The 55,725-nt window shown below is 66.6% G+C and carries 53 protein-coding genes, 1 tRNA gene and 1 pseudogene (2 of these 55 cut by a window edge); 37 read left to right on the plus strand and 18 right to left on the minus strand.

Annotated features, from left to right (window positions below; translation table 11 throughout):
- Positions 1–523 carry the 3' portion of an MT-A70 family methyltransferase gene (locus IEV87_RS02215; RefSeq protein WP_188478322.1) on the plus strand. It extends 80 nt beyond the left edge of the window, so only the last 523 of its 603 coding nucleotides appear in the window; the start codon falls outside the window, past its left edge; its stop codon occupies positions 521–523.
- A 10-nt stretch (positions 524–533) separates the two neighbouring features.
- Here IEV87_RS02215 and IEV87_RS02220 read toward each other — a convergent pair whose 3' ends face one another.
- Positions 534–1,268: a BglII/BstYI family type II restriction endonuclease gene (locus IEV87_RS02220; protein ID WP_188475999.1), complete on the minus strand. Its 735-nt coding sequence runs from the start codon at positions 1,266–1,268 to the stop codon at positions 534–536.
- Positions 1,269–1,397: 129 nt separating this feature from the next.
- Here IEV87_RS02220 and IEV87_RS02225 point away from each other — a divergent pair, with 129 nt between their 5' ends.
- From IEV87_RS02225 to IEV87_RS02285, 13 genes are all read left to right on the plus strand, one after another.
- On the plus strand, positions 1,398–2,099 hold the full coding sequence (locus IEV87_RS02225; RefSeq protein WP_188476000.1) for a 4-hydroxythreonine-4-phosphate dehydrogenase: 702 nt from the start codon (positions 1,398–1,400) through the stop codon (positions 2,097–2,099).
- Between the two features lie 223 nt (positions 2,100–2,322).
- Positions 2,323–3,012 carry a GntR family transcriptional regulator gene (locus IEV87_RS02230; RefSeq protein WP_188476001.1) on the plus strand — a complete coding sequence of 230 codons (690 nt, stop codon included), beginning with the start codon at positions 2,323–2,325 and terminating at the stop codon, positions 3,010–3,012.
- A 33-nt stretch (positions 3,013–3,045) separates the two neighbouring features.
- A complete protein-coding gene (locus IEV87_RS02235) occupies positions 3,046–4,062 on the plus strand; it encodes an ABC transporter substrate-binding protein (RefSeq protein ID WP_188476002.1) in 1,017 nt (338 codons plus the stop codon).
- Between the two features lie 214 nt (positions 4,063–4,276).
- Complete coding sequence (locus IEV87_RS02240) at positions 4,277–5,044, plus strand: ABC transporter ATP-binding protein (RefSeq protein WP_188476003.1); 768 nt, start codon at positions 4,277–4,279, stop codon at positions 5,042–5,044.
- Positions 5,037–5,876 carry an ABC transporter permease gene (locus tag IEV87_RS02245; RefSeq protein ID WP_188476004.1) on the plus strand — a complete coding sequence of 280 codons (840 nt, stop codon included), beginning with the start codon at positions 5,037–5,039 and terminating at the stop codon, positions 5,874–5,876. The genes IEV87_RS02240 and IEV87_RS02245 overlap by 8 nt, the downstream gene beginning before the upstream one ends.
- On the plus strand, positions 5,873–7,120 hold the full coding sequence (locus tag IEV87_RS02250; protein WP_188476005.1) for an FAD-dependent oxidoreductase: 1,248 nt from the start codon (positions 5,873–5,875) through the stop codon (positions 7,118–7,120). Before IEV87_RS02245 ends, IEV87_RS02250 begins: the two co-directional genes overlap by 4 nt.
- 62 nt (positions 7,121–7,182) lie before the next feature.
- Positions 7,183–9,126: an acetoacetate--CoA ligase gene (locus tag IEV87_RS02255; RefSeq protein WP_188476006.1), complete on the plus strand. Its 1,944-nt coding sequence runs from the start codon at positions 7,183–7,185 to the stop codon at positions 9,124–9,126.
- A 13-nt stretch (positions 9,127–9,139) separates the two neighbouring features.
- A complete protein-coding gene (gene gph, locus IEV87_RS02260) occupies positions 9,140–9,784 on the plus strand; it encodes a phosphoglycolate phosphatase (protein ID WP_188476007.1) in 645 nt (214 codons plus the stop codon).
- Positions 9,781–10,458, plus strand: coding sequence for an HAD family hydrolase (locus tag IEV87_RS02265; RefSeq protein ID WP_188476008.1), 678 nt, complete (start codon positions 9,781–9,783; stop codon positions 10,456–10,458). The genes gph and IEV87_RS02265 overlap by 4 nt, the downstream gene beginning before the upstream one ends.
- On the plus strand, positions 10,455–11,402 hold the full coding sequence (locus IEV87_RS02270) for a sugar-binding transcriptional regulator (protein ID WP_188476009.1): 948 nt from the start codon (positions 10,455–10,457) through the stop codon (positions 11,400–11,402). Before IEV87_RS02265 ends, IEV87_RS02270 begins: the two co-directional genes overlap by 4 nt.
- A 135-nt stretch (positions 11,403–11,537) precedes the next feature.
- Complete coding sequence (locus IEV87_RS02275; RefSeq protein ID WP_188476010.1) at positions 11,538–12,851, plus strand: ABC transporter substrate-binding protein; 1,314 nt, start codon at positions 11,538–11,540, stop codon at positions 12,849–12,851.
- Between the two features lie 126 nt (positions 12,852–12,977).
- Positions 12,978–13,844, plus strand: coding sequence for a carbohydrate ABC transporter permease (locus IEV87_RS02280; protein ID WP_188476011.1), 867 nt, complete (start codon positions 12,978–12,980; stop codon positions 13,842–13,844).
- 227 nt (positions 13,845–14,071) lie between these two features.
- Complete coding sequence (locus IEV87_RS02285) at positions 14,072–14,902, plus strand: carbohydrate ABC transporter permease (RefSeq protein ID WP_188476012.1); 831 nt, start codon at positions 14,072–14,074, stop codon at positions 14,900–14,902.
- Positions 14,903–14,919: 17 nt separating this feature from the next.
- Here the strand turns inward: IEV87_RS02285 and IEV87_RS02290 are convergent, their stop codons facing one another.
- Complete coding sequence (locus IEV87_RS02290) at positions 14,920–15,540, minus strand: VPLPA-CTERM sorting domain-containing protein (protein WP_188476013.1); 621 nt, start codon at positions 15,538–15,540, stop codon at positions 14,920–14,922.
- 119 nt (positions 15,541–15,659) lie between these two features.
- On the opposite strand from IEV87_RS02290, the gene IEV87_RS02295 reads away from it, so the two are divergent.
- From IEV87_RS02295 to IEV87_RS02310, 4 genes are all read left to right on the plus strand, one after another.
- The gene (locus tag IEV87_RS02295) at positions 15,660–16,664 is read left to right on the plus strand and encodes an ABC transporter ATP-binding protein (protein ID WP_188476014.1); all 1,005 of its coding nucleotides are present in this window, start codon (positions 15,660–15,662) and stop codon (positions 16,662–16,664) included.
- 127 nt (positions 16,665–16,791) lie between these two features.
- Positions 16,792–18,258 (plus strand): mannitol dehydrogenase family protein, encoded by a 1,467-nt coding sequence (locus tag IEV87_RS02300; protein WP_188476015.1) that lies wholly within the window; start codon positions 16,792–16,794, stop codon positions 18,256–18,258.
- Between the two features lie 3 nt (positions 18,259–18,261).
- The gene (gene xylB / locus IEV87_RS02305; protein ID WP_188476016.1) at positions 18,262–19,710 is read left to right on the plus strand and encodes a xylulokinase; all 1,449 of its coding nucleotides are present in this window, start codon (positions 18,262–18,264) and stop codon (positions 19,708–19,710) included.
- A complete protein-coding gene (locus tag IEV87_RS02310; RefSeq protein WP_188476017.1) occupies positions 19,707–20,612 on the plus strand; it encodes a carbohydrate kinase family protein in 906 nt (301 codons plus the stop codon). Before xylB ends, IEV87_RS02310 begins: the two co-directional genes overlap by 4 nt.
- 13 nt (positions 20,613–20,625) lie before the next feature.
- Here IEV87_RS02310 and IEV87_RS02315 read toward each other — a convergent pair whose 3' ends face one another.
- Positions 20,626–21,918 (minus strand): flavin-dependent oxidoreductase, encoded by a 1,293-nt coding sequence (locus IEV87_RS02315; RefSeq protein WP_188476018.1) that lies wholly within the window; start codon positions 21,916–21,918, stop codon positions 20,626–20,628.
- A 199-nt stretch (positions 21,919–22,117) separates the two neighbouring features.
- On the opposite strand from IEV87_RS02315, the gene IEV87_RS02320 reads away from it, so the two are divergent.
- From IEV87_RS02320 to IEV87_RS02350, 7 genes are all read left to right on the plus strand, one after another.
- Positions 22,118–22,573, plus strand: a complete 456-nt coding sequence (locus tag IEV87_RS02320; protein ID WP_188476019.1) for a hypothetical protein — start codon at positions 22,118–22,120, stop codon at positions 22,571–22,573.
- Between the two features lie 16 nt (positions 22,574–22,589).
- Positions 22,590–23,849, plus strand: a complete 1,260-nt coding sequence (locus IEV87_RS02325) for an imelysin family protein (RefSeq protein WP_188476020.1) — start codon at positions 22,590–22,592, stop codon at positions 23,847–23,849.
- A 10-nt stretch (positions 23,850–23,859) separates the two neighbouring features.
- Positions 23,860–24,105, plus strand: a complete 246-nt coding sequence (locus IEV87_RS02330; RefSeq protein ID WP_188476021.1) for a (2Fe-2S)-binding protein — start codon at positions 23,860–23,862, stop codon at positions 24,103–24,105.
- 105 nt (positions 24,106–24,210) lie between these two features.
- Positions 24,211–24,696, plus strand: a complete 486-nt coding sequence (gene bfr / locus IEV87_RS02335; RefSeq protein ID WP_188476022.1) for a bacterioferritin — start codon at positions 24,211–24,213, stop codon at positions 24,694–24,696.
- Between the two features lie 208 nt (positions 24,697–24,904).
- Positions 24,905–26,377 carry a di-heme oxidoreductase family protein gene (locus IEV87_RS02340; RefSeq protein ID WP_229737410.1) on the plus strand — a complete coding sequence of 491 codons (1,473 nt, stop codon included), beginning with the start codon at positions 24,905–24,907 and terminating at the stop codon, positions 26,375–26,377.
- A complete protein-coding gene (locus IEV87_RS02345) occupies positions 26,374–27,357 on the plus strand; it encodes an imelysin family protein (protein WP_188476024.1) in 984 nt (327 codons plus the stop codon). Before IEV87_RS02340 ends, IEV87_RS02345 begins: the two co-directional genes overlap by 4 nt.
- 1 nt (position 27,358) lies before the next feature.
- Entirely contained in the window at positions 27,359–28,420 is a 1,062-nt protein-coding gene (locus IEV87_RS02350) for a DUF1513 domain-containing protein (protein WP_188476025.1), read from the plus strand.
- A gap of 111 nt (positions 28,421–28,531) precedes the next feature.
- On the opposite strand, the gene IEV87_RS02355 is transcribed toward IEV87_RS02350, so the two are convergent.
- From IEV87_RS02355 to IEV87_RS02385, 7 genes are all read right to left on the minus strand, one after another.
- Complete coding sequence (locus IEV87_RS02355) at positions 28,532–28,756, minus strand: formate dehydrogenase subunit delta (protein ID WP_188476026.1); 225 nt, start codon at positions 28,754–28,756, stop codon at positions 28,532–28,534.
- Complete coding sequence (gene fdhD, locus IEV87_RS02360) at positions 28,746–29,552, minus strand: formate dehydrogenase accessory sulfurtransferase FdhD (protein ID WP_188476027.1); 807 nt, start codon at positions 29,550–29,552, stop codon at positions 28,746–28,748. Before fdhD ends, IEV87_RS02355 begins: the two co-directional genes overlap by 11 nt.
- Positions 29,549–32,473, minus strand: a complete 2,925-nt coding sequence (gene fdhF / locus IEV87_RS02365; protein ID WP_188476028.1) for a formate dehydrogenase subunit alpha — start codon at positions 32,471–32,473, stop codon at positions 29,549–29,551. Before fdhF ends, fdhD begins: the two co-directional genes overlap by 4 nt.
- A gap of 283 nt (positions 32,474–32,756) precedes the next feature.
- The gene (locus IEV87_RS02370) at positions 32,757–32,972 is read right to left on the minus strand and encodes a DUF4287 domain-containing protein (RefSeq protein WP_188476029.1); all 216 of its coding nucleotides are present in this window, start codon (positions 32,970–32,972) and stop codon (positions 32,757–32,759) included.
- A gap of 163 nt (positions 32,973–33,135) precedes the next feature.
- Entirely contained in the window at positions 33,136–34,650 is a 1,515-nt protein-coding gene (locus IEV87_RS02375; RefSeq protein ID WP_188478323.1) for a formate dehydrogenase beta subunit, read from the minus strand.
- Between the two features lie 20 nt (positions 34,651–34,670).
- Positions 34,671–35,147, minus strand: a complete 477-nt coding sequence (locus tag IEV87_RS02380) for a formate dehydrogenase subunit gamma (RefSeq protein WP_188476030.1) — start codon at positions 35,145–35,147, stop codon at positions 34,671–34,673.
- Positions 35,148–35,228: 81 nt separating this feature from the next.
- On the minus strand, positions 35,229–36,128 hold the full coding sequence (locus IEV87_RS02385; RefSeq protein WP_188476031.1) for a LysR family transcriptional regulator: 900 nt from the start codon (positions 36,126–36,128) through the stop codon (positions 35,229–35,231).
- A gap of 189 nt (positions 36,129–36,317) precedes the next feature.
- On the opposite strand from IEV87_RS02385, the gene IEV87_RS02390 reads away from it, so the two are divergent.
- Positions 36,318–37,331, plus strand: coding sequence for a methyltransferase (locus tag IEV87_RS02390; RefSeq protein ID WP_188476032.1), 1,014 nt, complete (start codon positions 36,318–36,320; stop codon positions 37,329–37,331).
- A gap of 119 nt (positions 37,332–37,450) precedes the next feature.
- Positions 37,451–37,527 (plus strand) — tRNA-Arg (locus IEV87_RS02395).
- Positions 37,528–38,020: 493 nt separating this feature from the next.
- Here the strand turns inward: IEV87_RS02395 and IEV87_RS22745 are convergent.
- Both IEV87_RS22745 and IEV87_RS02405 read right to left on the minus strand, forming a co-directional pair.
- Positions 38,021–39,061 (minus strand): annotated as a pseudogene (locus IEV87_RS22745) (recombinase family protein); the annotation flags it as partial.
- Positions 38,967–39,767 (minus strand): glycosyltransferase family 2 protein, encoded by an 801-nt coding sequence (locus IEV87_RS02405; RefSeq protein ID WP_188476033.1) that lies wholly within the window; start codon positions 39,765–39,767, stop codon positions 38,967–38,969. The gene IEV87_RS02405 and the pseudogene IEV87_RS22745, both read right to left, overlap by 95 nt.
- Before the next feature lie 142 nt (positions 39,768–39,909).
- Here IEV87_RS02405 and IEV87_RS02410 point away from each other — a divergent pair, with 142 nt between their 5' ends.
- Entirely contained in the window at positions 39,910–40,584 is a 675-nt protein-coding gene (locus IEV87_RS02410; RefSeq protein WP_229737411.1) for an RNA ligase family protein, read from the plus strand.
- A gap of 148 nt (positions 40,585–40,732) precedes the next feature.
- Here IEV87_RS02410 and IEV87_RS02415 read toward each other — a convergent pair whose 3' ends face one another.
- Genes IEV87_RS02415 through gstA form a run of 3 tightly spaced genes read right to left on the minus strand, consistent with a single transcriptional unit; the run spans position 40,733 to position 41,942 of the window.
- Entirely contained in the window at positions 40,733–40,954 is a 222-nt protein-coding gene (locus tag IEV87_RS02415) for a tautomerase family protein (RefSeq protein ID WP_188476034.1), read from the minus strand.
- Complete coding sequence (locus tag IEV87_RS02420; protein WP_188476035.1) at positions 40,954–41,337, minus strand: nuclear transport factor 2 family protein; 384 nt, start codon at positions 41,335–41,337, stop codon at positions 40,954–40,956. The genes IEV87_RS02415 and IEV87_RS02420 overlap by 1 nt, the downstream gene beginning before the upstream one ends.
- A complete protein-coding gene (gene gstA / locus IEV87_RS02425) occupies positions 41,334–41,942 on the minus strand; it encodes a glutathione transferase GstA (protein WP_188476036.1) in 609 nt (202 codons plus the stop codon). Before gstA ends, IEV87_RS02420 begins: the two co-directional genes overlap by 4 nt.
- Before the next feature lie 172 nt (positions 41,943–42,114).
- On the opposite strand from gstA, the gene IEV87_RS02430 reads away from it, so the two are divergent.
- A complete protein-coding gene (locus IEV87_RS02430) occupies positions 42,115–42,414 on the plus strand; it encodes a winged helix-turn-helix transcriptional regulator (protein WP_229737412.1) in 300 nt (99 codons plus the stop codon).
- A gap of 190 nt (positions 42,415–42,604) precedes the next feature.
- A complete protein-coding gene (locus IEV87_RS02435) occupies positions 42,605–44,227 on the plus strand; it encodes a GMC family oxidoreductase (protein ID WP_229737413.1) in 1,623 nt (540 codons plus the stop codon).
- Here IEV87_RS02435 and pdxR read toward each other — a convergent pair.
- Positions 44,208–45,683 (minus strand): MocR-like pyridoxine biosynthesis transcription factor PdxR, encoded by a 1,476-nt coding sequence (gene pdxR / locus IEV87_RS02440; protein ID WP_188476038.1) that lies wholly within the window; start codon positions 45,681–45,683, stop codon positions 44,208–44,210. The genes IEV87_RS02435 and pdxR overlap by 20 nt on opposite strands.
- A 140-nt stretch (positions 45,684–45,823) precedes the next feature.
- Between pdxR and IEV87_RS02445 the strand changes: the two genes are divergently transcribed.
- The 6 genes from IEV87_RS02445 to IEV87_RS02470 all read left to right on the plus strand — a co-directional run bounded on the left by IEV87_RS02445 (position 45,824) and on the right by IEV87_RS02470 (position 52,803).
- Positions 45,824–46,939, plus strand: coding sequence for a mandelate racemase/muconate lactonizing enzyme family protein (locus tag IEV87_RS02445; RefSeq protein ID WP_188476039.1), 1,116 nt, complete (start codon positions 45,824–45,826; stop codon positions 46,937–46,939).
- 310 nt (positions 46,940–47,249) lie between these two features.
- Complete coding sequence (locus tag IEV87_RS02450; RefSeq protein ID WP_188476040.1) at positions 47,250–48,515, plus strand: NAD(P)/FAD-dependent oxidoreductase; 1,266 nt, start codon at positions 47,250–47,252, stop codon at positions 48,513–48,515.
- Positions 48,516–48,683: 168 nt separating this feature from the next.
- Positions 48,684–49,751, plus strand: coding sequence for an extracellular solute-binding protein (locus IEV87_RS02455; RefSeq protein ID WP_188476041.1), 1,068 nt, complete (start codon positions 48,684–48,686; stop codon positions 49,749–49,751).
- Between the two features lie 265 nt (positions 49,752–50,016).
- The gene (locus tag IEV87_RS02460) at positions 50,017–51,084 is read left to right on the plus strand and encodes an ABC transporter ATP-binding protein (protein WP_188476042.1); all 1,068 of its coding nucleotides are present in this window, start codon (positions 50,017–50,019) and stop codon (positions 51,082–51,084) included.
- Complete coding sequence (locus IEV87_RS02465; RefSeq protein ID WP_188476043.1) at positions 51,081–51,947, plus strand: ABC transporter permease; 867 nt, start codon at positions 51,081–51,083, stop codon at positions 51,945–51,947. Before IEV87_RS02460 ends, IEV87_RS02465 begins: the two co-directional genes overlap by 4 nt.
- Positions 51,948–51,951: 4 nt before the next feature.
- On the plus strand, positions 51,952–52,803 hold the full coding sequence (locus tag IEV87_RS02470; RefSeq protein ID WP_188476044.1) for an ABC transporter permease: 852 nt from the start codon (positions 51,952–51,954) through the stop codon (positions 52,801–52,803).
- A gap of 316 nt (positions 52,804–53,119) precedes the next feature.
- Here the strand turns inward: IEV87_RS02470 and IEV87_RS02475 are convergent, their stop codons facing one another.
- Positions 53,120–53,536: a c-type cytochrome gene (locus IEV87_RS02475; protein WP_188476045.1), complete on the minus strand. Its 417-nt coding sequence runs from the start codon at positions 53,534–53,536 to the stop codon at positions 53,120–53,122.
- A gap of 27 nt (positions 53,537–53,563) precedes the next feature.
- Positions 53,564–54,283: a lipoyl(octanoyl) transferase LipB gene (gene lipB / locus IEV87_RS02480; protein ID WP_188476046.1), complete on the minus strand. Its 720-nt coding sequence runs from the start codon at positions 54,281–54,283 to the stop codon at positions 53,564–53,566.
- A gap of 182 nt (positions 54,284–54,465) precedes the next feature.
- On the opposite strand from lipB, the gene IEV87_RS02485 reads away from it, so the two are divergent.
- Positions 54,466–55,725: the 5' portion of a peptidoglycan-binding domain-containing protein gene (locus tag IEV87_RS02485; protein WP_188476047.1), read on the plus strand. Its footprint extends 375 nt past the window's final position; 1,260 of the gene's 1,635 nt are visible here — the first part of the coding sequence; it begins with the start codon at positions 54,466–54,468; the stop codon falls past the right edge of the window.

A 55,725-nucleotide genomic window follows, 5' to 3' on the forward strand; every position in this document is an offset into this window, starting at 1 on the left:
GATGGAGCTGGACGAGATCTGCGCGCTGCCCGTGGCGAACCATCTGGAAGACCGCGCGCATTGCTATCTCTGGGTGCCGAACGCGCTGCTGCCCGAAGGGCTCCGGGTCCTGAACGCCTGGGGGTTCGACTACAAGAGCAACATCATCTGGGAAAAGGTGCGCAAGGACGGCGGGCCGGACGGGCGCGGGGTGGGGTTCTATTTCCGCAACGTGACGGAAATCCTGCTGTTCGGGACGCGTGGCAAGAACGTCCGCACGCTCGGCCCCGGCCGCAGTCAGGTGAACTACATCGAGGCGGCGGAGCCGGACGGCGACGTGCTCAAGACCCGCAAGCGGGAACACAGCCGCAAGCCCGACGAACAGTACCGGATTATCGAGGAATGCTCCTGGGGGCCCTATCTCGAACTTTTCGGGCGGGGCCGGCGGAAGGGCTGGACCGTCTGGGGCAACCAGGCGGACGACGACTACAAGCCGACCTGGGCGACCTATGCGCACAACTCCGGCGTGACGGCGGCAGAGTAACGGGGCCGCCTCAGGCCACCACGACAGTGGCCGGCAATCCGATCAGCAGCAGCGGGCAGGGGTTGCCGACACCGCGGTTGATGCGGTCCTCCAGCTTGGCCCAATGGGTCGTGGCCGCGCCGAACTTGTCCGACACGAACTGGCGCGCGAAGGCCTCCGCAAAGGGAACCTGCGCGTCGAGATGGCGCTGCACATAGTCCTTCTGGCGGCGGGTGCGGTCCTTCATGCCGAAGGTTTCGACCATGTCGGATTCGTCGATGAAGCCGTGCTTTTCGATGCAGGCGCGGATAATTCCCAGCATGTCGCGCTGAAGGCTCGCGCCGCGGGTGATGAGCACGCCGACCGATATCGCGGACTGGGCGTGCAGGCGCTGGAAATTCTCCAGGTCGCGGTCGAAGAACGGATCCTTGTTGTTCCACTCGATCTCGCAGGCGACGGTGCCGGCGTCGGAGCGGCGGACATGGTCGATCTCGTGACTGTTGGACACGGTCTCGCGACCATCGACGATCAGGCGGAAATCGAAATTGTGCTTGGGCCATCCCGCAGCATAGAGCCGGTGGCGCAGGCGCTGCGTCGAAGGCGCCTCGCCGCCGCCCGAGCCGATCAGCTCCTCCGCCGGGATGGCGACGTCCGACAGCGCGGCCTCCAGTTCGGCGGCGACGTCGGGGAAATCGACCGTCAGGATGGCTCCGGCGTGGTTGCGGATGGCGACGTCGAAGCCTTTGGCGCGCAGCTGCTCGAACATGGGGGTCCCGTCTTGTGCCGCGGGACCCTATCGCCTCGGGCCGACCGGCGGCAAGCGGGAAGCGGCAGAAAAGGCTTGGCGGGGCGGGGCGGGGCGCTAGGCTTGGGGAAGGCTCCGGAAAGGCGCGCGATGGATTTCATCTTCATGCTGACCCGCAACGACCGCACCGTGCAGGATGCGGCGGACCATCTTGCGGTCGCGCAGTCGCTCGGGGTCGGTCACATCGGCTTCAAGGATATCGGGCTGCCCTTCGACCGGCTGCATGCGCTGAACCGGATGATCCGGGACGGCGGGGCGGTGTCCTATCTCGAGGTGGTATCCGAGGACCGGGAGAGCGAGGTCGCCTCGGCCCGCGCGGCGGTTGAGATCGGTGTGGATGTCCTTCTCGGCGGGACCCGTGCGGAGGAGGTGCTGCCGGTGCTTGCGGGCTCCGGCATCCGGTACATGCCGTTTCCGGGGCGGGTGACGGGGCATCCGTCGGTTCTGAACGGTCCGGTGGAAGAGATCGTCGCCTCCGCCGCCCGGCTGGCGGGGCTGGAGGGCGTGCACGGGCTCGACCTTCTGGCCTGGCGTTTTGCCGGTGAGGTGCCGCCGATGATCGCGCGGGTCTGCGCGGCGGCGGGCAAGCCGGTGATCGTTGCCGGGTCGATCGAAAGCGCGGATCGGATCGTCGCGGCGGCCAGCGCGGGCGCGGCGGGCTTCACCATCGGGACCGCGGCATTGGACGGGGCCTTCAAGGGCGCAGGGCCGGGGCTGGAGACGCAGCTCAGGGCGATCCAGACGGCGGTCGCGGCGATTGGCCACGGGGTTGGCGGGCGGCGGGAACGGTAGGCGCATCCGAATGTCCCGCCACGCGGCATCCCCCTGTATCGGCAGCAGGATTTCCGGTGCCCGCGACCCGTCATCGTCGGGCCTTAGCCGCGGAACTCTTTCCCACAGGGCCGACACCTCGACGCGATCCCCGGATCAAATCCGGGGACGACGATATGCACCAACCCGTTTGACAACTTCGTCCAACCATCCCAAGAATATCCAACGTTTCGGGAGGGGGCGGATGATTTTCGGACGCGGCAGCGGTGAGGACGATACGGTTGTGGCCATGCTGGCCTCCGCGCTCAGGCGTGACATTTCCTTCGGGACATTGCTGCCGGACCAGAAGCTCAAGATCGACGCCCTGCGCCAGCGGTATGGCGGATCGAACCATTCCATGCGCGAAACGCTCCGCATCCTCTCGGCCGAGGGGCTGGTGGAGGCGACGGCGCAGCGCGGGTTCCGGGTAACCTCCGCCACCGCGCAGGACCTGGCCGACATCTGTCTCGTGCGCGGAGAGGTCGAACGGATCGCGCTGCGCCTGTCGATGGAGCAGGGGGAGACCGCCTGGGAAGGCCGGGTCATCGCCGCCCATCACGCGCTGCGCAAGGCTGAAGACCGGATTGCCCGGCGCCCCGACGACCTGAGCGCGCTGGAATGGGACGAGGCCTGCCGCGCATTCTCGGTTGCCCTGATCTCGGCCTGCGACAGTCCGCGGCTGATGGATCTTCACCGCAAGTTCTTCGATCAGAGCCGCCGCTACCGGCTGGCGCTCCTGCGCGAGGGGCGGCTGGATTTCGACGCACGCCGCGACCGTCAGGCGGCGCTGGTGCAGTCCGTCCTGGCACGGGACACGGAACGGGCGCTCAGCGTCCTGATGCGCGACATAGAAGCCGAATTCACATCTGGAAACCAAGTGAGAACAGGGGGATAGCCCCGGAACCCACCGATCATCAGGGAGGAGACCATGATCGCACTCAATCGCCGCAAGGCGCTTATCCTCGGTGGCGCCGCCGCCGCCTCCGCGCTGGCCGCACCGGCCATTGCGCAGAACAAGACCATCAAGGTGGGCGCGCTGCGTTTCACCTCGCATTCCGGCAGCTTCGTCGCGGTCGAAAAGGGTTACTTCGCGGACTCGGGGCTGGACGTCGAACTCGTGTTCTTCGAAGCGGCGCAGCCGATGGCCGTGGCAATCGCCTCGGGCGACATCGACTATGCTGTGACGGCGATTTCCGGCGGGCTGATATCGCTCGCTCAGAAGGGCGCGATCAAGGTCATCGGCGGCGCGGCCTCGGAAGAGGACGGCATCGACGGGCAGATCATCCTCGCCTCCGACGCCGCCTATCAGGCCGGTGTGACGGACTGCTCCAAGCTCGACGGGAAAAGCTGGGGACTGACGCAGACCGGGTCGTCCTTCCACTACGTCGGCGCCAAGATCGCGGAGAAGGAGGGCATCAGCCTGTCCTACAAGCCGCTGCAGAAGGTCGGGGCGGTGATCGGCGCGCTCAAGTCCGGGCAGATCGATGCCTGGAACATCGTGCCCCACATCGCCAAGCCGCTGATCGCGTCCGGAGCGGTGCATGACATCGGACGGGTCCAGACCTACCTGCCGGGATACCAGCTGACGACGGTGTTCACGTCGACGAAGAACGCGAGCGAGGAGAAAGAGACCACCCAGGCCTTCCTCAATGCGTTCTCGAAGGGGGCGCATGACTACAACGCCGCGATGATCGACGCGGAGGGCGGCGATGCGGCGGTCGACGCGATGATCGACATGATCCACAAGTATGTCTATGCCGATCAGCCGCGCGAGAAGGCCGCGCCGTCGATCGTCAACGGCACCATGCGGATCAACGAGGGCGCGGCGCTCAACGTCGCCTCGGTCGAGGACCAGCTGGAATGGTTCAAGTCCGAGGGGCTGGTCGATGCCTCCGTCTCCATGGGGGATCTGGTCGACGCCTCCTATGTGGAGACGATCGGGTAATTTAACCGCGCCTTCCCGGTGTTGTCCGGGAAGGTGCGCCACGCAACCAGGGTTCCGCCCGGTGTGAAACACCGGGCAGCGCCCGACCCTCCCCGTTTTGCCGGAGGCAAACCTTCGGTTTGACGGGAGGGCACTTCGCACCCGCCCAGGGTCGGGCGCTGCCCTCTGCACTTCTGAGCGCGGGTGACGTTCACCGGGGGTATCAGGAGGCCAAATGGATATCAGGCTCGACGCGATCAGCCATTCCTACGACGATTTCGAGGTCCTCCGGGACATCACGCTCGACATCCCCGCGGGCCGGATCGTCTGCATCGTCGGCCCCTCGGGCTGCGGCAAGTCCACGCTGCTGCGCTTCATCGGCGGGCTGGAACGGCCGCGCGCGGGCCGGGTGCTTCAGGTCGGGGAACCCCCGGCCGGCTGCCTCAACCCGCTGACCTACATCTTTCAGGACTTCGCCCTGCTGCCCTGGCGTACGGTGGAGGGGAACATTTCCCTCGTGCTCGAAGACCACGGCATAAGAGGCCAGCGGGCCAGGGAGATCATCGGTGACGTGCTGGCCCGGACCAAGCTGACGGATTTTGCAAAGGCGCTGCCGAAACAGCTGTCCGGCGGCATGAAGCAGCGGGTCGCCATCGCCCGCGCCCTGGCCGTGAATCCGGCGGTGATGCTGATGGACGAACCGCTCTCCGCGCTCGACAGCCAGACGCGGGAGCTTCTCATGGACGATCTCGTGAGCCTCTGGTCGCGTCAGCCGTTTACCGCCGTCTACGTCACGCACAACCTGAACGAAGCTGTCCGGCTGGGTCACCAGATCGTCGTGCTCTCGCGCCGACCGGGGCAGATCCGGGAGGTCGTCACGCTCGACACCCCGCTCGAAGAGCGGCAGTTCGGCGACCCGGAACTGGATGCGAAACAGAAATACCTCTGGCAGCTCATGCGGGACGAGGCGCGGGCGGCGGATGCGGAGCTTCTCAATGTCTGACGCGACACTCGATACGACCCCGCCGCGCGACCTCCCGGTCAGGGACGAACCGAAGACGGTGGCCTTCCGGGGCGGCGGCTTCGCCCCGCGCCCGCACAGATGGGTCGGCGCGCTGGTCTTCGCGGTCCTGATCCTGATCGCGGAGTGGGGCACGCGGGCCGGCTGGATCTCAGCCCTGACGCTGCCGAAACCCTCGGATGTGCTGGCGACCTTCGGTGAACTCTATCAGTCCGGCCTGCTGTTCAAGCACCTCGGCCCGTCGCTGTCGCGTTTCGCGGTCGGTTCGTTCTTCGGCGTATCGGTCGGGATCGCGGTCGGGGTGCTGATCGGTCTTTTCTCCTACGTGCGCGCCGGGGCAGTGCCGCTGGTCGCCGCGCTGTTCCCCATCCCAAAGATCGCGCTGCTGCCGCTGTTCGTGATCTGGTTCGGAATCGGGGAGGGGTCGAAATACGCGCTGATCGCTTTCGGGACCTTCACGCCGACGGTGGTGGCGACCTACGGCGCGGTGGACAACGTGGATCGCACGCTGATCCGCATGGGGCAGTCCTTCGGCCTGTCGTGGTGGTCCATCGTGCGCAAGATCGTGTTGCCGGGGGCCATGCCGGGGATCCTGTCGGGGCTGCGCATCTCTCTCGCCATCGCCATCATCCTGCTGGTCGCGGCCGAAATGCTGGGCGCGGAATACGGGATCGGGGCCTATATCCTTCAGGCCGGATCGCTTTACGACCTTGAACGGCTGTTTGCGGGCGTCGTGATCCTGTCGGTTCTGGGCGTGCTCGTCTCGGCCGTGATCGGCGTGATCGAGCGGCGGGTTCTGGGGTGGCGGACATGAGCTACGACGTCGTCGTCGCGGGCGGTGGCACCGCCGGGGTCGCCGCTGCGGTTGGCGCGGCGCGGGACGGCGCTAAGGTGCTGCTGCTGGAACGTCACGGCTGCCTCGGCGGGGCGGCGGCGGTGCGCAACGTCCTGACATTGTGCGGACTCTACACTCTGGGGGAGGGGACGCGGACGGTTGTCGGCGGCATCGGGGCGGAGGTACTCTCGGCCCTGCAAAAACGCGGCGCGGTGACCCCGCCGATGCGGTTTCGCGGCGTCTTTTCGGCCTTCGAGCCGGAGGCGATGAAGCTGGTGCTCGACGAACTGACACAGGGCGCGGGGGTGGATGTACGCTTTGGCTGTTTCGTGACCGGGGCGGTGCGCGGCGCGGACCGGATGCGCTCTGTCACCTACGCCGACCACGGCGGCACGGTGACGGTCGAGGCCGGGGCCTTCGTCGACTGCACCGGGGACGGAGACCTTGCCCACGCCGCCGGGGCGTCGACCCGATACGGCAACGCGGACGGGGTGAACCTCGGGACGCTCGGCACCCGGTTCGGGGGCATCCCGCGGGAGGTGACGGTGACCGCGCCGCAGGTGATTGAGGCGGTGGCGGGCATGGGGTTCGCACCCGGCGCTGTGACCAAGGACCGTTGCGTGATCGTGCGGCTGCCGGGGTCCGGGGACATGGTGCTCTATCTCGCGTCCGCAGATTACGACCCGCGCGATGCGGCGTCCCTGTCGCGGGCCGAGATGGACGCGCGGCGACAGGCCTGGGCCTATCTGGACGCGATCCGGACGATTGACGGCTGCTCCGGTGCCTACCTCGTCTCCACGGGGCCGGAAATCGGGACGCGGGAATCGCGCCACCTCAACTGCCGTCACCAGCTGACATGGGCGGAGATCGAGGCGCGGGCGAGCTTCCCCGACTGCATCGCGCTCGGGGCCTGGGGGGCGGAATGGCACGACCGCGCGTCCTACACCTCCTCCTTCGACTATCCGCCTGAGAAGGGGGCCTACGAGATCCCGCTCTCCTGCCTGCACTCGGTCGATACGGACAACCTGTTCTGTGCGGGACGACTGGCGGACGGCGACCGCAAGGGAGGGGCGGCGATCCGGGTGATGGGCACGGCCATGGCGACGGGGCAGGCGGCTGGCATTGCTGCGGCGCTGACATCGCGCGGGGCGTTTTCGGCGGCGGCGGTGCGCGACAGGCTGGCGGCGGCGGGGGCGATCCTGACGGCTGACGCATTGGTGTGACGTTTTCCGCTTGGCGGCGGCCCGCGAAGTTGTCACCAAGGCCGCAGGAGAGGGAGGATGACATGACCGAGCAACGACCGATACTCTGGACCCCGAGTGCCGAGCGGGCGGCGGCAACCCGGATGGCCGCCTACATGGATTGGCTGAAGGCCGAGCGCGGGCTGGAATTCGGCAGCTATCAGGAGATGTGGGAATGGTCGGTCAGCGACCTCTCGGCCTTCTGGACCTCCATCGTCGCGTTCAACGACCTGCCGGTCTCGGGCTGGACCGAGGTGCTGGGCGAGCGCAAGATGCCCGGCGCGGACTGGTTCCCCGGCGCACACACGAACATGGTCGCGCAACTGCTTCGGTTTGCGCAGGAAAAGCCGCAGGCGCAGGCGGTGGCCTGCCAGTCGGAGACCTTCGGCAACCTGTCCCTGACATGGGCGGAACTGGACGGGAAGGTCGGGGCGCTTCAGGCGGCGCTCAGGGACATGGGCGTCACCAAGGGCGACCGGGTGGTCGCGGTCCTGCCGAACACGCCGGACGCGATGATCGCCTTCATGGCGGTCGCAGGGCTTGGCGCGATCTGGTCGCTCTGCGCGCCGGACATGGGGCATACGGCGATCCTCGACCGGTTCCGGCAGATCGAACCCAAGGTGCTGATCGCGCAGGACGGGTACGTTCACGCGGGCAAGACCATCGACAAGCGTCCGGTGCTGGACGGGCTGGCGGCGCAGTTGCCTTCGCTGGAACACAAGATCATCGTGCCGGTCATCGGCGATGGCGCGGCCTGGACCCACTGGGCCGAGGTTCAGGCCGACCCGCAGCCCGCGACGGTCGAGATGGTCGAATTCTCGCATCCGATCTGGGTGGTCTATTCCTCGGGCACCACGGGCAACCCGAAGCCGATCGTGCACGGCCATGGCGGGGTGCTGATCGAGGGCGCGAAACAGGCGCTGCATCAGGACGTGGGGGCGGAGGACCGGTTCTGCTGGCTCACGTCCTCGGGCTGGATCATGTGGAATTCGCAACTGAATGCTCTGGCCTCGGGCGCGATGGTGGCGCTGCACGACGGCGCGCCGAACCATCCCGACATGCTGGATGTCTGGCGGATGGTGGCAAGGGAACGGCTGACCTATTTCGGCGCCGGCGCGGCGTTCTTCCAGGGGTGTCAGAAGGCCGGTGTACGCCCGGGGGCAGAACTTGACCTGTCGGCGCTGCGTTCGCTCGGCTCGACCGGGTCTCCGCTGTCGCAGGAAGGCTACGACTGGATATATTCCGAAGTGAAATCAGACATCTGGCTCGCCCCGATCTCGGGCGGGACGGACCTTGCCGGGGCCTTCGTGCTGGGCCATCCGATGATGCCGGTCCGGGCCGGAGAGATGCAGTGCCGCGCCCTCGGCAACGCCGTCCGCGCCTATTCCGAGGACGGGCGGGAACTGATCGGAGAGGTCGGGGAACTGGTCTGCACCGAACCCTTGCCCTCCATGCCGCTCTACTTCTGGGGCGACGAGGACGGGTCGCGTCTGCACGAGAGCTATTTCGACACCTTCCCCGGCATCTGGCGGCACGGCGACTGGATCGAGTTCACGCCAGAGGGCGGATCGGTGATCTACGGGCGGTCCGACGCGACGATCAACCGGCGGGGACTGCGGCTCGGGTCGTCGGAGATTTACCGGGCGGTGGAAGGTTTGGACGAGGTCATGGACAGCCTTGTCATCGACCTCGAATTCCTTGGCCGCGACAGTTTCATGGTGCTTTTCGTGGTGGCTCCGGGCGGGCTGACCGACGCGTTGAAGGACAAGATCAAGCTGGCCATCCGGGAGTCGGTCTCGGCCCGCTTCCTGCCGGACGAGATCGTTGAGGTCTCGGCCGTGCCGCGCACCCTGTCGGGCAAAAAGCTTGAGGTCCCGGTCAAGAAACTGCTGCTCGGCCACGATCCGGCGAAGGTGGTGAACCGGGATTCCATGGCTAATCCGGACAGTTTCGACCAGTTCCTCACCTACGCGGCCTCGCGTGGCTGATCCCTTGAGACCCGTGGACAAGGTCGTCGCCTTCGACCTGGACGGCACGCTGGTGGATTCCGCACCCGACCTGCACGGTGTCGCCAATGCGGTGCTGGCGGAGGAGGGCGTCGCCCCGATTTCCATGGCCGAGGCGCGCAGCTTCATCGGGCAGGGCGCGCCCAACTTCGTCGCGAAGATGCGGGCGGCGCGGGGGATTCCGGACAGTGAGCAGGCCCGGCTGCTGGCCGCCTACCTCGCGCGTTATGACGGGGCGGTGGCGCGGACGGTGGTCTATCCGGGTGTGGCGGAGGCGCTGACGGCGTTGCGCGCGGGCGGCGCGCGGCTGGCCATCTGCACCAACAAGCCCGAGCGCCCGGCGCTGTCGGTCCTGCGCCACTTCGGCCTGCTGCATTTCTTCAACGCGGTGATCGGCGGGGATTCCATGAACCTGCGCAAGCCGGACCCCGCGCCACTGCTGGCCGCGCTGGCCCGCGCCGGTTCGGGCACACGCATCTTCGTCGGCGACAGCGAGATCGACGCCAGCGCCGCGCGCGCGGCCAACGTGCCGTTCCTGCTGTTCACCGAAGGCTACCGCAAGTCGCCGGTCGCAGACCTGCCGCATCGCGCTGCCTTCAGCGATTTCAGCCAGTTGCCGGACCTTGTTCAGGCGATATGACCCGGCCCGAGCTTGTCATCTTCGACTGCGACGGCGTGCTGATCGACAGTGAGGTCATCTCGGCCCGGATGCTGGTGGCCGAACTGGCGGGATACGGCGTGAAGATCGACCTCGACTACGTGGCGCGGCATTTCCTGGGGCGCAGCTATCCGGTGGTGCTGGCGCAGATCCGCGGCGAATTCGGCGTCGGCCTGCCCGACGGGTTCGAGGCCGATTACCGCGCCCGTCTGATCCGCGCCTTTGCCTCCGATCTCAGGATCATTCCCGGCGTGCGCGAGGTCATCGCGCGTCTGAGGGTGCCCTATTGTCTGGCCACCAGCTCCAGCCCGGAACGGCTGGCAGAGTCGCTGCGCATCGTCGGGCTCACCGATACTTTCGCCGGCCTCACGACCACCTCAGTTGAGGTGAAACGCGGCAAACCGGCGCCGGACCTTTTCCTGAAAGCGGCGGAAAAACATGGTGTTGCGCCCGAAAAATGCCTTGTGATCGAAGACAGCTATCCCGGCATCCGTGCCGCCCTCGCCGCGGGGATGGAGGTCTGGCGTTTCACCGGGGGCAGCCACATGACCGGGCTGAACCTGCCCTCGGACCCGGTGGCGATGCCGCATCGGGAATTTGCATCGTTTGCGGAATTCTTCCATCCTGTGCCGCACCTGAGCCTGGACCCGACATGAACCGCCCCACGCAAGACGACAAGGATGCCCCGGCCCGCGATCTCGCGGCGCGGGCGGCGTGGCTGGCCATGGTCGGCGGACTGACACAGGACCAGATCGCGACAGAACTCGGCATCTCGCGCCAGCGGGCGCAGCGGCTGGTCGCGCGCGCCTCGGCCGAAGGGCTGGTGCGGGTGCGCATCCATCATCCGATCGCGGAATGTCTTGAACTGGAACGGGAACTGCGCGCGCGCTACGGGCTCGACCGGGCCTGGGTCGCGCCGGGGGCCGGGGGCGCGGACGCGCTCGCCGCCTTTGCCGCGCCGGTGCTGGAACGGCTGTTCCAGGGCGCGGCGCCGCAGACATTCGCCTTCGGCACGGGGCGGACCCTGCGGGCGGTGATCGAACAGATGCAGCCGGTGGACGGCGCGCAGCACAAATTCGTGTCGGTGATCGGCAATGTCGGGCCGGACGGGTCGGCGTCGTTCTACGAGGTCATCATGCGGGTCGCCGACAAGACCTCCGGCGCGCATTACCCCATGGCGATCCCGGTTTTTGCCCGCACGCCGGAGGAGCTGGCGCTCTACCGATCTCTCCCGCATGTGAAGGCCGCGCGCGCGCTGGCAGAGGCGGCGGACATGGCCATCGTCGGCATCGGCCAGATGGGACCGGACGCGCCGCTGCATGTCGACGGGTTCATCACCGCCGCGGAGGTTGAGGAGCTGAACGCCGCCGGTGCCGTGGGCGAACTCTGCGGGCACATCTTCGATGCGGAGGGGCGGTTCCTCGACCATCCGCTCAACCAGAAGGCGGTCGGGGTGCGGGTGCCCTGCAACGGCATGCCGGTCTTCTGCATCGGCGGAGGGGCGGCGAAACTGCCCGCGATTCGGGGCGCGCTGGCGGGAAACCTGCTGGCCTCCCTCGCCACGGACGAGACGACGGCGCGGGCGCTGCTCTCCTCCTGAGGGAAAGATACCATTTGTTTACGGGTTTGCGGGCAAGCTGCGGTGCGGCGTGGAATGTGCTTGACTTCCGGCGACCGCTAACGTGAGTATTTGTCCACTAGATGAGCAAATGCTCACACGACTGGGAGGAATACCATGAACACGAAACTCCGCGCCTGTCTGGGCGCGTGTGCTGTTGGTGCCTTGTCCGCGGGTGCCGCCTGGGCCGAAACCACCATCACCGTCGCGACCGTGAACAACGGCGACATGATCCGCATGCAGGGTCTGATGGACGACTTCAACGCGCAGCACCCCGACATCAAGGTGGAATGGGTCACGCTGGAAGAAAACGTTCTGCGTCAGCGCGTTACCCAGGACATCGCGACCAACGGCGGACAGTTCGACGTGATGACCATCGGCACCTACGAGGTTCCGATCTGGGCCGGGCAGGACTGGCTGGTGCCGCTGACCGACATGCCCGAGGGCTATGACGCGGACGATTTCCTGCCGGCCATTGCGGGCGGTCTGTCCAAGGACGGCACGCTGTATGCCGCGCCGTTCTACGGTGAATCCTCCATGGTCATGTACCGCAAGGACCTGATGGAAAAGGCCGGGATGGAGATGCCCGAGGCCCCGACCTGGGACGACATCAAGAAGGCCGCCGAGGCGATGACCGACAAGGAGGCCGAGGTCTACGGCATCTGCCTGCGCGGCAAGGCCGGCTGGGGCGAGAACATGGCCTTCCTGTCGGCCATGGCCAACAGCTACGGCGCGCGCTGGTTCGATGAGGACTGGAAGGCGCAGTTCGACCAGCCGGAATGGAAGGCGACGCTCGACACCTACATGGACCTGATGACGAACTACGGTCCTCCGGGTGCGTCGACCAACGGGTTCAACGAGAACCTGTCGCTGTTCCAGCAGGGCAAGTGCGGGATGTGGATCGACGCGACCGTCGCGGCCTCCTTCGTGACCAACCCGAACGATTCCTCGGTCGCCGATCAGGTCGGCTTCGCGCTGGCGCCGGACAACGGTCTGGGCAAGCGGGGCAACTGGCTCTGGGCGTGGTCGCTCGGCATTCCGGCCGGGTCGGACGCGAAGGACGCGGCCAAGCAGTTCGTGGCCTGGGCGACGTCGAAGGACTACACCGCCCTTGTCGCCTCGAAAGAGGGCTGGGCGAACGTGCCGCCGGGCACCCGCACCTCGCTCTACGAGAACCAGGAATACCTGGACGCGGCGCCCTTCGCGAAGATGACGCTGGACTCGATCAACTCTGCCGATCCGACGGCGCCGACGGTCGATCCGGTGCCCTACACCGGCGTGCAGTTCGTCGCGATCCCGGAATTCGCGGGCATCGGCACCCAGGTCGGGCAGGAATTCTCCGCCGCGCTTGCAGGCCAGCAGACGGTCGAGCAGGCGCTTGAGAAGGCGCAGGCCCTGACCACCGACGAGATGGAGGCGGCGGGCTACTAAGCCCTCCTCCCTTCCTCCCGGGGGCGGCTGGTCCGCCCCCGATTTTCCCGACCCCGCTTTTTGCCGCGCCCGCGACCCGATTCCGGGACAGGCGCCCGCCCCGTGACCCGCCACAGGAGGCCCGCCATGGCCACCCAGCATTCCCGCAGCGCCGCGCGCCTCATGATGGCCCCCGCCGTGATCCTGCTGCTTGGCTGGATGCTCGTCCCGCTGGTCATGACGCTCTATTTCTCGTTCATGGACTACCGACCGCTGCGTGGCATCGCCGAGTGCTGCGTCGGGTTCCAGAACTACGAACGCTTCATCACCTCCTCCTCCTTCGCCGACTCCGTCGGTGTCACACTCATCATGGTCGGCGGGATCCTCGCGATCACCGTGATCGGGGGCGTGCTTCTGGCGATGCTGCTGGATCAGCCGATGTGGGGGCAGGGGATCGTGCGGATCCTCGTGATCGCACCGTTCTTCGTCATGCCGACCGTGTCGGCGCTGGTCTGGAAGAACATGTTCATGGACCCGGTGAACGGTGTTCTGGCCCATGTCTGGCGCTTCTTCGGCGCCGCGCCGCATGACTGGCTGTCCCAGTCGCCGCTGTTTTCCATTATCCTGATCGTGTCCTGGCAGTGGCTGCCGTTCGCGACGCTGATCCTGCTGACGGCGATCCAGTCGCTGGATTCCGAACAGCTCGAGGCGTCGGAGATGGACGGCGCGGGGTTCCTGAGCCGCTTCTGGTTCATCGTGCTGCCGCATCTGGCGCGGGCAATAACCGTGGTGGTGCTGATCCAGACGATCTTTCTGCTGTCGATCTTCGCAGAAATCTTCGTGACCACCCAGGGGTCCTTCGGAACGCGGACGCTGACCTACCTGATCTACCAGCGGGTGCTGGAAAGCCAGAACGTCGGCCTCGGCTCCGCAGGCGGTATCCTTGCGGTCATCCTCGCCAACATCATCGCCATCTTCCTGATGCGCATCGTGGGGAGGAACCTCGATGCGTAAGGCGGTCGGCACCGTCACCCTTTGTGGTCTGCGAGCAGGGCAGCGGCCGACCGCGGGTGGACGCGAAGCGGCCGCCCAGGGGGGCGGTCGGCCGCTGCCGGGCGGGCGCTCTATCCGGTTGGTGCGGAATGTTCGGAAATCGACTGTCGAACAATTGCACGTCCCTCCCCCCACGGGGAGGAGGCAGAGGGTGGGGTGCACGCCCGCCGACCGGAGGAGCATCTGACATGGCCCGCGCATCCACACCGCAGAAGAAAGCCGTCGCCACCGTCGCCGCATGGACCATCGGCCTGCTGATCTTCTTCCCGATCCTCTGGACGATCCTGACCTCGTTCAAGACCGAGGCCGACGCCATCGCCAACCCGCCCAAGGTCCTGTTCTTCGACTGGACCCTCGAAAACTACGGCGTGGTGCAGGAGCGGTCGGACTATGCCCGGTACCTCTGGAACTCAATCGTCATCGCCGGCGGATCGACCCTGCTTGGCCTGATCGTCGCCATCCCCGCCGCCTGGTCCATGGCCTTCGTGCCCGGCAAGCGGACCAAGGACGTGCTGATGTGGATGCTGTCGACCAAGATGCTGCCGGCGGTCGGGGTGCTCTATCCGATCTACCTGGTGATGATCCGGCTCGGGGTGCTCGACACAAAGGGCGCGCTGATCGTGGTGCTGATGCTCATCAACCTGCCGATCATCATCTGGATGCTCTACACATATTTCAAGGAAATCCCCGGAGAGATCCTTGAAGCCGCACGCATGGACGGGGCCAGCCTGCGCGAGGAGATCCTCTACATCCTGACGCCCATGGCCGTGCCCGGGATCGCCTCCACCCTGCTGCTGAACATCATCCTGGCCTGGAACGAGGCGTTCTGGACCCTGAACCTGACCGCCGCCAAGGCCGCGCCGCTGACCGCCTTCATCGCGAGCTATTCTTCGCCCGAGGGGCTGTTCTACGCCAAGCTCTCCGCCGCATCGACCATGGCCATCGCGCCGATCCTCATCATGGGATGGTTCAGCCAGAAACAGCTGGTGCGCGGGCTGACGTTCGGAGCGGTGAAATGACCGCCCCGACTGTCACCTCATCTGCCGTCACGTCTGCGGCGCAGGGCGGCAAGGGCGGCCAGCCCGCCCGCCAGCAGCGGCAGACCTGCGGGCAGGGGGACGGCAGCGTCGGGTTTGATCGCCTGGCCGAAGATCACGTCGTCGACCGTATGGATTTCCGAAATCAGGACCGGAAGGTCGCGTACCATCACCTCGACGCGGTCGAAAGCCGTGTCGGAGGTGAAGCCGAAGAACTGGGCATTCCCTGTCGTGATCGCGTCCGGGAAGGCCGCGATCATCGTGACACCGGAAAAAACTTCGACCTTCAGCCCGCCGCCAAGGCCGTTGAGCGAAATGTTGAAGGTTGCGCCAAAGCCGGTGACGGGCCCGCCGAAGGTATAGAGGACGGGCCCTACCGTCGGGTTCGGGTTACCACGCAGCCTGATGGCCTGGGAAAACGGCCCGAAGTCGAGAAGGACGGCGTTGCCGCCGGCAATGTGGAGTCCGCCGTCCAGCGAAAAGTCCTCGAAGGTTTCGGTAAAGCTGCTTTCCATCGCAGCCGTGAAGGCCGTGCGGTCGGTGAACTGCGTAACGGTCGCGGCACCCGCCATCTGGGCTGCCGACAGGAACACGGCCGCGGCCGGGACGATGATGTTCATCAAAAGGCTCCGAAAAAAATGAAGATAAGTGGTCGCAGAGGAGTTCGGAACCGGGGTCCCGTTTATCGGGCTTGGCGTCCCGGGGCCGCGGTGCAACTGCCGGGAAGAGGAACAACCACATGGGCCGCATAACGCTCGACAAGGTGACGAAAAGCTTCGGGGATCTTCAGGTCATCCCGCCGCTGGACCTGACGATCGAGGACGGGGAATTCGTGGTCTTCGTGGGCCCCTCGGGCTGCGGGAAATCCACGCTGCTGCGTCTGATCGCGGGGCTGGAGGACGTGACGACGGGCCAGATCCGGATCGACAAGGTCGACGCGACGCGGGTGCCCCCGGCCAAGCGGCGGCTGGCGATGGTGTTCCAGTCCTACGCGCTTTACCCGCATATGTCGGTCCGGAAGAACATCGCCTTTCCGCTGCGCATGGCCGGGATGGACAAGGCCGAACAGGACCGGCGGATCGAGGATGCGGCGCGCGTGCTGAACCTGACCGACTATCTCGACCGGCGGCCCGGCCAGCTGTCGGGCGGGCAGCGCCAGCGGGTCGCCATCGGGCGGGCCATCGTTCGCGAACCGGCGGCCTTCCTGTTCGACGAGCCGCTCTCGAACCTCGACGCGGCGCTGCGGGTGGGCATGCGGCTCGAGATCAGCGAGCTTCACGAACGGCTGAAGACCACGATGATCTACGTCACCCACGACCAGGTGGAGGCGATGACCATGGCCGACAAGATCGTCGTCCTGCGTGCCGGGAATATCGAACAGGTCGGCAGTCCGCTCGAACTGTACCGCGCCCCGCGCAACCTCTTCGTCGCGGGCTTCATCGGGTCTCCCAAGATGAACCTGATCCCCGGCGCCCCGGCCGAGGCGGAGGGGGCGAAGACCATCGGGATCCGTCCCGAACATCTCACGGTCTCCACCGACAGCGGCACATGGGAGGGCACGGTCGGGGTGTCCGAACACCTCGGCTCCGACACCTTCCTGCAGGTCAACGTGCCCGACCTCGGCGAACCGCTGACCGTCCGGGTGAGCGGAGAGATCGACCTGCGGTACGGATCGCGCGTCTTCGTCACGCCCGACCGGGCCAACCTGCACAGGTTCGATGCGGCGGGGCTTCGGATCGCATGATCGCGATTTCGGGACGGAAACTGCGCATCTGCCTGCAGATGCGGGGGGTGACGCTTGTCCGCCGCGGAATCGGGATGGCCCTGCGTGCGGGGGACAACGATGCGGACGAACAGGAAGGAACGGGCCGATGAAGCTCTGCAATGCCACGCTGCCGGACCTGCCCGCGGCCATCGCCCGCCCGACCTATGACCGCGCGGCGCTGACGCCCGGGATCGTGCATATCGGGCTGGGCAACTTTCACCGGGCGCACCAGTCCTGGTACCTGCACCGGCTGATGCAGGAGGGCGGCGCGCAGGACTGGGCGATCCTCGGCGCCGGGGTCCGGGCCTATGACGCGGCGATGCGGGACAGGCTGCTGGCGCAGGACTGCCTGACCACGCTGATCGAACTCGACCCCTCGGGCCGCTCGGCCGAAGTGGTGGGCTCCATGATCGGCTACATCCCGATCGCGGAGGGCAACGGCCCCCTGATCGCGCAGATGGCCGACCCCGCGATCCGCATCGTCGCGCTGACGGTGACGGAGGGCGGCTATTACATCGACCCGGCGACCAAGGGCTTTGACGCCGCCCATCCCGACATCGTGCATGACGCCGCCAACCCGGCCACGCCGCGCACTGCCTTCGGCGCGATGGTCGCCGCGCTGCGCCTGCGCCGCGACGCGGGGGCGGGGCCGTTCACCGGGCTCTCCTGCGACAACATACAGGGGAACGGCGCGGTTCTGCGCCAGACCGTCGTGTCGCTCGCCCGGCTCTCGGATCCGGAGCTTGCGGACTGGATCGTGGAAACCTGCACCTTCCCGAACTCCATGGTCGACTGCATCGTGCCCGCCACCGGACCCAAGGAACTGGCGCTGGCGCAGGAGATGGGAGTGGAAGACAACTGCCCCGTGACGCACGAGAACTTCCGCCACTGGGTGATCGAGGACGATTTCTGCGCCGGCCGCCCCGACTGGGACCGCGCGGGGGCGATCTTCTCGGATCGGGTACATGACTTCGAGGTAATGAAGATCCGCATCCTCAACGGCGGGCATCAGGTCATCGCCGATGTGGGAGAGGTGCTGGGCATCGAAACGATCTCCGGCTGCATGGAGGACGCGCGGGTACGTGCCCTCTTTAACAAGGTGGAGCGGGAGGAGATCCTGCCGCATGTCCAGCCGGTGCCAGGCTACACGCCGGACGACTATGTCACATTGATCGACCGGCGGTTTTCCAACCCGGCCATCGTGGACACGACGCGCCGGGTGGCCTTCGACGGGTCTTCGCGGCACCCCGGCTTCGTCCTGCCGTCGGTGCGCGACGGTCTGGCGAAGGGGACGCCGGTGTCGGGGCTGGCCTTCGTGTCCGCAGCCTGGGCGCGCTACTGCACCGGGCTGCGCGAGGACGGCAGCGGGGTGGAGCCGAACGATCCCTTCTGGGCCGATCTCGTCCCGGTGGCAGAGGCGGCCAAGGCCCGGCCCGCGGCCTGGCTTGAGATGCGCCAGATCTACGGCGACCTCGCCGACCGGCCCGCCTTTGCCGATCCCTTCGCAAAGTGGCTGCGCCTGATGCACGAGGATGGCATGGTGGCGTCACTCGACGCCTATCTGAACGGTTAAGCCATGTCCTATCTCGGGATCGACCTCGGAACCTCGGGCCTCCGGGCGCTGCTGGTCGACGATGCGGGGCGCGTGCTCGGATCGGCCGAGCGCGCCTATCCGGTCGCGCATCCGCATCCCGGCTGGTCGGAACAGGACCCGGCTGCGTGGATCCTTGCGCTGGACGAGGTCATGGCGGAACTGGCCGCGCGGGTGCCGGGTTTCGCGTCTCTGCGCGGCATCGGCGTGGCCGGGCATATGCACGGCGCCTGTCTGCTGGACGGGGACGGCGCGGTGCTGCGGCCCTGCATCCTGTGGAACGACACCCGCGCCCATGCCGAGGCCGCCGCGCTCGATTCCGCGCCGCAGGTCCGCGACCTGTCCGGCAACATCGTCTTCCCCGGCTTCACCGCCCCCAAACTCGTCTGGGTCCGTGCCCATGAGCCCGGGATCTTTGCCCGCACCGCCAGGGTCCTGCTGCCCGCCGCCTTCCTGAACCACCACCTGACCGGGGAGGCCGTGGCGGACATGTCCGACAGCGCCGGGACCTCCTGGCTGGACGTCGGCGCGCGGGACTGGTCCGGGATGCTTCTGGACGCCAGCGGCATGGACCGGGCGCAGATGCCGCGGCTTGTCGAAGGGTCGGAGTCAGCGGGCTTGCTGCGTAAATCCTTGCTGGAGAAATGGGGCCTGACCGGACCCGTCACCGTGGCCGGCGGGGCAGGGGACAACGCGGCCGCCGCCTGCGGTATCGGCGCGCTGCGCGACGGGGAGGGGTTTGTCTCTCTCGGTACCTCCGGCGTGCTACTGGCGGCGCGCGACGGCTATGCGCCCGCACCCGAAACCGCGCTTCACACCTTCTGCCACGCCGTGCCGGGGCGATGGTACCAGATGGGCGTGATGCTTTCGGCGACGGACAGCCTCAACTGGCTGTCCGGAATCACGGGACGCAAACCGGCCGACCTCGCCGCGCTGGCGGGTACGGTGCCGGGGCCGGGCCGCGTGCGCTTCCTGCCCTATCTCTCCGGCGAGCGCACGCCGCATAACGACGCCGCCGTTCGCGGGTCTTTCACGGGGCTCGGCCATGACACCGGCGTGGCGGAACTGGCGCGGGCGGTGCTGGAAGGCGTGGCCTACGGCCTGCGCGACACGGCAGAGGCGCTGAAAGGTACCGGCGCGGACCTGCAAAGCCTGTTCGCCATCGGCGGCGGCGCGGCGTCCCGCGACTGGGTCTCCATCATCGCGACGGTGCTGAACCTGCCGCTGAAACTGCCCGAGGGGCGGGAATTCGGCGCGGCGCTCGGTGCGGCGCGGCTGGCGATCTGTGCGGCGACGGAGGCCACGGCGGAAGAGGTCATGACCGCACCCGCAACGGCGGAGGTGGTGGAGCCCCTGCGCGATCTGGTCGCGGCTTATGACGACGGCTACGCGGCGTTCCGCGCGGCCTATCCGGCGATCCGGGGGGTGCAATGAAGGTCCTTTGCTGCGGTGAAGCGCTGATCGACATGATCCCGTCCGGGGAAGATTTCCGCCCGCTGCCCGGCGGGGCGGTGTTCAACACGGCCATCGCCCTCGGGCGGCTCGGCGTGGCGACGGGGATGCTGACCGGACTGTCGCGCGACCTGTTCGGGCGGCGGCTGGCGGCGGCGCTGGCGGAGTCGGGGGTGGACACGGGGCCGGTCGTTCTGTCCGACCGGCCGACGACGCTGGCCTTCGTGACCCTGCGCGACGGGCAGGCGGAGTACGTGTTCTACGACGAACACTCCGCCGGGCGGATGCTGCGGCCATCCGACGTGCCCGCGCTGCCGGAGGCTGAGGCGCTGTTCTTCGGCGGCATATCCCTGGCGGTCGAGCCGGGCGCGGACACCTATGCCGGTCTGCTCCGGCAGGCGGGGGACCGGCTGGTGATGATCGACCCCAACATCCGGCCCGGATTCATCGCGGACCGTGCGGTCTATGTCGCGCGGATCGAACGGATGCTGGCGCGGGCGGACATCGTCAAGGTCTCGGACGCGGATCTCGACTGGCTCTATCCAGGCGAGGCTCCGGAGGGGCAGGTGGCGCGGATACAGGCGCTTGGCGCCGGGGCGGTCATCGTCACGCGCGGGAGCGAGGGCGCGGTCTGCCGGCTGGCCGGGGGCGCGGAGGTCTCGGTGCCGGCAGAGCGGGTCGCGGTGGTCGATACGGTCGGGGCGGGGGACACGTTCAACGCCGGGGTTCTGGCGAGCCTGTCGGAGCAGGGGCTGTTGACGCGCTCTGCCGTGCGGGGGCTCGGGGTTGAGAAGATGCGGACGGCAATGGCGTTCGGCGCGCGGGTTGCGGCGGTGACGGTCTCGCGGGCGGGGGCGAACCCGCCGTGGCGGGCGGAAGTTTAGGGGGCAGCCCCCCTCACACCGGCGCCCGTTCCCCCACCTTCGCGCCCGGCGGGATCGTCGGTTCGGCCGCGTTCAGGGACTGGATCGCGAAGCCGGCGGCGCGCTTGTAGACGGCCATCAGTTCGTCCCGTTCCGCAGGCGGCACCACCTCGTCGATGCTGTCGAACTCTCCTCCGCATCGCTGGTCAATGAGGTTGAGCAGGGCAAAAGGCCCGGCCCCCCGGTTGCGCAGGACAAGGGCAGAGATCTTCTCGCAGAGGTCCTGATCGTAAGCCGTCAGCGCATCCGGACTTACGCCGTAATCCAGCATCTTCGCCCCGATCACCCGCGCGTCGATGATCGCCTGCGACGCCCCGTTCGACCCCGTGGGATACATGACATGCGCCGCGTCCCCGATCAGCGCGACGCGCTCGTCCACCCAGGTCGGGACGGGGTCGCGGTCGATCATCGGGTATTCCCAGACCTCCTCGGTCCCGCGAAGCAGGGCAGGGACGTCGAGCCAGTCAAAACACCAGCCCTCGAAGTGATGCACGAATTCGTCGTGCGCGACCCGGCGGTTCCAGTCGACGGAGCGCCAGCCCTCGGAATTGTCGTAGGTGACCTCGGCGATCCAGTTCATGTCGACCATGCCGTCCGCATCGGGGGCCGAGATCGGGTAAAGCACCATACGGTGCCGACTGGTCCCCAGCCCGACGAAGGAGGCCCCGGTGCGGATCGGCCGGGCTTTCGTCACGCCGCGCCACATCACCGCGCCGCCCCACTGGATCGGCGGCTGGTCGGGGTACATCTGTTCGCGCAGGGCCGAATGCAGCCCGTCCGCGCCGATCAGAAGGGCGCCCGTCGCGGTCGACACGGTGCCATCGGCATGGCTGATATGGGCCGTCACCGCATCGGCGGTCTGGGAATAGCCGGTGATCTTCGCCCCCAGCACCACCGCATCCGGCCCGAGAAGGCGGCGCACGCGGTCGTAGAGCATGATCTGCAGCATCCCGCGATGCGCGGAATACTGCGGCCAGTTGTACCCGGCATCCTCTCCGCGCGGCTCGGAATAGGCCTCCTGTCCCCGCAGGCCCAGAAGCGCCCATTCGCGGGCGGGCAGGCCGATCCGGTCCAGATCGGCGCGGGAAAACCCGAGGTCGAACAGCTCGCGCACCGCATTGGGTTGCAGGTTGATACCGACGCCAAGCGGACGCAGGTCCGGGACGGTCTCGTAGACCTGGCAGGGCACGCCGATCTGGTGCAGGGTCAGCGCCATGGCCAGCCCGCCGATGCCGCCGCCGGCAATCAGCACGGTATTGTCAGTCATATCAAGGTTCTCCCCCAGACGAACCCGGTGAGTCTTATCATCCGACCGGCGGAAATCAACGCCCGAGGCGTCAAGGGCTATCCGACTGAAAAAGTCGGAATTGACATTGGCGACTGAAAAAGTCAGGAAAGGGCGAACGGAGTCGCCATGCCCCTGATCACCCATCCCATTGCCGCGCGCCGGCCCGAAGGTTCCGCCCATGCGGGTTGACCGCGGGGCCTCTGCCGTCGGGCAGCTCGATCTGCTGCCCGAGTCCGAGGCGTGGTGGGTCCGTGCCCTGCGCCTCTGGTGCGACGGCGAAGGCGGGCAGGCGGTGCTGCGCGACGATCTGCGGCATCGGTTCGGCGAACAGGGGGCGGCGACGGTCTTTGCCCGCTTCACCGACCTCCTGTCGCTGATCTTTCACCACGCCCGCCGTCCGTTGATGCGGCACGGAGTGGCCTGCACATGCGTCGGCGCGGACGAGGCAGTGTTCGCGCTGTTCTGCTCACAGGCCGTGCAGGACCGGGAGGAGGCGATGATGATCGCCTGTCTGATGCTGCGCGCCGATGTTGCCCCGATTGCCGTGTCGCTGGCCCAGACGCTTGGGCTCGACCTCCAGCGCGCCGCTCCTGTGGCGCCAACCATGGTGGCCGCGCGCCGCCGTCTCAACTGAACCGACAGGAAATTCCATGTATCGACTGAAGACCGCCACCGCCGTTCTCGCCCTGGCTGCCGCACCGGCGCTGGCGCAGGACAAGGCCGCCGTCCTGACCACCTATGCTGACATCGCGCAGGCCGGATACACCGACAGCCTGACCTCGGCGCAGGCGCTGAAGGCGGCGGTCGATGCGCTGATCGCCGATCCGTCCGACGCGACCATGGCCGCCGCCCGCGCCGCCTGGATCGCCGCCCGTGTGCCCTATCAGCAGACCGAGGTCTTCCGCTTCGGCAATGCCATCGTCGACGACTGGGAAGGCAAGGTGAACGCCTGGCCGCTGGACGAGGGGCTGATCGACTACGTCGATGCGGATTACGGCGGTGCGACGGATGAAAACCAGTACGCGGTGCTCAACGTCATCGCCAATCCGGCCTTCACCCTCTCGGGCGAAGAAATCGACGCCTCCGCCATCACGCCCGAACTTCTCTCCGAAACCCTGCACGAGGCCGACGAGGTCGAAGCCAACGTCGCCACGGGCTATCACGCGGTGGAATTCCTGCTCTGGGGTCAGGACCTGAACGGGACCGAACACGGCGCGGGCAATCGGCCCTTCACCGACTATGCCGGCGGCGATGCCTGCACCGGCGGCAACTGCGACCGGCGCGCGGCCTACCTGACCGCGGCGGTGGACCTGCTGATCTCGGACCTCGACTGGATGGCGCAGCAATGGGGCGAGGGGGGCGAGGCCCGCACCACCCTGCTGGACAACCCGGATGCGGGGATCGCGGCGATTCTGACGGGCATGGGATCGCTGTCCTATGGCGAACAGGCGGGCGAACGGATGAAACTGGGCGTCATGCTGAACGACCCGGAGGAGGAGCATGACTGTTTCTCCGATAACACCCACAACAGCCATTTCTACGACGGCATGGGCGTACGCAACGTCTACACCGGCGAATATGTCGGGATCGACGGGCGCGTGGTCTCCGGTGCCTCCCTGTCGTCGCTGGTTGCTGCGGCTGACGCGGACGTGGATGCCGACCTGCGCGCGGCGCTCGATCACACCATGGGTGAACTCGGGCAGCTGAAGGCGGCGGCAGAGGCCGGGTTCTCCTACGACCAGATGCTCGCGCGGGGCAACGAGGGCGGCGAGGCGCTGATCATGTCGGCGGTCGACGCGCTGGTCGCGCAGACCAAGTCGATCGAACGGGCGGTGACGGCGCTGAACCTCGACCAGATCGGGTTCGAAGGCTCCGACAGCCTCGACAACCCCTCCGCAGTCTTCCAGTAAGGCCCGTCCGATGATCGTCTGCCACTGCAATTCCATCAGCGATCGCGACATCCTCTCCGCCGTGGAGTGGATGCGCGCCGCCGACCCGCAGACGATCATCACGCCGGGCAAGGTCTATCACGCGCTTGGCAAGCGGCCGGAATGCGGCGGCTGCCTGTCGCTGTTCATCGGGACGATGGAAAAATCCGACAGTCTCGGCGTGCCGGCGGTGCTGCAGAACCTGCGGCCGCGGCGCGGGCGCTTTGCCGGAAAATGAGTGTTTCGCTCGGGTAATCGGCTGGACGAGCGCAGAAATCTCCCTTGAATTCCATCCTTTCCCCAGTATTTTAGAATTATTCAAAACTGACCGAGGGGACGCGCCATGAAGGGCGACAAAAAGGTTATCGGGTTTCTGAACGACGCCCTGCGCAGCGAACTGACGGCGGTCAGCCAGTACTGGCTGCACTTCCGCCTTCAGGAAGACTGGGGCTACGGCCGCCTCGCCGCCAAGTCGCGCGAGGAAAGCATCGAGGAGATGCACCACGCCGACCGCCTCATCGAACGCATCATCTTCCTGGAAGGGCATCCCAACCTGCAGAAGCTGGACAGCCTGCGCATCGGCGAGACCGTCAAGGAAACGCTGGAGGCCGATCTCGCGGCCGAGCATGAGGCCCGCACACTCTACATCACCGCGCGCAAGCATTGCGACGAGGTCGGGGACTACGTCTCCAAGAACCTGTTCGAGGCGCTGATCGCGGATGAGGAAGGGCATATCGACTTCCTCGAAACCCAGCTCTCCCTGCTCGAACAGCTCGGGCCGGAAAAGTACGGCCAGCTTCAGGCCAAGCCGGCGAACGAAGCCGAATAACATCGTCCCGGACGATGCACGGATCCGGGCGTCATGCCGCAGGTGGCGCCCGGTTTCGTGATGACAATCCGATTGAAATAGTCGGGCATTCGTGGCACCCCTCGACCCCGAGGAGCCGACGATGCGCCACCTTCCCCTTGCCACTCTTTTCGCCCTGTCCCTGACACCGGTTTTTCCGGGTCTGCCCCGGTCGGCCGAAAATGACCAAATGACCAGATCCGTTCATCCGGTCATTTTTCGCACCGCCGAAGAGTCCGCGCGCGTCGCCGCCGTCACCGCTCCTCCTACCGATTTCTCCCGCCCGGAACCGTTCGAAGCGAACCCCGCCGGGGCCGCCACCGTGCGCGCCCGGAGCGACGCCGACGCCTTTTCCCAGCCCTCCGGCAATATGTCGTTCGAACGCGAACTGGACTTCAAGCTGGGCAACGGCCTTTTTAAAAAGCTCTGGGTGTCGTCGCCGTCCTCGACCCTCGCCTCCGACGGGCTGGGGCCGCTCTACAACGCGCGCTCCTGTCAGCGTTGCCACCTGAAGGACGGACGCGGCCACCCGCCCGAGGGGCCGGAGGACGATGCAGTTTCCATGTTTCTGCGGGTTTCCGTTCCGGCCATGGACCACGTGGAAGTCTCTGACATCGAAGCCTTTCTCCTGTCGCTCGGGGACGAGACGCAGCGCACGCGCCCCGATCCGGTCTATGGCGGACAGCTGCAGGATTTCGGCGTGGCCGGGCAGGTGGCGGAGTACCGGCTGGCGGTGGACTGGGACGAGACGCCCGTCGAGATGACCGGCGAAACCGCCACCCTGCGCCGGCCCGTCTGGCGTGCCGAAGACCTCGGCTACGGACCGCTCGCACCCGGTGCGATGCTGTCCCCTCGCGTGGCGCCGCAGATGATCGGGCTCGGCCTGCTCGAGGCGATCCCCGCCGCCGATATCCTTTCGCGCGAAGACCCTTCGGACGCGGATGGCGACGGCATCTCCGGCCGCGCGCAGATCGTGTGGTCCTTTGAACACGATCAACCAATGCTGGGGCGTTTCGGCTGGAAGGCCGGGGCGGCGACGGTCAGGGAACAGTCGGCGGCGGCCTTCGCCGGCGACATCGGGATTTCCACCCCGCTTTTCCCCGACCCCTGGGGCGACTGCAGCGAAGCCGAAGCCGCCTGCCGTACGGCGCCGCATGGTGACGGCGACGACCGGGGGACGGAAATCGACGCGCAGGGCCTTGACCTCGTTACGTTTTATTCCCGGAACCTCGGGGTTCCGGCGCGGCGGGATTTCGACACGCCCGATGTGCTGCGCGGCAAACAGATGTTCCACGAGGCCGGCTGCCCGGCCTGCCACACGCCCAAGTTCGTCACCGACCGGATGGAGGGCCAGCCGGAACAATCCTTCCAGTTGATCTGGCCCTTCACCGACCTGCTGCTGCACGACATGGGCGAGGGGCTGGCCGACAATCGTCCCGAGGGGCGTGCCTCGGGTCGGGAATGGCGGACGCCGCCGCTCTGGGGGATCGGCCTGACGCCCCAGGTCAACGGCCACAGCTACTACCTGCACGACGGGCGGGCGCGGTCGCTGCTGGAAGCCGTGCTCTGGCATGGCGGAGAGGCACAGGCCGCCCGCGACCGGGTCACCCGGCTGAGCCCCGAAGACCGCGCCGCCCTCATCCGTTACCTGGAGAGCCTATGATCCGTTCCCTTGCCCTTGCCCTGCTGATCGCCACGCCCGCCGTGTCCGGCGTGCCCGAGGCGGTAAATGACCATACCCTGCCGCGCTTTCACAGTTTTGCCGTCCAGACCCGCGCGCTCGCCGTCAACGCCGCGGCAGACTGCACGGCGGAGGCGGTGATCCCCTCCTACCACAACGCCTTCGACGCCTGGATGGGGGTCAGTCACCTGTCCTTCGGTCCGCTGGAAAAGGACGGGCGCGGGCTGGCGATCGGGTTCTGGCCCGACAAGCGGGGGATGGTCGCATCCACCGTCGCCGGACTGGTGCGGGACGAGGACGCGGCGGTCGATGACACCGCCGACTTTGCCCAGGTTTCGGTCGCCGGGCGGGGGCTGTTCGCGCTGGAACAGCTGCTGTTCGGGTCGGATTATGCGGGCTATGGGCGGGACAGCTATACCTGCCGTCTGGTGCAGGCGGTCGCGGCGGATCTGGCGCGCATGGCGGCGGAGGTCGATGCGGAGTGGCAGGATCAGGCGCAATTGATGCTGAGCGCCGGAGAGGCCGGGAACACTGCCTATCTCACCCCGCGTGAACCGGCGCAGCAGTATTACACCGCGCTGATGGCGGGGCTGGAATTCACGGCGGATCAACGGCTTGGTCGCCCCCTCGGCACCTTCGACCGGCCCCGGCCGGAGCGGGCAGAGGCGCGGCGGTCCGAGCGGTCGCTGCGCAACGTCGTGCTCTCGCTGGAGGCGCTTGGCGATCTGGCCGAGAAGCTGGCCGACGGCCCCGTCCCGGCGACAGCAGAGGCCTTTGCCACGGCCCGCGCGACGGCAGAGGACCTGCAGGACCCGGTGTTCGCCACGGTCGACGACCCCTCCGGCCGGCTCAAGGTGGAGATCGTGCAGCAGCGCGTGCGGGCGGCGCGCGATGCGGCGAAGGCCGAGGTCGGCGCGCCGCTTGGCGTGAGCGAAGGCTTCAATTCGGCGGACGGGGATTGAGATGGGCACGCGACGCGGTTTCCTCGCCGGTCTTCTCGCCGCCTCCGCGCTGCCCCGGCTGAGCTGGGCCGATGCGGGGGACCCCTGCTATCTGGCGGCAGCGAAGGAGGGGGACGGCGGCTATGCGCTGTTCGGGCTGGACGCCGAGGGTCGCGACCTGTTCCGCATCGCGCTGCCGGACCGGGGGCACGCGGCGGCGGCGCATCCCTTCGCGCCCGAGGCGGTCGCCTTCGCCCGCCGTCCGGGGACCTTCGCGCTGGTGATCGACTGCGTGACCGGTGCGGTTGCACACCGGCTGGACAGTCCGCAGGGGCGGCATTTCTACGGTCACGGCGCATTTATCGAAAACGGCGACGTGCTCTGCACCACGGAGAATGACATCGCCACGGGGCAGGGGGTGATCGGGTTCTGGTCCCGCCGCGCCGGGTATGCGCGGATCGGAGAGATCGCCTCGGCCGGGATCGGTCCGCACGAGATCCTCGCGCTGCCGGGCGACGTCCTGGCGGTGGCAAACGGCGGGATCCTGACCGACCCGGCGCAGGGGCGGGAGAAGCTGAACATTCCCGAGATGAAGCCGAACCTCGCCTATGCCACGGCGGAGGGGGTGCAGGAGGTGGTGGAGCTGTCTCCGGACCTGCACCTCAATTCCATCCGCCATCTGGCGACGGACGGTGAAACGGTGGCCTTTGCTATGCAGTGGGAGGGCGATCTGACCGATCCGGTGCCGCTGCTTGGTCTGCACCGGCGGGGATCGGCGCCCGTACTCTGCGAGGCGGGGTTGGCGGAACAGCTTGCGATGCAGGGTTATGCGGGCAGCGTTGCCATCGCGGGGGGAATGGTCGGCATCACCTCGCCGCGCGGGGGGCGCGTGCATCTCTTCGGTCTGGACGGCGGGTTTCGCGGCGCGGTGCTGCGCCCGGATGTCTGCGGGATCGCGCCGGCCGGAGCAGGGCTGATCGCGACGGACGGGATGGGCGGGGTGCTTGCGCTGCGCGACGGCGAGGTCACGCCGCTGCATGTGGCGGGGCGGGCCTGGGACAATCACCTGGTGCGGGTCGGATAGGGCGGAGCGAGGGGTTTCACCCCTCGCGCTCCCCAGAGTATTTTTCGCAAGATGAAGGGGTTGGGGCGCGCCCATGTCTTCATCTTGCCGGAAATATCCCCGCCGGAGGCGTCACTCCGTTTCCGCGGGCGCGGCGATGAAGGGCTGGGACTCGATCACCAGGGGCGACAGGCCGTGACCTCCCTCCGCCATGTGGTTAAGCAACTGGCGGCGCATCCGAGGTTCCCAGAAATCGTTGAGGTGGGCGGCGACGCGGGCGGCGCGGTCCTCTCCGGGCTGGGAGGCGAAGAAGGTGGCGATCTGGTTGGCCATCGTGATCATCTTTTCAGGCGACATGCGGAGTCTCGGTCAGGCGGTCGGGATGGGTGAAGACCTCGGCCGTGCCATTGCGGGCGAGGGCGACGAGGGTGATGCCGGCGTCTTCGGCGGTGCGCAGGGCGCGCGCGGTCGGGGCCGAGACGGCGATGAGCATGCCGCAGCCTGCGAGTGCCGACTTCTGGACAAGTTCGATGGAGACGCGGGAGGTGAGGACAAAGGCGCCGGTCGCGGCATCGGTTCCGGTGCGGGCGAGGGCGCCGATGACTTTGTCGAGCGCATTGTGGCGTCCGACGTCTTCCCGCGCGATCATTAGGCCCTGCGGGGTCAGGAAGCCTGCCGCATGGACGGCGCGGGTTTCGTCGTGCAGCGGCTGGCGGGTGCGCAGGGTGTCGGTGGCGGTGGCGATTTGCTCTGCCGTGAGGGCCGAGCGGGCGGTGATTTCCGGCAGGGGGCGGGTGGCCTCTGCCAGGCTGTCGATACCGCAAAGCCCGCAGCCCACGGGTCCGGCCATGGCGCGGCGGCGGCGGGTCAGGGCGGTGGCCTGCGCATCGGCAAGCCACATGCGGATCTCGATGCCGTCGTCGTGAGGTTCGACGGTCATTTCGGCGATCTGGGCCGGGTCGGTCACGATGCCCTCGGTCAGGGAGAAGCCGGTGGCGAAATCCTCAAGGTCCGAGGGTGTCGCCATCATCACCGCCTGTGTTGAGCCGTCGTAGGTCAGGGCGACCGGCACCTCCTCGGGCAGGGTGCGGGTGACGGGGGACGTGCCCCCGGTTCCGATGCGCAGGGCCTTTGCGGGGGCGGAGGGTGTCATTCCGCCGCCGGCAGGATGCGGCGCGCGCGGTCGGCCTGTGCGGCGTAGTCGCGCTGCCAGTCCGAGGGGCCGTTGGAGGGGGCGACCTGCACCGCCGTCACCTTGTATTCCGGGCAGTTGGTGGCCCAGTCGGAATAGTCGGTCGTAACCACGTTGGCCTGTGTATCGGGGTGGTGGAAGGTTGTGTAGACCACGCCCGGAGAGACGCGGTCGGTGATCGTCGCGCGCAGGGTCGTTTCGCCCGAGCGGGAGGCGAGGCGGATCCAGTCGCCCTCCCTCACGCCGCGGTTCTCGGCGTCGAAGGGGTGGATCTCCAGCAGATCCTCGTCATGCCAGGCGTTGTTCTCGGTCCGGCGGGTCTGGGCGCCGACATTGTATTGCGACAGGATCCGGCCCGTGGTCAGCAGCAGCGGGAACCTCGGCCCGGTCTTTTCGTCGGTAGCCACGTATTCGGTGACGATGAAGCGCCCCTTGCCGCGCACGAAGCCGTCGACATGCATCAGCGGCGTGCCCTCGGGTGCGGCGTCGTTGCAGGGCCACTGGACGGAGCCCTTTTCTTCGAGCAGGTCGTAGGTGACGTTGGCGAAGCTGGGCGTGGTGGCGGCGATTTCTTCCATGATCTGGGCGGGGTGGGTGTAGTGCCAGCCGGCGCCGAGCGCGTTGGCCAGAAGCTGCGTCACCTCCCAGTCGGCATAACCGTTCTTCGGCTTCATCACCTCGCGCACGCGGTTGATGCGGCGTTCGGCGTTGGTGAAGGTGCCCTCTTTCTCAAGGAAGGAGGAGCCGGGGAGGAAGACATGGGCGTAATTCGCCGTCTCGTTCAGGAAGAGGTCGTGCACGATCACGCAGTCCATCGCGGCCAGACCTGCGGCGACGTGGTGGGTGTCGGGGTCGGACTGGAGGATGTCTTCGCCCTGCACGTAGAGCGCCTTGAAGGTGCCTTCGACCGCGGCGTCGAGCATGTTCGGGATCCTGAGGCCGGGCTCCGGGTCGATCTTCACCTTCCAGAGCGACTCGAAGATCGCGCGGGTTTCGGCGTCTTTCACATGGCGGTAGCCGGGGAGTTCGTGGGGGAAGGAGCCCATGTCGCAGGAGCCCTGCACGTTGTTCTGCCCGCGCAGCGGGTTCACGCCGGTGCCGGGGCGGCCGATGTTGCCGGTCAACATGGCGAGGTTGGCAATTGCCATGACGGTGGTGGAGCCCTGCGAATGTTCGGTCACGCCGAGGCCATAGTAGATCGCGCCGTTCGGGGCGGCGGCATAGGCGCGGGCGGCGGCGCGGAGTGTCGCGGCGGGAACGCCGGTCAGCAGTTCCGTCGCCTCGGGCGAATGGCGGGGGGCGGAGATGAACTCGGCGTAATGCGCGAATTCGTCGGTGTCGCAGCGGGTGCGGATGAAATCCATGTCCACCAGCCCCTCGGTCACGATGACATGAGCGAGGGCGGAGACGACGGCGACGTTGGTGCCGGGGCGCAGGGGCAGGTGCCAGCTGTCGCCCATATGCGGGGTTTCCAGCAGGTCGATGCGGCGCGGGTCGAGCACGATCAGCTTCGCGCCCTGACGCAGGCGCTTGCGCAGGCGAGAGGCGAAGACCGGGTGGCCGTCGGTCGGGTTCGCACCGATGACCACGGCGAGGTCGGTCTGTTCGACGGAGTCGAAGTCCTGCGTGCCGGCGGAGGTGCCGAAGGTCTGGCCGAGACCGTAGCCGGTCGGGGAATGGCAGACGCGGGCGCAGGTGTCGGTGTTGTTGTTGAGAAAGACCGCGCGGGCGAGTTTCTGGACGAGGTAGGTTTCCTCGTTCGTGCAGCGGGAGGAGGTGATGACGCCAAGCGCCTTGCGGCCGTGGTCCTGGCGGATTTTCGTCAGGCGGGCGGCGGTGAATTGCATCGCCTCGTCCCATGAGACTTCGCGCCAGGGCTGGTCGATGCTGTCCCGGATCATCGGGTTCAGGACCCGGTCGGGGTGTTCGGCATAGCCATAGGCGAAGCGGCCCTTGACGCAGGAATGGCCGCGGTTGGCCTTGCCGTGCTTGTAGGGCGTCATCCGGACCAGCTTGTCGCCGTTGAGTTCCGCCTTGAACGAACAGCCGACGCCGCAATAGGCGCAGGTGGTCAGAACGGCGCGGTCGGGGGTGCCGAGTTCGGCCACCGATTTCTCCTGAAGCGTCGCGGTCGGGCAGGCCTGAACGCAGGCCCCGCAGGAGACGCAGTCGGAGTGCATCGCGTCGTCGGACTTCGCACCGAAGGAGACACGGCTGTCGAAGCCTCGGCCTTCGATGGTCAGGGCAAAGGTGCCCTGAACCTCTTCGCAGGCGCGCACGCAGCGGGAACAGACGATGCATTTCGCCGGGTCGTAGGTGAAGTAGGGGTTGGAATCGTCCTTGGGGATATAGCGCGCGTTGGTGGCGGCATCCGGGGCTTTGGCGCGGATGTCGTTGAGCGAAAGCGATCCGGCCGTCGTCGGGGCGTAGTGGTTGTCGCCGGGCGTGTAGCGGACCTGACGCAGGCCGGTCATGCCCGCCATGTCCTGAAGTTCGCAGTCGCCATTGGCGGCGCAGGTCAGGCAGTCGAGCGGGTGGTCGGAGATGTAGAGCTCCATCACCCCTTTGCGCAGTTTGGCGAGGCGCGGAGTCTGTGTCTTCACCGCCATGCCTTCCGTAACGGGGGTGGTGCAGGAGGCAGGGGTGCCGCGTCTCCCTTCGATCTCGACGAGGCAGAGGCGGCAGGAGCCGAAGGCCTCGACCGAGTCGGTGGCGCAGAGCTTGGGGATCTTTATGCCGGCTTCCATCGCGGCGCGCATGACGGAAGTGCCGGCGGGCACGGTGACGTCGAAGCCGTCGATTTTCAGCGAGACGGTTTCGGTCGCCCGGGGCAGGGGGGTGCCCATATCCCAGTCCTTCGGGGGGAGGATGAAGTCTTTCATGTCAGCGGCTCCGGACGGCGGGAAGGTTGCCTCTCACCCCGGCCCTCTTCCTCGGGGGAAGAGGGGGGGGCGCTTGGCGGGACGGGGGCCTTTGTCTGGCGGGGGCGTGTGTGGAAGGTGCCGAGACCCCCTCCCTGGCCCTCCCCCTGGGAGGGGAAGGGGAGGGCGACCACAAGCGTGGATTTGGATGGGGGCATGGTGTGCGTCACGGGCGTCCCCTCCCCTTTCAGGGGGAGGGTCAGGGAGGGGGTTGAGAAGTCCGGAGAGGGGTTGCGGGCCGGGATCATGTCTTGCCCTTTTTCAGCGCGGCGAGTTCGTGGGCGACCAGCGCGTTCGCGTGGCCGTGGCCCAATCCGTGTTCTTGCTTGAGGAAGGCGACGATCTCCATGTGCTTCATCCCGGCCCGTTCGCGCACCATGGCAAGCCAGTGGTCGACCGGCTGACCGTATTTCGCCTCGATCGAGGGGAAGTAGGAGGCGGGGCCTTTTACCTTGTCCATCGTTGGGCTCCGTGGCGGGTGTGGCTCCGCCTCACCCCGGCCCTCTCCCCCGCGGGGAGAGGGAGGGTGCGTGCCGAACGGATCGCCGGAATGGTAGCGCCGCGCCGGTGGCTGGCGCAATTCCTTCTCCCCGCGGGGGAGAGGGTGACGGGGACGGCGCGGATCATTCCGCCGCTTCCTTCATACCGAATTCCTCCGGGAAGAGGCGCAGCGCGGACATTACCGGGTAGGGCGTAAACCCGCCAAGCGCGCAGAGCGAGCCGTCCTTCATCGTCTCGCAGAGGTCGGTGAGGATTTCGACCGCGCCCGTGTCTCCGGCGGCGATGCGGTCGATGGTTTCCACGCCGCGCACCGCGCCGATCCGGCAGGGGGTGCATTTGCCGCAGCTCTCCACGGCGCAGAACTCCATGGCAAAGCGGGCCATGCCGCGCATGTCCGCCGTGTCGTCGAAGACCACGAGGCCGGCGTGGCCGATCAGGCCGCCCGCGCCGTCGAATTCCTCGTATCCGAAGGGGGTGTCGAACTGGTGCGGGGCGAAATAGGCGCCAAGCGGGCCGCCGACCTGAACCGCCTTCACGGGGCGGCCCGATGCGGTGCCGCCGCCGAGATCGTTCACGATGTCGCCCAGTGGCATGCCGAAGGCGGTCTCGAAGAGGCCGCCGTGCTTCACGTTCCCGGCGATCTGCAAGGGGATCGTGCCGAGCGACCGGCCAAGGCCGAAGTCCGCGTAATGTTGCGCTCCCTTCTCGAAGATCACCGGCACGGTGGCGAGAGAGATCACGTTGTTCACCACGGTCGGCCTGCCGAATGCACCTTCCAGAGCGGGCAGGGGCGGCTTGGCGCGGACCACGCCGCGCTTGCCTTCGAGCGAGTTGAGGAGGGAGGTTTCCTCTCCGCAGACATAGGCCCCGGCACCGACGCGGACTTCCATGTCGAAGGTCCGGCCTGAGCCGAGGATGTCGAGGCCGAGCCATCCGGCCTCCCGCGCGAGGCGGATCGCGCGCTCCATCGTGGCGATGGCGTCGGGATATTCCGAGCGGATGTAGACAAAGCCCTTGGTTGCGCCGGTGCCCAGTCCGGCAATCGCCATGCCCTCGATCAGGGTGAAGGGGTCGCCCTCCATCAGCATGCGGTCGGCGAAGGTACCGGAGTCGCCCTCGTCGGCGTTGCAGACGATGTACTTCCGATCGGCCTCTGCCTGCCGGACCGTGTCCCACTTGATACCGGTCGGGAAGCCCGCGCCCCCGCGTCCGCGCAGACCCGACGTCCTGACCTCCTCCACGATCTGCTCTGCCGTCATGGCGAGGGCGCGGCGCAGGCCGGTCAGACCTCCGTGGGCCTCGTAGTCGGTCAGCGAGAGCGGGTCGGTGATGCCGCAGCGGGCAAAGGTCAGGCGGGTCTGCCTGGCGAAGAAGGGGATGGTGTCGACGGGGCCGAGCGTTTCGGCGCTTCCGTCCAGCAGGGCAGGAACCATGTCGGGCGTGACGGGGCCATGGGCGATGCGGCCCGCGCCCCGGTCGATTTCGACCAGCGGTTCGAGCCAGACCATGCCGCGCGATCCGGTGCGGATGAGGTCAACCGAGAGACCGCGCGCCTCTGCCTCCTGCGTGATCGCCTTCGCGACCTGTTCCGCGCCAAGCGATTTGGCGGCGCTGTCGCAGGAGAGGTAGATATTCATCGGGGCGGTCTTGCCTTCCGTCATGCGCCTGCCTCCGCCAGTGCCGCGTCGATGCGGGCGGCGTCGGCGCGGCCGATCAGCCGTTCGCCCACCATCGCCGCCGGTCCGCAGGCGCAGAGTCCGAGGCAATAGACCGGTTCCACCGTCACCGCGCCGTCCGGGGTGGTGCCGTGCCAGTCCAGTCCGAACCGGTCGAGCACCGAGGCCGCGAGTGCATTGGCCCCCGTCGCCTGACAGGCCTCCGCCCGGCAGAGTTTCAGGGTCAAGCGGCCCGCCGGGGCCTCGCGGAAATCGTGGTAAAAGGAGACGACGCCGTGCACCTCCGCCTTCGTCAGTCGCAGGGCGTCGGCGATCAGGGGCAGGGCGGCTTCCGGGATGTGACCGAAGCGGGACTGGAGCGCGTGCAGGATCGGCAGGAGGGGGCCTTCGCGGTGACGCTCCGCCTCGATGATGGCGCGGATTTCGCCGGGCTCTGCTGTGGTCGCTTGGTGACTCATCTGGCTCTCCCCTGTTCGTCCGCCATGCTGCACAATGGTTGAGAAATCAATATCGGTGTTCCGTCAGTCGATAGGGTTTTTCTATTGAAGCCGGGAGATGCGTGCAGCCTCTGTCATCAGGGCGTCCAGCACGGGGGTGTGCGGTTCCTGATATTCGGTAATCAGACCAACGGTATAGGCCAGCGGTGCGCCACTGATCGGAACGGCGGCCATGGGTTTTCCGGCGACGAGGAAATCCGCCAGATCGCCCGGCAACACCGTCACCCAGTCCCCCCGCATGACCATGGAGGCGAGCACGACGGTCGAATTCGCCTCGATCTCGGCGTAGGGCCGCGCCTCCGGTTCTGGCCCGGCGGCGTGAAGGTTGCGGTTGATGATCCGGCGGTTCTGCATTTCCGGCGTGAGAAGGCACAGCTGCTGCCCCGCGACCTCCGCCCAGGTCACATGAGCGCGCGCGGAGAGGGGGTGACTGCGGTGACAGACCAGCCGGTAAGTTTCCCGGTACAGCTCTACCGTGCTGACCCGGCCAAGCGGTTCGTTGTCGAGATAACTGATCCCGGCGTCGATCTCGAGGTTTTCCAGAAGGGTCAGCACGGTCTGCGAGGAGGCGGAGCGGACGGACGCGCCGATGCCGGGGTGGCGGGCGTTCAGGTCGGCCACCAGGTGCGACGCCCATGTGAGGGCGGTCGGAATCACCGCGAGGCGCAGCTGCCCGGTCAGCCCGTCCCGCTTCGCCCGCATCTCGTCCCGCAGGCGGCGCGAGTCCCCGACGATCCTGCGGGCCATGACCAGGGCGCGCTGACCTTCGGGGGTCAGCCCGCCGTAACGCGATCCGCGTTCCACCAGTTTGACGCCAAGATGTTCCTCAAGCTGGCGGATCCCGGCGGACAGGGTGGGCTGGGTGATCGACAGGGACTCCGCCGCCCGGCCGAAGTGACGCTCCTGCGCGAGGGCGATCAGCATCTCAAGCTTGTTAATCACGATTTCCGACCGATGCGCTTTGTTCCGATAGGTATGGCCTATCGTAACGATGCTTAAGCCGTGACGACAGCCCTCTCAGGGGCAAAGCGGCGCAGATCTGGATGCCGCGCGCCTCCAATCCCGCCCCGCCATGGCCTCCGGCGGCCCGGAACGTTAGGCTGCCCCCATGCAAACAACCGGGAGAGACACATGCCGCCGCTGACGGAAGCCGACGAGATTTCCAACATCGCCTTCGGATTCATGGGATCCAAAGCCCTGTTCGTCGCGCTCGACCTCGGGCTGTTCACCGCGCTTTCGGACGGCGCGCTCACGGCGGAGGAGATCGGCGCGCGCACCGGCATCCACCGCGACCGGGCCGAGACGCTGGCCACCGCACTCGCCGGGCTGGGGCTTCTGGTGGTGGCGGAGGGGCGCTATGCGAACTCTCCGGCGGCGGAGGCCTTTCTGGTGGCCGGGGCCAAGTACGACTTCGGCGACTACCTGCGCCTTCAGGTCGGTCAGCAGATGTACCCGCTGCTCGACCAACTGGAACCGGCGGTGAAGGGGACGCTGTCCGACGGCGATACGGCGAGCTACGAACAGTGGTTCTCCGACCCCGATCAGGCGCGGTTGTATTCCGAAAGCCAGCATGCCGGGTCGCTTGGCCCCGCCCGGCAGTTGGCGAAGAAGGTCGATTTTTCTGACGCGCGGCACCTGCTTGACGTCGGCGGGGGGACGGGGGCCTTTGCGATCACGCTCTGCAAGCGGTTCCCGGAGCTGACCGCGACCATCGTAGATTTCCCGAACGTCGCCGATCTGGGGCGGGCTTATGTGGAGGAGGCGGGGTTGTCCGACCGGGTCAGATATGTCGACGGCAATGCGCTGAAGACCGGCTGGCCCGGGGATCAGGACGTCGTGCTGATGTCCTACCTGCTGTCCGGCGTGCCGGGGAGTTCCCATGAAGGGCTGATCGCGGATGCGGAGAAGGCGCTGGTCCCCGGCGGGCGCATCGTGATCCACGACTTCATGGTGCACGAGGACCGCAGCGGACCGGGACTGGCCGCGCTCTGGCAACTGCAGCACACCGCCTTCACGCCCGAGGCGCGGTCGGTCGACACCGGCACCCTGACCTCGGAACTCGAGGCCGGAGGGTTCGGCGCGGTCGAGGTGGTCGAGATGATCCCGCGCATGACGATGCTGGCAACGGGGCTGAAGGCGGCCTGAGCCGGGTTTGGGCGCCGCTTCCCCGACCGGCCCGCGCCGCTGCCTGTGCCGCCTCCGGCCCAGCCGGTCGGATTTCCGATTGCGGGGCCGAGAGCGATGCCCTATAGACCCGCCTTGCGGCACCCATAGCTCAGCTGGATAGAGCGCTGCCCTCCGAAGGCAGAGGCCAGAGGTTCGAATCCTCTTGGGTGCGCCATTTCATTTTTCCCCGTCTGAAACTCCTCTAACGCTTTGAATGGTAACGTTATTTTCGGGGTTCGAACACCTTCACCCTTGCGGTACGAAATCGGCTCCACAAAGGCCAATCTGAGCACGTTTCTCTTCCATGTCAGATCGCCCTTAATCCATATTTCCCAAGGGCTTGACAGGAAGCGCATGGCGAGTTCGAACATTTCCTCAAAGGCATGGACAGGTTTTGCGCATTTTGAGGCTTTTTCCTGCAAAACAAGCTTCTCTTGCTCCAGATCGGCCACACGTTTTTCGTAGGCTGCAATCACGGAGTCGTTGCCGCTATCGACGATACGGTCGAGCAGCTTCGTGATTTGGATGTCGATTTTGGCGATACTGTCTTTCGCGGAGGTCACTCCGCGTGAAGCTTGTGCCGCCCGGTTGTCCCAAGCATTGCGAAACATGACCTGGACAATGCCGGTCAGATTCTTGCTTGGCTGAAGAGACTTCAACAGGGCTTCAACTTCACCTTCCAGCTTATGCTTTGCGATTGAACAGCGGGCGCTGACACAGCCCTTCGTCTTGCACCAATAATATGGGTAGCGCTTGCCGGTCTTGCTCTGTGAGTAACAGGCGGTCAGTGGTTTGCCGCAATCATCGCAGAGAACGAACCCACGCACCGGGAAGTTTTCGTTGTTGTCCTTACGCATCGCGGCCTTCGAGTTCCCATTCAGGCGATCCTGAATGCGATGGAAGGTTTCGATAGAAATCAGCGGCTCATGGTGGCCTTTGCGGAGCGATACATCCCAGTTCTTGGCTTCTACCAGTCCGGCATAGACGGGGCGGTTCAGGAGGTCTTGGATTCGTTGATTGCGAATCTCTCCGTTGGGCAAGTCCTTCGGATAGTCCGGCTGGCTTTCCAGAAAGCGCTTCACTTCGACCTGGGTTTGAAAGCGTCCAATCGCATACCCATTGAGAGCTTCGGCGATGATCGACGCATGCGGTTCGTTCCGAACCAGCATGTTGCCGTGCTGAGGGTTGCGCTGATAGAGATAGCCCACAGGTGCTTGAAACACCCAGTAGCCCTTCTCAACGCGGGCCTTCATTTTTTGGATGGTCTGGCGTCGGTTTTGTTCACGCTCCAGCTCGCCCTGAGCCGCGAAGATAGTCTCGGCGAACTTCCCTTCGGGCGTGTCCTCAAACTTGAAGTTAAGGCATTCAACCTTGGCACCCCGGCGGGCCAGTTCTTGACGCAGCATGATATGAAACTGCGTATCGCGGGCGAAACGTTTCAGATCGTCGAAGATGACGATGTATTTCTTCTGCGGTTGAGCATCGAGGAAGCTGAGCAGCGCCACCATGCCAGGGCGCTTCATGAAATCGCCTCCGCCTGAAGCGTCGTCAGGAAAGACCGCCTCAACTTCGTGACCGTTGGCGATGGCATACTGGCGGCACCGATGCTCTTGGCTATTGAGCCCGCCCCCAGCGAGCTTTTGTTTGGTCGAAGAGACACGACAATAAATGACGGCGGGTTGGGCTTCGACGGATGGACTTACTCGCATGATGGACTCCTCTCTGGCGCATCAGAGGTGACCCTCTGAAGCCGTTGATGGAGAACATGTGCGGCACATGCAGCACGGTCCCGCCCCGGAAATAGATTCGGTAGGTGATGTGGATGTCGGGGATGGAGCCGTTGATGATGTCACCGCTCGGCCCCCGGAAGGCCTCGAGATACCTCCGGGAAATGCAGCCGTGGTAGAGCGCGGGCTGGGGCAGGGTCCGGTGATGCTGGGCGGCGAGGATGGCGCGCCGGCGGGCTTCGATGTCCAGCGTGTCGGGGGTGCCGTAGGCCCAGTGTTTCATGTAGCGGACGGTGCCGGTGCGCTTGCCGAAGCCCTCGATCGGCCAGCCGTAGGTGGGCAGGCTCCAGCTCAGCGCGTCGGGCTGTCTTTCCTCCAGCAGGCGGCGGAGAAAGCGGAACTGGCCGGGCAGGATGCCGTCGTCGTCGCCGAAGAAGATGACGTAATCGCCGGTGACCTGCCGCATCCCGTTCTCAAAATTCTGGCGCATGGAGACGCGAGCGCCGGTCTTGACGTATTTCAGGCGGGGATCGCTGTAGGCGGCGACAACGGCGGCGGTGTCGTCGGTGCTCTCGTTGTCGGTGACGATGATTTCGACATCGGGGTCGTCGATGGCAAGCGCGGTGGCAAGCGACTGGCGGAGATACAGGGCGCGTTCCCGCGTCGGGATGACGATGCTGATCTTCACCTGTGACACTCCCCTGCTGTGCGCGTCCCTCGTCTGAACCAGCGGGGGGCGCGGCTGTCAAGGAATTGTGAGGTGGGCGGGAATGGGGGGATGTCGTTGGTTGGGGGCGCGGAGAGCCGGAGCCGGGACGGATTGCATTGGAATGGATGCAGTACGTTCTTTGCGGACCTTGAAACGGTCGTGCTATCTGAGCCTTATGAAGAAGTATGGCCGCACCTTTCACCTACCGACTTCGCCGGGCGCAACGAGCGACGACAAGATCATGGCCTCTTTGGTGGGGCTGATGGTGGATGATCTCGTCGTGACCGAAAAGATGGATGGAGAGAACACGACGATCCATAGCACCGGCTCACATGCAAGAAGTCCGGATAGCCGCTATCACCCCTCGCGTGACTGGCTCAAAGCGTTCGCGGCGGGAATTTCGCCAAATCTGGAAGACGGCGAGCGTATCATTGGCGAGAACCTGTATGCTCGCCACTCTGTCGCCTATGACGCTCTGCCGTCATATTTCCTCGGCTTCGGCTGGATCGTCGACGACGAGGTGCAGTCGTGGGATCGGACCATGACAAGATTTCAGGAATTGGGCATCTCTGCCGTTCCCACGCTTTATCGCGGCCCTTACAGAGACGACCTTTTTGAAGGCATCGCCCGAAATCTCGATTTGACGAAACATGAGGGATACGTGGTCCGGACGGCCGGCGCGTTCGATGAAAACGCCATGCCGGAATGCATGGGGAAATATGTGCGAGCAGGGCATGTCCAAGCGGATATTCACTGGATGAAGGCCGAAGTTGTTCCCAACAAGCTTGCCGAGTGAACGTCCGGAAACTCGATTCCGCCGTCATCAGACCAGCTCCCGAAGACGTCTCCGGGAGCTGGAACTTGAAACAATAAAATGTCTGCAGGCCCAAGACCGTCAGCCCTCATTGCCCCCCGCAGGGACCGTCCGGCCCTCTCGCCGCGACCTAGCGGAGCGTAGCGCGGTAGGTCTCGACCGGGAGGCCGCCGATGCCCCAGTCCTCCAGCGCGACCTCGTCGATGACGACGAAGGTGGTGGCGGGGCTCTTGCCCAGCACCTCCTGAAGCAGGTCGGTCACGCCCTTGATCAGGCGGGCCTTGTCCTGCGCCGAGGGTCCAGTGCCTTCGGGGCCGCCTTCACGGGTGATCTTGATGTTGACGTAGGGCATCAGAGCTCCTCCTTCGGGGTATAGGCGAATATCTTGGCGATGACGCGCCACTGCGTGCCGTCGTGCACCAGCGTCAGCAGGTCGGTGTAGTCGCGGCCCATCATCGACATGCGGGCGGTGATGCGGGCGAGCCGGGACCCGGCAAAGGCGATGTCCAGCACCGAGCCAGTGCGGGGTTCGCCCCGTTTCGCGGGCGGTTCGCGGGCGTCGATGCGGGCCATGTAGTCGGTGAGGTTCAAGTAGAGTTCGTCGCCCGGCGTGGCGCAGACATAGGCCAGTTCGGGGTGGAAGACGGTGCGCAGGATGGTGCTGTCGGCCCGGTGCAGGCCGTCGAAGTAGCGCTCCATCAGCGCGGTGAGTTCGGCAAAGGCGGCGGGGGTCATTGCAGCAGGCCCTCCGCCCGCAGCGCGGCGCGCGTGGCGGGGCGTTCGGCGACGCGGGCAGCGTGGGCCGCGAGCGCGGGCCAGCGGGACAGGTCCATGCCGGTGAAATTCGCCCAGTTCGTCACCACGAAGAGGTAGGCGTCGGCGATCGAGAAGCCGCTTTCGAGATAGCTCCGCCCGTCCGAGAGCGTGGCCTCCACATGATCGAAGCGGCGGGCGACATCGGCGCGGGCGGCTTCCTTTTCCGCATCGGTGGAGGTGGCGCGGAACAGCGGGCCGAACGCCTTGTGCAGTTCGGAGGAGACGAAGGTCAGATGCTGGAGCACCTTCGCGCGGGCCAGCGTTCCGGCGTCGGGGATCAGCCCGGCCTCGGGCGCGGAATCGGCGAGATGCTGGAGGATCGCGGGGCCCTCGGTCAGGACCTCTCCGTCGTCGAGTTGCAGGGCGGGCACGTAGCCCATGGCGTTGACGGCGCGGTAATCCGCGCCTGAGGCGGTGCGGCCGGTGTCGGTGTCCACCGCCTCGATCTCGAACGGGCGGGCGATCTCGTGCAGGACGATGTGGCTGGCGAGCGGGCAGGCGCCGGGCTTGTAGTAGAGCTTCATGGGTCAGGTCCCTTGGCTGTTGCGATGCGCCATGGGTTGCGCAAGTGGTTTCCGTTGACAACCTGATAACCAATGGTAACCATGGGAAACGGATTACCGCAGAGAAACCTGGTTACCGCTCATGGTCCTGAAGATGACACGCAACCGCAGTCCGGAACCGCCGGAGACCTGCATGCTGACGGAATGCATGGCGGTGATCGCGGGGGCCTGGGCGCCGAACGTGATCTGGTCGCTGCGCGCGGGTCCGCGGAGGTTCAGCGAATTGCGCGCGGACATCCCGCCGATCTCGGCCAAGGTGCTGTCGACGCGGCTGTCGGAACTTGAGGCGCGCGGCGTTCTGGTACGGCACGTGCGGCGGACCTCACCGCCGTCGACGGAGTATGAACTCACGCCGCTCGGTGCGGAGCTGATCCCGGCACTGGATGCGATCGTGGCGGTCGGTCACCGGCTGAAGGAACTGGAGCGGGTCTGAGGTCGGCGTCGCCCGGAACCGGGGCAGGGCGGGGTCGGTGACCGGTGGTTGTTTCGCAATGCTTTCATGGCCCCGTTCCCGATGCCGCCGTCGCAATTGGTCTGCCGGGTGGCGCGAAATGGCCCGATACGGCAGACCGATCCGGCGATAGTGTGGCCAGTCAACCGGGCTGGGAATCGACAGGGCTTACATGGACATCATCGAAACCGACGTGGCTGTCATCGGGGCGGGGTCCTCGGGCTGCGTCATCGCCGGACGCCTGTCGGAGCGCGCGGACCTGCGCGTCACCGTGCTGGAGGCCGGCGGATCGGACCTGCATCCCTGGGTCCGGATGCCGATCGGTTACGGCGCGTCGTTCTATCACCCCCGGCTGAACTGGCGCTACTACACCGATCCCGAAACCGGGCTGAACGGTCGCCGCGCCTACTGGCCGCGGGGCAAGGTGCTGGGCGGGTCGTCCTCCGTCAACGCCATGGTGTTCATCCGGGGGCAGGCGCGGGACTATGACCTCTGGGCGGAGGCGGGGAACACGGGCTGGTCCTACGAGGACCTGCTGCCGCATTTCAAACGGATGGAGAACAACCTCGCCGGGGCGGACCAGTGGCGGGCACGGGGCGGGCCGGTCACGGTTCGGTCGATCGGGCAGGAGGTGCATCCGCTGGCGCGCGCCTATGTCGCCTCTGCCGTCGCCGCCGGTCACACCGCGAACCCGGATTTCAACGGCGCGACGCAGGAAGGCGTGGGCTTCTACCAGATCACTACGAAGAACGGTTTCCGCGCCTCTGCCGCGACGGCCTACCTGCATCCGGCGATGAAACGGGGCAACCTGCAGGTTGTCACCCATGCCTATGTCACGCGCATCCTGTTCGATGGCAGGCGCGCGACCGGGGTCGAATACCGCCACGGCGACCGGCTGGTGCGGCTGATGGCGCGGCGGCAGGTGGTGCTGTCGGCGGGGGCAGTGGGGTCCCCGCAGATCCTGGAACTGTCGGGCATCGGCGATCCGGAGCGGCTGGCCGAGGTCGGGATCGACACCGTCCACGCCCTGACGGGGGTGGGGGAGAACCTGCAGGACCACGTCGGTTTCGACCTCTGCTACCTGTCGAAAGTGCCGACACTGAACCGGACCTTCGGGACCTGGACCGGGCGGATGGCGGCCGGAATCCGCTACGTGATGACCCGGCGCGGGCCGCTGTCGCTGTCGGTCAACCATGCGGGCGGGTTCGTGCGGTCGGACCCGGCGCGGCAGCGCCCGAACATCCAGCTTTACATGCAGCCGATGAGCTATACGCGCGGTGTGCCGGGCAAGCGGGCGCTGATGCAGCCGGACACATTTCAGGGGGTGATGATCGGCATGTCGAACTGCCACCCGCTGAGCCGGGGATCGATCCACCTGCGCTCTGCCGATCCTGACGAGGCGCCGTCGATCCGGCCGAATTACTTCTCCGCCCAAGGCGATCTGGAGGAGATGGTGGACAGCGCCGCCCTGCTGCGGTCCATCGCCGCGCAGGATCCGCTTGTTGCGTCGCTGGACGGCGAGTTGAAGCCGGGGCCGGAGGTGACGGACCGCGAGGGGCTTTCCGCCTACGTCCGCGACACCGCCGGGTCGATCTTCCATCCCTGCGGCACCTGCGCCATGGGCACCGACCCCGGTGCGGGGGCGGTGGTGGCGCCGGACCTGCGGGTGCACGGGATCGAGGGGCTGACGGTGGCGGATGCATCGGTCATGCCGCTCATCACATCGGGAAACCTGAACGCGCCCGCCCTGATGATCGGAGAGAAGGCGGCCTCGCTTATCGCGGCGCGGCTGTAAGCGCGGCGGCGAGGTCGCGGGCGGCGCGGGCGATCTCCTGCGGCGGGGTGGCCGAAAAGCCGAGCGTCAGGCCCTTCTGCGCCACCGGGGCGAGGGCAAAGCGCCCGATGGGGGCCGTCGCGATATTGCGCAGTTTCGCGACCTCGGCGGCCCTGTTTTCGTCGCGCTGCTTCGGCAGCAGGCCGACGGTGTGAAAGCCGGTTTCGGTCGGGCGGATGTCGATCAGGCCCCTGAGGTGCTTCTCTCCGGCCTCCATCAGTGCGTCGCGGCGGTCACGGTAGAGGCTGCGCATCCGGCGGATGTGGGCAGAGAACCGGCCCTCGTCGATAAAGCCCGCGACGGTGGCCTGTACGGAGTGGGACACGCCGTGCGCCGCTGCGCCAAGCGTGCGTTCGAAGGTGTCGACCAGCGCACCGGGCACCACCGCGTAGCCAAGCCGGATCGCGGGGAACAGCGCCTTGGAGAAGGTGCCGACGTAGATCACCCGCCCCCCGGAATCGAGCGACTTGAGCGGGGGGAGGGAGGCGCGGCCGTAATGGAATTCCCCTACATAGTCGTCCTCGATCACCCAGGCCCCGGTCCGCTCTGCCTCGGCCAGCAGTTCGAAGCGGCGGTCGCGGGACATGGGCACGCCAAGGGGGTGCTGATGCGCGGGGGTGACGAAGGCGGCCTTCATCGCCGGTTCCGCCTCGCGCCCCGCCGCGACGTCCAGCCCGTGATCGTCGACGGGGACGGGGACCAGGGAAACACCGCGCGAAATCAGGGCGTTGCGGGCACCGATGGCGCCGGGGTTCTCGAACCAGACGGGGTCTCCGGGCGACAGCAGGATCTGCGCGATCTGGACAAAGGCGTCCTGCGCCCCGGCAAAGACGAAGACCTCCTCAGGGCGGCAGGCAAAGCCACGGTTCGCGCCGAGGTGACGGCAGATGGACTGGCGCAGCGCGGGCAGTCCGGCGGCGTCGGGATAGGACATGATCTCGGCCCGGTTGCCGCGCCAGTAGCGCGCGGAGATCTGAGACCAGAGCGCCATGGGAAAAGCGTCGAAGGCCGGCATTCCGGTGACGAAGGCGCGGGGCGCGCGGGGATGTTCGAGCCGGGGGAAGAACCGGTCGGCGGCGTCGCGCGGCAGGTTGGCGATCTGCTGCGGTGCGGGGTCGGGGCGTTCAGGCGCGGGGGCAGGGGGGCGCACCTCGTCCGAGACGTAGGTGCCCGCGCCGACCTTGGACACGATCATCCCCTCGGAGGCGAGCTGTTCGTAGACCGTCACCGCCGTGGTGCGCGACACCCCGTGGTCGCGGGCGAGGATGCGGGTGGCGGGCAGGCGGGTGCCGCGGGGCAGTTCGCCGGACAGGATCATGTCGCGCAGCTTCGTCGCCAGTTGCATGGACAGCCGCGCCGGGTCGGACCGGTCGATGTTCAGCGAGGGGATGAGCGCGCCGCCGGGGTATTTCGTCATGTCGTCGTGTCGCCTCCCGGCCGGGCAATTGGTCTGTCAGCTTGTGGGAAGTGGACCTTATCAGGAGACCATTTTGCAAGTCCTATCTGACCGTACGCTGCCCTCCGGCGGCCCGACCGCGACCCTGACGGACCTGACCCATGCGCCTGACCAAGATCGAAACCTTCGCCACGCCCTTCGTCGGCTTCGTGCGCGTGACCGATGAAACCGGTGCGCAGGGATGGGGGCAGGTGTCGACCTACCAATCCGACATCACCGCCCAGATCCTGCACCGGCAGGTCGCCCCACATGTGCTGGGCGTCGACTTCGAGGCCGATACGCAGGACGACCTGTTCGACCGGGCGGAGGAGCTGGAGCACAAGTTTCCGGGGTCCTACATCGTGCGGGCCATTGCCGGGGTCGAAACCGCACTCTGGGACCTGCGCGGCAAGGTGGCGGGCAAGCCGGTGGCGGCGCTGCTTGGCGGGTCGGCGGGGCCACTGCGCTGCTATGCCTCTTCGATGAAGCGCGACATCACCCCGAAGGATGAAGCGGAGCGGTTCCGGCGGTTGCGTGGAGAGCTGGGCTATGACGCCTTCAAGTTCCGCATAGGGGCCGAGATCGGGCGCGGAAAGGACGAATGGGAGGGGCGGACGGAGGAGATCATTCCGACCATCGCCAAGGCCTTCGCGGGGGAAAAGGTGTCCTTGCTGGCGGATGCCAATTCCTGCTACGCGCCGCCCGCGGCGATCCACTACGGGAAGATGCTGCAGGACAACGGCATCGTGCATTACGAGGAACCGTGCCCCTACTGGGAGATGGAGCAGACGGCAGAGGTCGCCGCCGCGCTCCACATCGACGTGACCGGCGGAGAGCAGGACTGCATGATCGCCGCCTGGGCCCGGATGTTCGAGCTGAAGGCGGTCGACGTGGCGCAGCCGGATGTCCTCTACGTTGGCGGGATCGGCCGGACGCTGCGGGTCGCGCGAATGGCGGCGGAAGCCGGTCTGCCGGTGACCCCACATGCCGCGAACCTCGGGCTGGTTACGCTATTCACCATGCATGTTCTGAGGGCGATTCCGAATGCGGGGCCCTATCTTGAGTTCTCCATCGAGGAAGCGGATTATTACCCGTGGCAGTACGGTCTCTACCGGAATGACCCCTACGTCGTGGCCGAGGGCAAGGTCACGGTGACGGAGGCGCCGGGCTGGGGCGTGGAGATTTCGGACGAATGGCTGGCAAAGTCGGAGTACCGGATGAGCGAGGTGGCAGGGTGATCCCGTATGCCTTCTATGGTGGGGCATCGTCGGACTTGTTCCGAGGATCTCGGGCCGGGGAGATCCTCGGGACAAGCCCGAGGATGACGGGTCGCGGGGTGGAGACGCTTCATGCGACAAAGGGCGGCGCACGTCCGCGGAGGGGCGCACTCACGGATGTGGTCGGCGCTTTATCTCGTCGTGGTAGCTCCGCGTTCAATCGTCTCGCTGACGGGGAATTAGCGCCCGTCCGGGGGGCAGACGGCTGCCCGGGCCGCTGGCGCGGCCGTATCAAGCGGGGTGCTGACCTGGTCTGGACAAGGGCACGGAGATGAAAACCACGCCCTACTGGTGGGACACTTCCCCTCTCGCCGTCATCGACCGGCCCGACCTGCCCGCCAAGGCGGATGCGGTGGTCATAGGCTCTGGCTACACCGGGCTTCACGCGGCGCTGCGGATCGCGCGGGCCGGGCGGTCGGTGGTCATCCTCGAGAAGGGTCAGCCGGGGCAGGGGTGTTCCACCCGGAACGGCGGCCAGATCTCGCATTCCATCAAGCCGGGACTGGCGGAACTGACACGCCGCCACGGGGCGGAGGTGGCGAAGGGGATCATGGCGGAGGGCTATGCCTCCATGGCCTACCTCAGGGACTTCGTCGCGGAGGAGGGCATCGACTGCGCCTATCGCGCCTGCGGGCGGTTCGACGGCGCGGCGACGCCAGCGGCCTTCCGCAGGATGCAGGCGCAAGCGGACGGGGAAGCGCGGACCATCGTGCCGCGCGAGAACCAGCACGCGGAAATCGGAACGGACCTCTACCATGGCGGCATCGTGCATCACCACTACGCCAGCCTTGACCCCGGAGCGTATCACGCCGGGCTGCTCGCGAAGGTGCGCGCGGCGGGGGCGCTGATCCTGCCGGACACGCCGGTCACCGCGGTGGACGAGGGGCCGGGCGGGGTGCGGATCGCGACGGCGCACGGCAACATCATGGCGGATCACGTCGTAGTGGCCACCAACGGCTACACGCCGGAGGCGACCCCCTGGCACCGACGCCGCGTGATCCCGATCGGCAGCTACATCATCGCGACGGAGGAACTGGACCCGGCGGTTGTCAGGCGCCTCTTCCCGAAGGACCGGATGGTCTGCGACAGCCGTCGGGTGATCTACTACTACCGGGCCTCTCCCGACGGAAAGCGGGTGCTGTTCGGCGGCCGCGCGGGCGCCGGAGAAACCGATGCGGAGGCGGCGGCCAGGCGGCTGAGACACGAAATGATCCGGCTGTTTCCGGAACTTGCGGAGAGCAGGATCAGTCACAGCTGGATGGGTTTCGTGGCCTTCACCTTCGACAAGCTGGCCCATACCGGGACTCATTACGGGGCCGGGGGGCGGGTGCATCATGCAATGGGCTATTGCGGATCGGGCGTCGGTATGGCCTCCTACCTCGGGATGAAGGCGGGGCTGCGCGTGCTTGGCGCCCCGGGAGGAGACACCGCCATGATGCGCCCGGCCTTCCCGACCCGCCCGTTCTACCGCGGGGACCCGTGGTTCCTGCCCGCCGCCGTCACGGCCTACCGGGTTCTCGACCGGGCGGGCGTATGAGAGGAAACGGGGCCGGGTGTGCTGTAACGGTTCTGTCGTAATGCTTGTATAACGGTTTGCCAGGATGCGCGAAATGGACCTTTTGGACCAGACCATTCTGGAGTTCACTTGCTGAAAGGTCCGCGTCAGACGGTCCCGCATCCAACATTTCCAACCGGAGGACTACCGATGAAACTTAAGTTCCGAGCCCTGCTTGCAGGCACCGCACTGGTGCTGGCAACCGGCGCCGCCAATGCGGAGACGCTGCGGCTTCTGACCTGGGGCAGCTATGCGCCCGACGAGGTCGTCAAGATGTTCGAGGCCGAATATCCCGACATCAAGGTCGAGGTCACCTTCTCCAACAACGAGGAAATGATCGCCAAGCTGCGCGCCACCGGCGGCACCGGCTTCGACCTTGCCCAGCCCAGCCATGACCGCGTCTACGCGGCGCAGCTGGAGTACAACATCTACAAGCCGCTCGACCTGTCCAAGATCGATACGGAGAAGATGACGCCGAACCTGCTGGAGGGCGTGAAGGCCAATACCACGATCGAGGGCGAGGTCTATTCCGTGCCGCACCAGTGGGGCACCTCGGGCGTGATGGCCAACATGAAGCTGGCACCGGATGTCACCGGATGGGCCGACCTCTGCGACGAGAAGTACCAGGGCCGGACCTCCATGCGTCTGCGCCGTACGATCCTTCTGGGCACCGCCTTCGGGATGGGGATGGACCCCTTCGCGCTCTACGCCGATCCGGCGGCCTACCAGGACATGCTGGACAAGGTGACCGAGAAGCTGATCGCCTGCAAATCCGTCATCAAGACCTACTGGTCCGGCGGCGACGACCTGTCGGCCATGATGCTGTCCGGCGAAGTCGTGGCGTCCGAGACCTGGGACTCCACCGCGTTCAAGCTGTACGGCGAGAACCCGGACATCGTCTTCGTGCCGCCGGCAACCGGCGCTCTGGCGTGGATCGACACCTTCACCATCCCGCGCGGTGGCGAGGCGGACGACGCGGCCTACAAGTGGATCAACTTCGTGCTGCGTCCCGAGATCACCAAGCTGATGTCGGCTTCGACCGGTGCGATTGCCGCCGTGCCGAACGGGATCGACCTGATGCCGGACGACAAGAAGGCCGCGATCTCGGCCGCGTTCGACCAGTCGGACATCGACAACCTGAAGTTCTTCGCCAACATTCCCCCGGGGATCGAGGACATGGAAGGCCTGGCGCTGGAGCGCATCAAGGCCGCGAACTGAGGTGACTTCGGGTTCGGAGCGGGCGACTGCTCCGGACCTTTCTTCTCCATCGGACCGTGCGTTTCCCCGCCCGATGCGCGCCGAAGGCGCCGGGCAGCGCCTGCCCGCCCCCCGGGCTGGCGCTTGGGCAACGTTTGCCGTGACCTCGGAGGTCAGACGTGCTTGGATCCATAGAGTACACCCGCACGGGCGTTGCAGCGCCATCCCGCGGGCAGGCGCTGCCCGGCGCGAACCCGACCGTTTGACAGGATAGAAAGACCCGCTCATGTACGACCTCAGCTGCGCCTCCGTCACCAAGTCCTTCGGGAGCTTTACCGCTGTCCGGGACGTGTCGCTGGACATTCCCTCGGGGTCCTTCTTCTCGATCCTCGGGCCGTCGGGCTGCGGGAAGACGACGCTGATGCGGATGATCGCGGGGTTCGAAACGCCGACCTCCGGGGACATCGCCATCAAGGGTCAGAGCGTGGTCACCCTGCCGCCGAACAAGCGCAACGTGAAGATGGTGTTCCAGCACCTTGCGCTGTTCCCGATGATGACGGTCGGTGAGAACATCGCCTACGGGCTGCGCTGCCGGAAGGAGCCGAAGTCCGAGATCGCGCCCAAAGTCGCCCGCGTGCTGGACCGGGTCGGGCTGCCGGGGTCGCAGGACAAGCGGATCGACCAGCTTTCGGGCGGGCAGAAGCAGCGGATCGCCATTGCCCGCTGCATGGTGCTGGAGCCGGACGTTTTGCTTCTGGACGAACCGCTTGGCGCGCTGGACCTGAAACTGCGCGAGCACATGAAAATCGAGCTGAAGCAGCTGCAGCACCAGTTCGAAACGACGTTCCTCTACATCACCCACGACCAGTCGGAGGCGCTGGTGATGTCGGACAACGTCGCGGTGATGAACGCCGGGCGGTTCGAACAGATCGGGCCGCCGAAGGCGCTGTACGACGCGCCGGCCTCGGGTTTCGTGGCGGGCTTCGTCGGGGATTCCAACGTCCTGCCGGGCCGGCTGGCCGAGGTGAAGGGCGATGAGGCGCGGGTGGAGGTCGAGGGCGGCGGCACCGTGATCGGGCGCGTGGCCGATGCATCGAAGCCGGGTGACGCGGTCGAGGTCTTCCTGCGCCCCGAAGCGCTGCGCATCGGCGCGGGGGGCGAGGGCACCTCGCTGAGCGGCACGGTGGAGAGCTTCCTGTTCAACGGCGCGTCGTCGCGTATCCTTGTCCGGTCGGGCGCGCATCTGATCGAGGTCGCGGACCCGGAACAGTCGGGCGCGGCGGCGCAGGGCGGGGCGGTGAGCGTCGCGTGGACGGCGGAAAAGGCCCGCATCTTCGCGCGGAGACCGTCATGAGCCGCGACGCGGGGCGCCTGTCGCTCATCCTGCTGTTCATGCCTTTCGTGCTGTGGATCGGGCTGCTCATCATCCTGCCGCAGCTTGGCATCGGGTATTATTCCCTGCGCGAGAAGGTCGGTTTCAACCAGTTCGAATTCGGGCTGAAGAACTACGTCGATTTCATCGGTGAGCCGGTCTATCGCAACACCCTGCTGCGGACCGCTTGGATGTCGATCCTCGTCACGATCCTTGCCCTGATCGCCGGATTTCCGGTGGCCTATTACATCGCCAAGATCGCGAAGGAACGCAGCCGTGCGGCGCTGTTCCTGATGTGCCTGATCCCGCTCTGGGTGTCCGACCTCGTGCGGGCGTACGGCTGGATCGTGCTGCTGCGCGAGACGGGGGTGATTTCGACCGCGCTGGTGAAGATGGGGATCATCGGGCAGCCGGTGGAGATGCTGTACAACGACATCACCGTCGTCATGGGACTGGTCTACACCGTCATCCTGTTCATGATCGTGCCGCTGGTGTCGACGCTGCAGGGCATGGACGACGCGCTGCTGGAGGCCGGGTACAACCTGGGCGGATCCCGCCTGACCGTGTTCCGGCGGATCATCGTGCCCTACGCCATGCCGGGGATCGTGTCGGGCTGCATCATCACCTTCATGCTGACGGCGGGCAGCTACCTGACGCCGATCCTTCTGGGGGGCAAGAATTCGTCCTGGTTCACGGAGCAGATCTACAACCAGTTCATCACCCGGTACAACTGGGAGAGCGGGTCGGCCTTCGGCGTGTCGCTTCTCGTCTTCACCTCCTTCGTGGTCTGGGCGGGTCTGCGGCTGACGGGGCAGAGCCTCGCCACCACCGTGGCAAAGGATTAAGGCCATGCAGGGATCGCGACACCTTCTCTGGATTTACCGCGCCTACGTGGTGATCTTCTTCCTTTATCTTGTCTCGCCGCTGCTGGCCGCCGGGGTGTTTGCCTTCAACGACTCCATGTTCCCCTCGCTGCCCTGGCAGGGGTTCACTCTAGACTGGTTCTTTTCGTCCGAAGGACCCAAGCTGGGCCTGTTCCACGACGACCGGCTGCTGCAGGGGCTGGGCAATTCGTTCTACATCGGGGTGATCGTGGCGGCGCTGTCCGTCGCGGCTGGGACCTGCAACGCCTTCCTGTTCGAGAGGAAGCAGTTCCCGTTCAAGGGCGCGCTCTACGTGCTGATGGTGGTGCCGCTGGTGATCCCGGGAGTGATCCTCGGGATCTCCATCCTCGTCTTCGCGTCGATGGTGGCGAATTTCGCGGATCAGCAGTTCGGACTTTTCCTGACCTGGCTGAGGCCGGGGATCCCGCTGGTCGTGCTGGGGCAGTTCTCGTTCCTGACGACCATTACCTCGCTGGTCATCGCGGCGCGGCTGCAGAAGTTCGACATCTCGCTCGAGGAGGCGGCGCTGAACCTCGGGGCGTCGCGGCTGCGCGTGCTGCTGACGGTGACGCTGCCGTTCCTGGTGCCTGCGCTGTTCTCGGCCTTCGTTGTGGCGTTCCTCGTGTCGTTCGAGAACTTCAACACCACGCTGATGCTTGTCGGGTCGGATGCGCCGCTGACGGTGACGATGTACGACCGGATGGTGAAGGCCGGCTCGACGCCGGTGCTGAACGCGGTGTCGGTGGTGCTGATGCTGGGGTCGGGGGGGCTCGCGCTGCTGTCGGTGCTGGCGCAGCGGCCGCGCAAGGCAGGGTAGGGCGTCTTGGCGTGACGCCATCCTCGGACTTGATCCGAGGGTCCCCCGGGGCGGGGAGGTGAGATGCCAAGGGCGTCGGCGCGGGTTTCAGAGAGATCCTCGGGTCATGCCCGAGGATGACGAGAACCGGTGTCGCGGCCTGCGCCCCGCCCGATACGGTCGCGTGGCGGACTGGGCAGCGCCTGTCCGCGGACAGGCGCTTCTTACGAGCCAGTTCTACGATTGAACGGTGGACTGCCACGACGATAAAGTGGCGACCGGGTAGGTTGCCGCGCCTCTCCGCGGACAGGCGCCGCCCTTCGGTTCCGCGGGATACCTACTCGGAAAACGTCGCGAGGTAGGCCGCCACGTCTTCCGCGCCCTTGGCCATCTTGAAGGTCATCTTTGACTTGGCCGACTTGTCATCCAGCGTCGCCTGCAGGAAGGCCTTCGGGTCGGCGATGTATTCGGCCAGTTTCGCCTGATCCCAGACCAGTCCCGCCTCACCCGCCGCGACGATGTCGTCGCCGTACTTGAACCCTTCGTAGGTGCCCGCGGTGCGGCCGACCACGCCATAGAGGTTCGGGCCGGTCTTGCCGCCCTTCACCAGATTCTCGTCGGACGAGGAAATGGAGTGGCAGGACTTGCACTTGCGAAACTCCTTCTCGCCATTTGCGGCGTCGCCGTCCGCCAGCGCGGGCAGGGCGACGGAGATCAGGGCGAGGGAAAGGGCGGGGATCACGTGGCTGGTCATTGGATATCCTTCAATGAGTTGGCGCGTTCATCCCGTTTCTAACCGATCGCCGGACTCCGCGACAGCATCCGGAGGAAGGTGAATTGTCGCATGCGGGGTGTCGCCGAAAACCTCTGCGAAACGGGCGGCGAGGGCGGCGTCGAGATCCTCCATCGTCACCGGCAGGCCGAGGTCGACAAGGCTGGTCACGCCATGGCCGGTGATGCCGCAGGGGACGATGCCGTCGAAATGCGACAGCTCGGGCTCCACGTTGACGGAAATGCCGTGGAAGCTGACCCATTTGCGCAGGCGGATGCCGATGGCGGCGATCTTGTCCTCGCGCGGGGTGCCGTCGGGCAGGGGGGGCTTGCCGGGGCGGGCGACCCAGACGCCGACCCGGCCATCGCGGATTTCGCCGCGGATGTTGAAGCTGTCGAGCGTTGCGATGACCCAGTGTTCCAGCTGCTGCACGAAACGGCGCACGTCCTTCCCGCGCCGGTTCAGGTCGAGCATGACATAGACCACGCGCTGACCGGGGCCATGATAGGTGTACTGCCCGCCGCGCCGGGTCTCGTGCACCGGGAAGCGTCCGGGATCGGTCAGGTCCTGCGGCTTCGCAGAGGTCCCCGCAGTGTAGAGCGGGGGGTGTTCGAGCAGCCAGATCGCCTCGTTCGCGCGGCCCTCTGAAATGGCGGCGGCGCGTCGTTCCATCCAGGCGACGGCGTCGGTGTAGGGGGTCAGGCCGGGGGTGATGATCCAGTCGGGCATGGGCGAAGGGGGCCGGAACGCAGGGAAATCCGCGCCCAGACCTATGCGCCGGAACGGGCAGATGCAACGGGTCGGGAATACCTGACCCTGATGCGCATCAAAAACGCTTCGTGAATCGAGGGAGTCGGGTTTACGCTACGTCTCAGCATTCAAGATATTTTCATCAGGGAACACGAAGGGACATGAATATGAGACGTCATGGCATTCCGGCATTGCTCGCCGCCACCATCCTCGTCACCACGCCGGTCGCGGCACTTGCCGACAGTCTCGGCGCCGCCATCGTCGGCGGGATCATCGGCGGGGCGATCGTCAATTCGGCCAAGCCACAGAAGAAGGTCTATGTCCAGCGCAAGACCAGCCCGAGCGTTTCCAGCGCCTCGCGCAACCAGAACCGGGAAGTGCAGACCTCGCTCAACTACTTCGGGTTCAACGCGGGGACGCCGGACGGGGTTCTCGGCTCGCGGTCGCGGGCGGCGGTGTCGCAGTACCAGGCGCATCTTGGCTATCCGGCCACCGGGCACCTGACCGAATTCGAACGGCAGTTCCTCGTGACCTCATACAACCGCGCGCAGATCGGCGGCCCGGATGTCATCAAGGCGATGCAGCGCAATCCGCAGGGCGTGAAGGGTCTGCTTGTGGTATGGCAGAAGGAACAGATGGGCGGATCGCGCCAGTTCGCCGGCCATTCCGGAATGGGCTACGCCGGCCTGCCGATCGAGGTGTCGGACGCGGTGGACGAAATCGCGCAAAGCTCCGAACCCTCGGCCGAACAGCTGCTGCAGCGCGCCGGGTTCATCCAGACCGCCGACCTGAACCAGGACGGCAAGAACGACTACATCATCGACACGTCGGTCACCGGGTCGACCTTCTGGTGCGGTCAGACCGAATGCGCGACGCTGCTGTTCGCCTCCACCGCGGACGGCTACCAGCGCAAGCAGTTCATGTACCGGCTGAACGACACCCGCACCAACAAGATCACCACGGCGGATTTCCAGTGCGACTATGCCGGGTGCAAGATGAACGACCCGATGCTGGCCTCCGCGGCAGCGCCGGCTCCGGCGGCGGGTGCGACAACGATGGCGGCGGCCGCCCCGTCGCTGCCGGGCATCGCGGCTATCCCGATGACGGGCGCGGCGGCGGCTCCGCAGACCTCGCTCGCCAGCTACTGCAACAAGGTCAACGTGCTCACCAGTTCCAACGGCGGCTACGTGACGGCGGCAAGCATGACGGACCCGTCCTTCGCGCTTGGCGAACAGCTTTGCCTGACTCGGACCTACGCCATCGCGCGGGGTGAGGAGATGATGAAGCAGGTCGCCGGCATGACGGTCGAACAGGTGGACGCCCAGTGCGACGCCTTCGGCCCCGCGCTCGCGCCCTATGTCGCGTCGCTGGCCACCGGATCGGCGGCCGAGGTGGCGGGGCAGGTGCAGAAGTTCGCGCTG

The organism is Primorskyibacter flagellatus (assembly GCF_014638275.1).
Taxonomy (GTDB): domain Bacteria; phylum Pseudomonadota; class Alphaproteobacteria; order Rhodobacterales; family Rhodobacteraceae; genus Pseudooceanicola; species Pseudooceanicola flagellatus_A.

Excerpts from the sequence above, each read along its gene's own strand:
- IEV87_RS02220 (WP_188475999.1), bottom strand. The coding sequence starts at position 1,268 with ATGTTCGAGCAGCTGCGCGCCAAAGGCTTCGACGTCGCCATCCGCAAC.
- IEV87_RS02225 (WP_188476000.1), top strand. The coding sequence starts at position 1,398 with ATGGATTTCATCTTCATGCTGACCCGCAACGACCGCACCGTGCAGGAT.
- IEV87_RS02230 (WP_188476001.1), top strand. The coding sequence starts at position 2,323 with ATGATTTTCGGACGCGGCAGCGGTGAGGACGATACGGTTGTGGCCATG.
- IEV87_RS02235 (WP_188476002.1), top strand. The coding sequence starts at position 3,046 with ATGATCGCACTCAATCGCCGCAAGGCGCTTATCCTCGGTGGCGCCGCC.
- IEV87_RS02240 (WP_188476003.1), top strand. The coding sequence starts at position 4,277 with ATGGATATCAGGCTCGACGCGATCAGCCATTCCTACGACGATTTCGAG.
- IEV87_RS02245 (WP_188476004.1), top strand. The coding sequence starts at position 5,037 with ATGTCTGACGCGACACTCGATACGACCCCGCCGCGCGACCTCCCGGTC.
- IEV87_RS02250 (WP_188476005.1), top strand. The coding sequence starts at position 5,873 with ATGAGCTACGACGTCGTCGTCGCGGGCGGTGGCACCGCCGGGGTCGCC.
- IEV87_RS02255 (WP_188476006.1), top strand. The coding sequence starts at position 7,183 with ATGACCGAGCAACGACCGATACTCTGGACCCCGAGTGCCGAGCGGGCG.
- IEV87_RS02265 (WP_188476008.1), top strand. The coding sequence starts at position 9,781 with ATGACCCGGCCCGAGCTTGTCATCTTCGACTGCGACGGCGTGCTGATC.
- IEV87_RS02270 (WP_188476009.1), top strand. The coding sequence starts at position 10,455 with ATGAACCGCCCCACGCAAGACGACAAGGATGCCCCGGCCCGCGATCTC.
- IEV87_RS02275 (WP_188476010.1), top strand. The coding sequence starts at position 11,538 with ATGAACACGAAACTCCGCGCCTGTCTGGGCGCGTGTGCTGTTGGTGCC.
- IEV87_RS02280 (WP_188476011.1), top strand. The coding sequence starts at position 12,978 with ATGGCCACCCAGCATTCCCGCAGCGCCGCGCGCCTCATGATGGCCCCC.
- IEV87_RS02285 (WP_188476012.1), top strand. The coding sequence starts at position 14,072 with ATGGCCCGCGCATCCACACCGCAGAAGAAAGCCGTCGCCACCGTCGCC.
- IEV87_RS02290 (WP_188476013.1), bottom strand. The coding sequence starts at position 15,540 with ATGAACATCATCGTCCCGGCCGCGGCCGTGTTCCTGTCGGCAGCCCAG.
- IEV87_RS02295 (WP_188476014.1), top strand. The coding sequence starts at position 15,660 with ATGGGCCGCATAACGCTCGACAAGGTGACGAAAAGCTTCGGGGATCTT.
- IEV87_RS02300 (WP_188476015.1), top strand. The coding sequence starts at position 16,792 with ATGAAGCTCTGCAATGCCACGCTGCCGGACCTGCCCGCGGCCATCGCC.
- xylB (WP_188476016.1), top strand. The coding sequence starts at position 18,262 with ATGTCCTATCTCGGGATCGACCTCGGAACCTCGGGCCTCCGGGCGCTG.
- IEV87_RS02310 (WP_188476017.1), top strand. The coding sequence starts at position 19,707 with ATGAAGGTCCTTTGCTGCGGTGAAGCGCTGATCGACATGATCCCGTCC.
- IEV87_RS02315 (WP_188476018.1), bottom strand. The coding sequence starts at position 21,918 with ATGACTGACAATACCGTGCTGATTGCCGGCGGCGGCATCGGCGGGCTG.
- IEV87_RS02320 (WP_188476019.1), top strand. The coding sequence starts at position 22,118 with ATGCGGGTTGACCGCGGGGCCTCTGCCGTCGGGCAGCTCGATCTGCTG.
- IEV87_RS02325 (WP_188476020.1), top strand. The coding sequence starts at position 22,590 with ATGTATCGACTGAAGACCGCCACCGCCGTTCTCGCCCTGGCTGCCGCA.
- IEV87_RS02330 (WP_188476021.1), top strand. The coding sequence starts at position 23,860 with ATGATCGTCTGCCACTGCAATTCCATCAGCGATCGCGACATCCTCTCC.
- bfr (WP_188476022.1), top strand. The coding sequence starts at position 24,211 with ATGAAGGGCGACAAAAAGGTTATCGGGTTTCTGAACGACGCCCTGCGC.
- IEV87_RS02340 (WP_229737410.1), top strand. The coding sequence starts at position 24,905 with ATGACCAGATCCGTTCATCCGGTCATTTTTCGCACCGCCGAAGAGTCC.
- IEV87_RS02345 (WP_188476024.1), top strand. The coding sequence starts at position 26,374 with ATGATCCGTTCCCTTGCCCTTGCCCTGCTGATCGCCACGCCCGCCGTG.
- IEV87_RS02350 (WP_188476025.1), top strand. The coding sequence starts at position 27,359 with ATGGGCACGCGACGCGGTTTCCTCGCCGGTCTTCTCGCCGCCTCCGCG.
- IEV87_RS02355 (WP_188476026.1), bottom strand. The coding sequence starts at position 28,756 with ATGTCGCCTGAAAAGATGATCACGATGGCCAACCAGATCGCCACCTTC.
- fdhD (WP_188476027.1), bottom strand. The coding sequence starts at position 29,552 with ATGACACCCTCCGCCCCCGCAAAGGCCCTGCGCATCGGAACCGGGGGC.
- fdhF (WP_188476028.1), bottom strand. The coding sequence starts at position 32,473 with ATGAAAGACTTCATCCTCCCCCCGAAGGACTGGGATATGGGCACCCCC.
- IEV87_RS02370 (WP_188476029.1), bottom strand. The coding sequence starts at position 32,972 with ATGGACAAGGTAAAAGGCCCCGCCTCCTACTTCCCCTCGATCGAGGCG.
- IEV87_RS02375 (WP_188478323.1), bottom strand. The coding sequence starts at position 34,650 with ATGAATATCTACCTCTCCTGCGACAGCGCCGCCAAATCGCTTGGCGCG.
- IEV87_RS02380 (WP_188476030.1), bottom strand. The coding sequence starts at position 35,147 with ATGAGTCACCAAGCGACCACAGCAGAGCCCGGCGAAATCCGCGCCATC.
- IEV87_RS02390 (WP_188476032.1), top strand. The coding sequence starts at position 36,318 with ATGCCGCCGCTGACGGAAGCCGACGAGATTTCCAACATCGCCTTCGGA.
- IEV87_RS02410 (WP_229737411.1), top strand. The coding sequence starts at position 39,910 with ATGGATGCAGTACGTTCTTTGCGGACCTTGAAACGGTCGTGCTATCTG.
- IEV87_RS02415 (WP_188476034.1), bottom strand. The coding sequence starts at position 40,954 with ATGCCCTACGTCAACATCAAGATCACCCGTGAAGGCGGCCCCGAAGGC.
- IEV87_RS02420 (WP_188476035.1), bottom strand. The coding sequence starts at position 41,337 with ATGACCCCCGCCGCCTTTGCCGAACTCACCGCGCTGATGGAGCGCTAC.
- gstA (WP_188476036.1), bottom strand. The coding sequence starts at position 41,942 with ATGAAGCTCTACTACAAGCCCGGCGCCTGCCCGCTCGCCAGCCACATC.
- IEV87_RS02430 (WP_229737412.1), top strand. The coding sequence starts at position 42,115 with ATGCTGACGGAATGCATGGCGGTGATCGCGGGGGCCTGGGCGCCGAAC.
- IEV87_RS02435 (WP_229737413.1), top strand. The coding sequence starts at position 42,605 with ATGGACATCATCGAAACCGACGTGGCTGTCATCGGGGCGGGGTCCTCG.
- pdxR (WP_188476038.1), bottom strand. The coding sequence starts at position 45,683 with ATGACGAAATACCCCGGCGGCGCGCTCATCCCCTCGCTGAACATCGAC.
- IEV87_RS02445 (WP_188476039.1), top strand. The coding sequence starts at position 45,824 with ATGCGCCTGACCAAGATCGAAACCTTCGCCACGCCCTTCGTCGGCTTC.
- IEV87_RS02450 (WP_188476040.1), top strand. The coding sequence starts at position 47,250 with ATGAAAACCACGCCCTACTGGTGGGACACTTCCCCTCTCGCCGTCATC.
- IEV87_RS02455 (WP_188476041.1), top strand. The coding sequence starts at position 48,684 with ATGAAACTTAAGTTCCGAGCCCTGCTTGCAGGCACCGCACTGGTGCTG.
- IEV87_RS02460 (WP_188476042.1), top strand. The coding sequence starts at position 50,017 with ATGTACGACCTCAGCTGCGCCTCCGTCACCAAGTCCTTCGGGAGCTTT.
- IEV87_RS02465 (WP_188476043.1), top strand. The coding sequence starts at position 51,081 with ATGAGCCGCGACGCGGGGCGCCTGTCGCTCATCCTGCTGTTCATGCCT.
- IEV87_RS02470 (WP_188476044.1), top strand. The coding sequence starts at position 51,952 with ATGCAGGGATCGCGACACCTTCTCTGGATTTACCGCGCCTACGTGGTG.
- IEV87_RS02475 (WP_188476045.1), bottom strand. The coding sequence starts at position 53,536 with ATGACCAGCCACGTGATCCCCGCCCTTTCCCTCGCCCTGATCTCCGTC.
- lipB (WP_188476046.1), bottom strand. The coding sequence starts at position 54,283 with ATGCCCGACTGGATCATCACCCCCGGCCTGACCCCCTACACCGACGCC.